This window comes from Cutibacterium sp. LaCa_255, assembly GCF_057458005.1.
The window spans coordinates 2,185,244-2,242,914 of the sequence record NZ_CP190956.1 but is presented as its reverse complement, the minus strand read 5'-3'; the positions used below and the strand labels follow the sequence as shown (position 1 = coordinate 2,242,914).

The 57,671-nt window shown below is 62.7% G+C and carries 49 protein-coding genes, 4 tRNA genes, 4 pseudogenes and 1 riboswitch (2 of these 58 running past the window's edge); of the genes and pseudogenes, 39 read left to right on the top strand and 18 right to left on the bottom strand.

Annotation, left to right across the window (positions count from 1 at the left end; genetic code table 11):
* The 6 genes from ACP8ML_RS10235 to ACP8ML_RS10210 all read left to right on the top strand — a co-directional run.
* On the top strand, positions 1 to 802 hold the 3' portion of the coding sequence (locus ACP8ML_RS10235; protein WP_117189399.1) for an NADH-quinone oxidoreductase subunit M. The gene continues 692 nt to the left of window position 1, outside the view; 802 of the gene's 1,494 nt are visible here — the last part of the coding sequence; its start codon lies off the left edge, out of view; the stop codon is at positions 800 to 802.
* On the top strand, positions 799 to 2,415 hold the full coding sequence (gene nuoN, locus ACP8ML_RS10230; RefSeq protein ID WP_065673478.1) for an NADH-quinone oxidoreductase subunit NuoN: 1,617 nt from the start codon (positions 799 to 801) through the stop codon (positions 2,413 to 2,415). Before ACP8ML_RS10235 ends, nuoN begins: the two co-directional genes overlap by 4 nt.
* 190 nt (positions 2,416 to 2,605) lie before the next feature.
* The gene (locus tag ACP8ML_RS10225; RefSeq protein ID WP_065673477.1) at positions 2,606 to 3,580 is read left to right on the top strand and encodes a polyprenyl synthetase family protein; all 975 of its coding nucleotides are present in this window, start codon (positions 2,606 to 2,608) and stop codon (positions 3,578 to 3,580) included.
* 39 nt (positions 3,581 to 3,619) lie between these two features.
* Positions 3,620 to 4,402 (top strand): precorrin-6A synthase (deacetylating), encoded by a 783-nt coding sequence (cobF, locus tag ACP8ML_RS10220; RefSeq protein ID WP_065673476.1) that lies wholly within the window; start codon positions 3,620 to 3,622, stop codon positions 4,400 to 4,402.
* 96 nt (positions 4,403 to 4,498) lie between these two features.
* Positions 4,499 to 5,368 (top strand): HpcH/HpaI aldolase/citrate lyase family protein, encoded by an 870-nt coding sequence (locus ACP8ML_RS10215; RefSeq protein WP_256998370.1) that lies wholly within the window; start codon positions 4,499 to 4,501, stop codon positions 5,366 to 5,368.
* Positions 5,369 to 5,438: 70 nt separating this feature from the next.
* Positions 5,439 to 6,317: a hypothetical protein gene (locus ACP8ML_RS10210; protein ID WP_065673475.1), complete on the top strand. Its 879-nt coding sequence runs from the start codon at positions 5,439 to 5,441 to the stop codon at positions 6,315 to 6,317.
* A gap of 149 nt (positions 6,318 to 6,466) precedes the next feature.
* Here the strand turns inward: ACP8ML_RS10210 and ACP8ML_RS10205 are convergent.
* A pseudogene (locus tag ACP8ML_RS10205) lies at positions 6,467 to 8,448 on the bottom strand (M13 family metallopeptidase).
* A gap of 253 nt (positions 8,449 to 8,701) precedes the next feature.
* Between ACP8ML_RS10205 and ACP8ML_RS10200 the strand changes: the two are divergent.
* Positions 8,702 to 9,688, top strand: coding sequence for an IS481 family transposase (locus tag ACP8ML_RS10200; protein WP_117189397.1), 987 nt, complete (start codon positions 8,702 to 8,704; stop codon positions 9,686 to 9,688).
* A 315-nt stretch (positions 9,689 to 10,003) separates the two neighbouring features.
* On the opposite strand, the gene ACP8ML_RS10195 is transcribed toward ACP8ML_RS10200, so the two are convergent.
* From ACP8ML_RS10195 to ACP8ML_RS10145, 11 genes and pseudogenes are all read right to left on the bottom strand, one after another.
* Complete coding sequence (locus ACP8ML_RS10195; protein ID WP_486703072.1) at positions 10,004 to 10,924, bottom strand: IS110 family RNA-guided transposase; 921 nt, start codon at positions 10,922 to 10,924, stop codon at positions 10,004 to 10,006.
* Between the two features lie 424 nt (positions 10,925 to 11,348).
* On the bottom strand, positions 11,349 to 11,723 hold the full coding sequence (locus tag ACP8ML_RS10190) for a hypothetical protein (protein ID WP_179856591.1): 375 nt from the start codon (positions 11,721 to 11,723) through the stop codon (positions 11,349 to 11,351).
* A gap of 178 nt (positions 11,724 to 11,901) precedes the next feature.
* Positions 11,902 to 12,357: an adhesin gene (locus tag ACP8ML_RS10185; protein ID WP_256998409.1), complete on the bottom strand. Its 456-nt coding sequence runs from the start codon at positions 12,355 to 12,357 to the stop codon at positions 11,902 to 11,904.
* A 297-nt stretch (positions 12,358 to 12,654) separates the two neighbouring features.
* Positions 12,655 to 13,212 carry an adhesin gene (locus ACP8ML_RS10180; protein ID WP_117189396.1) on the bottom strand — a complete coding sequence of 186 codons (558 nt, stop codon included), beginning with the start codon at positions 13,210 to 13,212 and terminating at the stop codon, positions 12,655 to 12,657.
* 205 nt (positions 13,213 to 13,417) lie between these two features.
* On the bottom strand, positions 13,418 to 13,969 hold the full coding sequence (locus ACP8ML_RS10175) for an adhesin (protein WP_065673913.1): 552 nt from the start codon (positions 13,967 to 13,969) through the stop codon (positions 13,418 to 13,420).
* Positions 13,966 to 16,446, bottom strand: coding sequence for a PKD domain-containing protein (locus ACP8ML_RS10170; RefSeq protein ID WP_249361273.1), 2,481 nt, complete (start codon positions 16,444 to 16,446; stop codon positions 13,966 to 13,968). The genes ACP8ML_RS10175 and ACP8ML_RS10170 overlap by 4 nt, the downstream gene beginning before the upstream one ends.
* Before the next feature lie 85 nt (positions 16,447 to 16,531).
* A riboswitch (cobalamin riboswitch) is annotated at positions 16,532 to 16,664 on the bottom strand.
* 44 nt (positions 16,665 to 16,708) lie between these two features.
* A pseudogene (locus ACP8ML_RS10165) lies at positions 16,709 to 17,016 on the bottom strand (2-oxoglutarate synthase); the annotation flags it as partial.
* Positions 17,017 to 17,143: 127 nt separating this feature from the next.
* A pseudogene (locus tag ACP8ML_RS10160) lies at positions 17,144 to 17,407 on the bottom strand (hypothetical protein); the annotation flags it as partial.
* Positions 17,408 to 17,453: 46 nt separating this feature from the next.
* Positions 17,454 to 18,589, bottom strand: a pseudogene (locus tag ACP8ML_RS10155) (hypothetical protein).
* Between the two features lie 153 nt (positions 18,590 to 18,742).
* Complete coding sequence (locus ACP8ML_RS10150; RefSeq protein ID WP_117189696.1) at positions 18,743 to 19,837, bottom strand: 2-oxoacid:ferredoxin oxidoreductase subunit beta; 1,095 nt, start codon at positions 19,835 to 19,837, stop codon at positions 18,743 to 18,745.
* Between the two features lies 1 nt (position 19,838).
* Positions 19,839 to 21,791, bottom strand: coding sequence for a 2-oxoacid:acceptor oxidoreductase subunit alpha (locus ACP8ML_RS10145; RefSeq protein ID WP_065673177.1), 1,953 nt, complete (start codon positions 21,789 to 21,791; stop codon positions 19,839 to 19,841).
* A 161-nt stretch (positions 21,792 to 21,952) separates the two neighbouring features.
* On the opposite strand from ACP8ML_RS10145, the gene ACP8ML_RS10140 reads away from it, so the two are divergent.
* The 5 genes from ACP8ML_RS10140 to ACP8ML_RS10120 are packed head-to-tail and all read left to right on the top strand — an operon-like array spanning position 21,953 to position 25,544.
* On the top strand, positions 21,953 to 22,351 hold the full coding sequence (locus tag ACP8ML_RS10140) for an NADH-quinone oxidoreductase subunit B family protein (protein WP_065673176.1): 399 nt from the start codon (positions 21,953 to 21,955) through the stop codon (positions 22,349 to 22,351).
* A complete protein-coding gene (locus ACP8ML_RS10135; protein ID WP_065673175.1) occupies positions 22,348 to 22,962 on the top strand; it encodes an NADH-quinone oxidoreductase subunit C in 615 nt (204 codons plus the stop codon). The genes ACP8ML_RS10140 and ACP8ML_RS10135 overlap by 4 nt, the downstream gene beginning before the upstream one ends.
* Positions 22,959 to 23,267, top strand: coding sequence for a 4Fe-4S binding protein (locus ACP8ML_RS10130; RefSeq protein WP_065673174.1), 309 nt, complete (start codon positions 22,959 to 22,961; stop codon positions 23,265 to 23,267). Before ACP8ML_RS10135 ends, ACP8ML_RS10130 begins: the two co-directional genes overlap by 4 nt.
* On the top strand, positions 23,264 to 24,853 hold the full coding sequence (gene mptB, locus ACP8ML_RS10125; protein ID WP_117189714.1) for a polyprenol phosphomannose-dependent alpha 1,6 mannosyltransferase MptB: 1,590 nt from the start codon (positions 23,264 to 23,266) through the stop codon (positions 24,851 to 24,853). Before ACP8ML_RS10130 ends, mptB begins: the two co-directional genes overlap by 4 nt.
* Positions 24,854 to 24,869: 16 nt before the next feature.
* Positions 24,870 to 25,544, top strand: coding sequence for a metal-dependent transcriptional regulator (locus tag ACP8ML_RS10120; RefSeq protein ID WP_171048662.1), 675 nt, complete (start codon positions 24,870 to 24,872; stop codon positions 25,542 to 25,544).
* Here the strand turns inward: ACP8ML_RS10120 and ACP8ML_RS10115 are convergent.
* From ACP8ML_RS10115 to ACP8ML_RS10105, 3 genes are read right to left on the bottom strand one after another with little or no spacing between them, the layout of a single operon-like run.
* Positions 25,451 to 26,392 carry a metal ABC transporter permease gene (locus tag ACP8ML_RS10115; RefSeq protein WP_063279880.1) on the bottom strand — a complete coding sequence of 314 codons (942 nt, stop codon included), beginning with the start codon at positions 26,390 to 26,392 and terminating at the stop codon, positions 25,451 to 25,453. The two genes, ACP8ML_RS10120 and ACP8ML_RS10115, sit on opposite strands and share 94 nt — an antisense overlap.
* Positions 26,389 to 27,129: a metal ABC transporter ATP-binding protein gene (locus ACP8ML_RS10110; protein ID WP_117189697.1), complete on the bottom strand. Its 741-nt coding sequence runs from the start codon at positions 27,127 to 27,129 to the stop codon at positions 26,389 to 26,391. Before ACP8ML_RS10110 ends, ACP8ML_RS10115 begins: the two co-directional genes overlap by 4 nt.
* Positions 27,126 to 28,046, bottom strand: a complete 921-nt coding sequence (locus ACP8ML_RS10105) for a metal ABC transporter substrate-binding protein (RefSeq protein WP_117189698.1) — start codon at positions 28,044 to 28,046, stop codon at positions 27,126 to 27,128. Before ACP8ML_RS10105 ends, ACP8ML_RS10110 begins: the two co-directional genes overlap by 4 nt.
* Before the next feature lie 197 nt (positions 28,047 to 28,243).
* Between ACP8ML_RS10105 and ACP8ML_RS10100 the strand changes: the two genes are divergently transcribed.
* Complete coding sequence (locus tag ACP8ML_RS10100; RefSeq protein WP_117189715.1) at positions 28,244 to 29,179, top strand: enoyl-CoA hydratase/isomerase family protein; 936 nt, start codon at positions 28,244 to 28,246, stop codon at positions 29,177 to 29,179.
* A gap of 1 nt (position 29,180) precedes the next feature.
* Here ACP8ML_RS10100 and ACP8ML_RS10095 read toward each other — a convergent pair whose 3' ends face one another.
* Together ACP8ML_RS10095 and ACP8ML_RS10090 are read right to left on the bottom strand one after the other, a co-directional pair.
* Positions 29,181 to 30,074, bottom strand: a complete 894-nt coding sequence (locus ACP8ML_RS10095) for an exodeoxyribonuclease III (RefSeq protein ID WP_016666135.1) — start codon at positions 30,072 to 30,074, stop codon at positions 29,181 to 29,183.
* 53 nt (positions 30,075 to 30,127) lie between these two features.
* The gene (locus ACP8ML_RS10090; RefSeq protein ID WP_231128473.1) at positions 30,128 to 30,544 is read right to left on the bottom strand and encodes a GNAT family N-acetyltransferase; all 417 of its coding nucleotides are present in this window, start codon (positions 30,542 to 30,544) and stop codon (positions 30,128 to 30,130) included.
* 164 nt (positions 30,545 to 30,708) lie between these two features.
* Between ACP8ML_RS10090 and ACP8ML_RS10085 the strand changes: the two genes are divergently transcribed.
* The 16 genes from ACP8ML_RS10085 (at position 30,709) to rplL (ending at position 40,997) form a co-directional block, all read left to right on the top strand.
* Positions 30,709 to 30,789: transfer RNA gene (locus tag ACP8ML_RS10085), tRNA-Tyr, on the top strand.
* Positions 30,790 to 30,993: 204 nt separating this feature from the next.
* A tRNA-Thr gene (locus tag ACP8ML_RS10080) sits at positions 30,994 to 31,066 on the top strand.
* Between the two features lie 63 nt (positions 31,067 to 31,129).
* Positions 31,130 to 31,204, top strand: a tRNA-Met gene (locus tag ACP8ML_RS10075).
* Positions 31,205 to 31,260: 56 nt separating this feature from the next.
* A complete protein-coding gene (rpmG, locus tag ACP8ML_RS10070; RefSeq protein ID WP_004809087.1) occupies positions 31,261 to 31,431 on the top strand; it encodes a 50S ribosomal protein L33 in 171 nt (56 codons plus the stop codon).
* A 116-nt stretch (positions 31,432 to 31,547) separates the two neighbouring features.
* Entirely contained in the window at positions 31,548 to 31,976 is a 429-nt protein-coding gene (locus ACP8ML_RS10065; RefSeq protein WP_117189699.1) for an FAS1-like dehydratase domain-containing protein, read from the top strand.
* A complete protein-coding gene (locus ACP8ML_RS10060; RefSeq protein WP_117189700.1) occupies positions 31,973 to 32,389 on the top strand; it encodes a MaoC/PaaZ C-terminal domain-containing protein in 417 nt (138 codons plus the stop codon). The genes ACP8ML_RS10065 and ACP8ML_RS10060 overlap by 4 nt, the downstream gene beginning before the upstream one ends.
* Positions 32,386 to 33,516, top strand: coding sequence for a UDP-N-acetylmuramate dehydrogenase (locus tag ACP8ML_RS10055; protein WP_065673166.1), 1,131 nt, complete (start codon positions 32,386 to 32,388; stop codon positions 33,514 to 33,516). The genes ACP8ML_RS10060 and ACP8ML_RS10055 overlap by 4 nt, the downstream gene beginning before the upstream one ends.
* 101 nt (positions 33,517 to 33,617) lie before the next feature.
* Positions 33,618 to 34,883: an aspartate aminotransferase type Ic gene (locus ACP8ML_RS10050; protein ID WP_117189701.1), complete on the top strand. Its 1,266-nt coding sequence runs from the start codon at positions 33,618 to 33,620 to the stop codon at positions 34,881 to 34,883.
* A gap of 132 nt (positions 34,884 to 35,015) precedes the next feature.
* Positions 35,016 to 36,212, top strand: a complete 1,197-nt coding sequence (locus tag ACP8ML_RS10045) for an LCP family protein (protein ID WP_065673164.1) — start codon at positions 35,016 to 35,018, stop codon at positions 36,210 to 36,212.
* A 108-nt stretch (positions 36,213 to 36,320) separates the two neighbouring features.
* Positions 36,321 to 36,393: transfer RNA gene (locus tag ACP8ML_RS10040), tRNA-Trp, on the top strand.
* A 93-nt stretch (positions 36,394 to 36,486) separates the two neighbouring features.
* Positions 36,487 to 37,146: a preprotein translocase subunit SecE gene (gene secE / locus ACP8ML_RS10035; protein WP_065673163.1), complete on the top strand. Its 660-nt coding sequence runs from the start codon at positions 36,487 to 36,489 to the stop codon at positions 37,144 to 37,146.
* A 23-nt stretch (positions 37,147 to 37,169) separates the two neighbouring features.
* Positions 37,170 to 38,072 carry a transcription termination/antitermination protein NusG gene (gene nusG / locus ACP8ML_RS10030; protein WP_065673162.1) on the top strand — a complete coding sequence of 301 codons (903 nt, stop codon included), beginning with the start codon at positions 37,170 to 37,172 and terminating at the stop codon, positions 38,070 to 38,072.
* A 235-nt stretch (positions 38,073 to 38,307) separates the two neighbouring features.
* The gene (gene rplK / locus ACP8ML_RS10025) at positions 38,308 to 38,739 is read left to right on the top strand and encodes a 50S ribosomal protein L11 (protein ID WP_016666126.1); all 432 of its coding nucleotides are present in this window, start codon (positions 38,308 to 38,310) and stop codon (positions 38,737 to 38,739) included.
* Positions 38,740 to 38,813: 74 nt separating this feature from the next.
* The gene (rplA, locus tag ACP8ML_RS10020; protein ID WP_117189702.1) at positions 38,814 to 39,512 is read left to right on the top strand and encodes a 50S ribosomal protein L1; all 699 of its coding nucleotides are present in this window, start codon (positions 38,814 to 38,816) and stop codon (positions 39,510 to 39,512) included.
* A gap of 461 nt (positions 39,513 to 39,973) precedes the next feature.
* Positions 39,974 to 40,588 carry a 50S ribosomal protein L10 gene (rplJ, locus tag ACP8ML_RS10015; protein WP_015582149.1) on the top strand — a complete coding sequence of 205 codons (615 nt, stop codon included), beginning with the start codon at positions 39,974 to 39,976 and terminating at the stop codon, positions 40,586 to 40,588.
* A 13-nt stretch (positions 40,589 to 40,601) separates the two neighbouring features.
* Entirely contained in the window at positions 40,602 to 40,997 is a 396-nt protein-coding gene (rplL, locus tag ACP8ML_RS10010) for a 50S ribosomal protein L7/L12 (RefSeq protein ID WP_016666124.1), read from the top strand.
* Positions 40,998 to 41,242: 245 nt separating this feature from the next.
* Here the strand turns inward: rplL and ACP8ML_RS10005 are convergent, their stop codons facing one another.
* Complete coding sequence (locus ACP8ML_RS10005) at positions 41,243 to 41,416, bottom strand: hypothetical protein (protein ID WP_171048663.1); 174 nt, start codon at positions 41,414 to 41,416, stop codon at positions 41,243 to 41,245.
* A gap of 31 nt (positions 41,417 to 41,447) precedes the next feature.
* Here ACP8ML_RS10005 and ACP8ML_RS10000 point away from each other — a divergent pair, with 31 nt between their 5' ends.
* The 10 genes from ACP8ML_RS10000 to ACP8ML_RS09955 form a co-directional block, all read left to right on the top strand.
* Positions 41,448 to 41,660 (top strand): hypothetical protein, encoded by a 213-nt coding sequence (locus ACP8ML_RS10000; protein ID WP_138774621.1) that lies wholly within the window; start codon positions 41,448 to 41,450, stop codon positions 41,658 to 41,660.
* A 4-nt stretch (positions 41,661 to 41,664) separates the two neighbouring features.
* Complete coding sequence (locus tag ACP8ML_RS09995; RefSeq protein WP_138774622.1) at positions 41,665 to 42,849, top strand: hypothetical protein; 1,185 nt, start codon at positions 41,665 to 41,667, stop codon at positions 42,847 to 42,849.
* Between the two features lie 179 nt (positions 42,850 to 43,028).
* Entirely contained in the window at positions 43,029 to 46,508 is a 3,480-nt protein-coding gene (gene rpoB, locus ACP8ML_RS09990) for a DNA-directed RNA polymerase subunit beta (protein ID WP_004809074.1), read from the top strand.
* A gap of 168 nt (positions 46,509 to 46,676) precedes the next feature.
* A complete protein-coding gene (locus ACP8ML_RS09985) occupies positions 46,677 to 50,558 on the top strand; it encodes a DNA-directed RNA polymerase subunit beta' (protein WP_117189704.1) in 3,882 nt (1,293 codons plus the stop codon).
* Positions 50,559 to 50,994: 436 nt separating this feature from the next.
* Complete coding sequence (locus tag ACP8ML_RS09980; protein WP_486702925.1) at positions 50,995 to 51,576, top strand: hypothetical protein; 582 nt, start codon at positions 50,995 to 50,997, stop codon at positions 51,574 to 51,576.
* A gap of 332 nt (positions 51,577 to 51,908) precedes the next feature.
* On the top strand, positions 51,909 to 52,280 hold the full coding sequence (rpsL, locus tag ACP8ML_RS09975; RefSeq protein WP_004809066.1) for a 30S ribosomal protein S12: 372 nt from the start codon (positions 51,909 to 51,911) through the stop codon (positions 52,278 to 52,280).
* A gap of 3 nt (positions 52,281 to 52,283) precedes the next feature.
* Positions 52,284 to 52,754: a 30S ribosomal protein S7 gene (gene rpsG / locus ACP8ML_RS09970; RefSeq protein WP_004809065.1), complete on the top strand. Its 471-nt coding sequence runs from the start codon at positions 52,284 to 52,286 to the stop codon at positions 52,752 to 52,754.
* A 132-nt stretch (positions 52,755 to 52,886) separates the two neighbouring features.
* The gene (gene fusA / locus ACP8ML_RS09965; protein WP_117189705.1) at positions 52,887 to 54,980 is read left to right on the top strand and encodes an elongation factor G; all 2,094 of its coding nucleotides are present in this window, start codon (positions 52,887 to 52,889) and stop codon (positions 54,978 to 54,980) included.
* A 642-nt stretch (positions 54,981 to 55,622) separates the two neighbouring features.
* Positions 55,623 to 56,591 carry a hypothetical protein gene (locus ACP8ML_RS09960; RefSeq protein WP_117189706.1) on the top strand — a complete coding sequence of 323 codons (969 nt, stop codon included), beginning with the start codon at positions 55,623 to 55,625 and terminating at the stop codon, positions 56,589 to 56,591.
* A 35-nt stretch (positions 56,592 to 56,626) separates the two neighbouring features.
* On the top strand, positions 56,627 to 57,671 hold the 5' portion of the coding sequence (locus ACP8ML_RS09955) for a hypothetical protein (protein ID WP_171048665.1). The gene runs 818 nt beyond the window's last position; 1,045 of the gene's 1,863 nt are visible here — the first part of the coding sequence; it begins with the start codon at positions 56,627 to 56,629; its stop codon lies off the right edge, out of view.

Here is a 57,671-nt window from a genome sequence, read left to right as displayed (position 1 = left end):
CACCGCCGAACAGGCGACCGCCGGAACGTCCGCCCTGCTCGTCGGTCTGCTCGACAAGATCGGCACCTTCGGAATGCTGAGGCTGTGCTTGGGCCTGTTCCCGGCCGCCTCCGACTGGGCCACCCCGTTCGTGCTCACCCTGGCGATCATCTCGGTGCTGTGGGGTGCCATGATGGCCGCCACCTCGAGCGACCTCATGAGGTTCGTCTCCTACATCTCTGTGAGCCACTTCGGCTTCATGGTCATCGGCATCTTCGCCCTGACGACAACCTCGATCACCGGCTCGATCTTCTACATGTTCAACCATGGCTTCTCCACCGCGGCACTGTTCCTGGTGCTCGGATTCCTGGTACGTCGCGGCAGGACGGCGAAGGTCGACGCCTACGGTGGCGTCCAGAAGGTCGCCCCGGTGCTCGCGGGAACCTTCCTCTTCGCCGGGCTGGCCACCCTGTCGCTGCCGGGCACCGGGAACTTCGTCAGCGAATTCATGGCCCTGGCAGGAGCCTGGGCGCGTCACCCGATCTACGTCGCCGTCTCCACCATCGGCATGGTGCTGGCTGCCGTCTACGTCCTGGTGACCTACCGACGCACCATGACCGGTCCCGTGCAGGGAGTTTCCGAGAAGGTCAGCGACCTCAATGGTCGGGAGAAGCTGGTGCTCGCACCGCTCATCATCCTGCTGCTGGTGTTCGGCTTCTTCCCACGGCCGATGTTGCACGCCATTGAACCGGCAGCCACCGCGACCATGACCCAGGTTCACGCCACCGATCCGGCACCCGTCGTCAAGGAGGGCCTCAAGTGAATCCCGTCCTGTTGATTCCCGCGCTCGGGTGTCTCGCGCCCCTTGACGTCGTGGCCCCGCACATCGAGTACGGACCGCTGATGCCGGTCTTCGCTCTGATGGCTGGCGCCTGCCTGGCAGTGTTGGTGGAGGCCTTCGTGCCTCGCTCCGGTCGCCGTCCGACCCAGATCATCCTGACGGTAGCCGCCCTCGCCGTGGCCATCGCTTCGACGCTGACCACGATCGCCAAGGGCACCCGGATCGTTGCCGGTCAGGGAACCCTGGCCCTCGACGGTCCGACCCTGGCCACCTGGATGGTCCTGCTCGTCACGAGCCTCGGTGCCGTGGTGCTCTTCGCCGAGCGAGTGGGTGGTACCCAGACGGCCTTCGTGGCGAGCGCCTCGTCGGTGCCCGGATCTCCGCTGGAGGCCAAGGCCGAGCAGGAGCATCGCGAGCACACCGAGGTCTACCCGCTGCTGATGTTCGCGGTGCTGGGCATGATGTGCTTCGCCGCCTCCGACGACCTCATCATGATGTTCGTCGCCCTGGAGATCTTCTCCCTGCCGCTGTACCTGCTGTCGGGGATGTCTCGTCGTCGTCGGCTCCTGTCCCAGGAAGCCGCACTGAAGTACTTCCTGCTGGGCGCACTGTCCTCGGCCCTGTTCCTCTACGGCATCGTCCTGCTGTACGGCTGCGCAGGCAGCTTCAAGCTGGGCGCCATCGCCGCGGTCGGCGTCACCCAGGTGGGCTCGTCAAGGCTCATCATCGCCGGCATGGTGCTGGTCGCCGTCGGACTGCTGTTCAAGGTGGGCGCTGTTCCGTTTGCCTCCTGGACTCCTGACGTCTACACCGGAGCCCCGACCCCGGTCAGCGGCTGGATGGCGGTGGCGACCAAGCTCGTCGCCCTCGTCGGTCTGATGCGTGTGCTCTACGTCGGTCTGGGCGCCATGAGATGGGACTGGCAGATCATCCTCGCAGTGGTCGCCGTGGCGTCCATGGCTGTCGGCGCGGTCGTCGGTCTGGCCCAGACTGACATGAAGCGTCTGCTGGCCTACTCCGCGATCGCTCACGCTGGCTTCGTGCTGGTGGGCGTCGTCGGTGCCTGGACGATCCAGACTGGTATGACCCCGGGTCATACCGGTTCGGTCTCCTCGGTGCTGGTCTACATGACGGCCTACGGTCTGTCCTCGATCGGTTTCTGGCTCCTCATCCTCATGGTGCGGCGTGCCGGTGGCGAGTCGACAGAGATCGACTCGTGGGCTGGTCTCGGTCGCAAACACCCGTGGTTCGGTGTTCTCGTCGTCATCTTCGTGCTGAGCTTCGCCGGCATCCCACTGACGGCCGGCTTCACTGGCAAGCTGGTGGTCTTCCTGGCCGGATGGCGTGGCGGATATGCCTGGCTGGTGCTCCTCGGAGTGCTCTTCTCCCTCGTAGCGGCGGCCTTCTACCTGCGCATCATCGCCGTGGTCTTCTTCCGCAACCCGAAGGATGAGAACGATCCCGTCGAGGTCGCAGAGCCGTCCATCGCCGGGTGGATCACGCTGATCATTTGCGCGGTCTTCACCATCGTCATGGGTGTTGCCCCGCAGCCGATCATTGACCTGTTCAACCAGGCGAGTACCTTCCTGCGCTGAGTTGTTCATGAGGTCGGGGTCGCTGTTCAGAAGGGTTGCGACTCCGGCCTGGTCACACCTGTGGGCCATCCCAACCGCATCCCGGAAAGACGCGAGGCCCGTCTAACCAGTAATGTGGAACACGGTCGTGTCACGGAGAGACGACGGCCGGACGAGCACCGAGCACACGCCCGGTCGGAAGAGGAGAACTGTGTCGTACAGCGCCAGCAGCGAGTTCACCGATCTGGTGACCGCCAAACTTGCCCTCATCGAGGATGAGCTGGGTCGCCAGGCCGGCGCCGACACGCCTTTCGTCACCGAGGCGGCCAACCACATCATTTCCGCCGGCGGCAAGCGATTCCGTCCACTGCTGGTGGTGCTGTGCTCTCAGTTCGGTGACGAGGTCGACGATGCGGATCTGGTTCGTGCTGCCGTCGTCATGGAGCTGACCCACGTCGCCTCCCTCTACCACGACGACGTCATGGACGAGGCCTCCAAGCGCCGCGGTGCCCCCTCTGCCAACCTGCGCTGGGGCAACTCCGTGGCCATCATGGTCGGCGACTACCTCTTCTCCCGCGCCTCCCTGGCAGTGGCCGAACTGGGCGTCGACTTCGTCCGCCTGCAGGCCCGGACCTTCTCCCGCCTGGTGCAGGGTCAGATCGCCGAGACCCGTGGACCCTCCGAGGACGAGGACCCGCTGGCCCACTATCTCCAGGTCGTGGCCGACAAGACCGGCTCCCTCATCGCTGCGTCCGCGGTATTCGGTGGCATGGTCTCCCATGCCTCACCGGAGATCGTCGCCGCCCTGGAACGGTTCGGCGAGGACATCGGCGAGGTCTTCCAGCTCGCTGACGACCTCATCGACATCACCTCGACGGCGACCGGCAAGACGCCGGGCACTGATCTGCGCGAGAAGGTTCCGACCCTGCCGACCCTCATGTTGCGTTCCTCTGGTGATCCGTCCGACGACGAGCTCAAGAAGATGCTCGACGCCGACCTGTCCGACGACGCGGTGCTGGCCGACGTGCTCGAGAAGCTGCGCGCCAACCACGTCGTCGAGGAGGCTCGTGCCGAGATCCAGCGTCGCGCCGATCGCGCTCGTACCCACCTGGCCCCGCTTCCTGAAGGGGATGCCAAACAGGCCCTCATGGCCCTCTGCGACGAGGTCGTGTCCCGTTCGTCCTGACAGAGGCCACGTCCGAAACCGCCAATCCCAGGAGGCATCGTGTCCCGTCATCTCGACCTCATCGGCATCGGCCCCGGCAACCCGGACTGGTTGACCCTGGCCGCCGTTGACGCCATCCAGCACCTCGACGTCCTCTTCGTCGTCCTCAAGGAACATGATGTCGACGACCTCGTCGAGTTCCGACGTCAGGTATTGCGCCGTCACCGTCCGCAGGCCGACACCGACGGCCTGCGGATCGTCGAGCTGCAGGACCCGCCGCGTCCCTGGAAGACCGCCGAGAATTACAAGGAAGCTGTCGCCCTGTGGCGTCGCCAGCGACTCGACCAGTGGACCCACGCCGTCGCGGACAACCTTGCTGATGGTCAGTGGGGTGGATTCCTGGTGTGGGGAGACCCGGGCCTGTTCGAGTCGACCCTGGCCATCGTCAAGAAGCTCATCGCAGCGGTTGACGCCGACGGGGGAGTACCCGTCGAACTCAACGTCATTCCCGGGATCTCCAGCTCCCTGTCCCTGGCCTCGCGTCATCAGATCCCGCTCAACCGTCAGGGGCGCCCACTGCAGATCTCCCCTGCCCGCCTGCTGGCCGACGGGATGCCTGAGGGGGTCGACGACGTCGTCGTCATGCTGGACGGTCGCCAGACCTTCAGCCTCATCGACCCGACCGGTATCGACATCTACTGGGCGGCATACATCGGTACCCCTGACGAGATCCTCATCAGTGGTGACCTGGCCGAGGTCCGAGACGAGATCCTCGCGACTCGCGCCGACGCCGAGGAGCGTCTGGGGTGGGTCTTCGACACCTACCTGTTGCGTCGTCGCTGAGGGGCGTTCCCGGCCCGGTCGACATGGGGCCGATTCCGATCTGAACCTGCTGCCCCGACGCGCCATATCCGTGGTGTGTGCGGCAGGATGGGGCACATGGATAGTGCACTGCGTCCCCGTCGATCCGTTCTGTTCATGCCCGGCGCCAACGCCAGGGCCTTGGAGAAGGCCCGCGTTATTGATTGCGACGGCATCATCATTGACCTGGAGGACGCCGTGGCCCCCGACCTCAAGGTCGAGGCCCGGGAGCGTGCCGCCGAGGTCGTCGAGGGCCGTCCCTACGGATACCGGGAGGTCGCCATCCGCGTCAACGGGATGGACACCGAGTGGTACCACAACGACATCAAGGCTGCCGTTGCCGCCGGTCCTGACGCCATCGCCGTCCCCAAGGTCGGCTCGGCCGAGCAGGTTCGTTCCATCGTCGCCGACATGGAGGCCGCCGGAGCCGGCGAGGACATCAAGCTGTGGGCCATGATCGAGACCCCGCGGGCCGTGCTGGATTGCGCGGAAATCGCAGAAGCCTCCGACCGCCTGACGGTGCTCATCATGGGCACCAATGACCTCACCAAGGAATTGCGCGCATCCCATGTTCCTGGTCGCGCCCCGGTGACGGCAGCCCTGCAGATGTGCCTGTTGGCTGCTCGGGCGGCCGGTGTCGTCATCCTCGACGGGGTGTACAACGATGTGCGCGACGTTGATGGATTCACTGCCCAGTGTCGTGAGGCCCAGCTCATGGGGTTCGACGGCAAGACGCTGATACACCCCGGTCAGGTGGCCCCGGCCAATGAGGTCTTCGCCCCCGACGCTGACGAGGTCGAAGAGGCCCGCGGCATCATCGACGCCTGGGAGAACGGCAACGGTTCCGGGGTCGTCACCTACCGGGGACGGATGATCGAGAACCTGCACGTCGACACGGCGCGTCGAGCCCTTGCGATGGTCGAGGCGATAGAGGTACGCGGCCATTGATGCCGCATGCCCTCCCGACCATGGGCAGGACGTCGTCGGGGTGAGCCGATTGCGTCATATTGTACGCAGTATGCCTTTTCGACGATTCTTGGCGGGGATAGCGGCCGTCTTGCTTCTTCTGCCTGCTGCGTGTTCGCGGCACGATGACGCGCAGGCGCCCGTTGTCGACAGTCTCGGGACGGTGTTCAGCCCCTCCAACTCCCTCATTCGCGAGCCCGCGAATTCGTCAGTCAATGGGACGCTCAAGAGTACGTATGAGTACCTCCGGCTCATTGACGGTCATGATCTACCTGACGACGACGGCTACGCCCATGATCATCTGGTTGCGGCTTTGCGCCCCTATCTGGTGAATGGTGGAGACAGTCGGCAGGCCCACGTCAGCCAACTCATGGCGGCGTCATCCCTGAAGACCCTCAACGCGTTGTCCGACGAGCAGAAATCGGAGGTCGACAAACGTACCCGCCTGCCGAAGGGCTGCATCACCAGAAAGACAGTGACGACGGACTTGCCCATCGCGACGATGAGGCGGGAGATCGGGCTGTCCAATGACGGGTTGTGTCTCACGCCGTGGAAGGTCACGGTGACCGACTACACGACGTCTTCCGAGGAGGCTCGTTGGGCGATGCAGGCGTTGGCCAATGCCGACCTGTTCGGCAATGCTGCGGAGATCGAGAAATCGGGGTGGCAGGCGATCTCGGACGGGTACTTGCGCCATGTCGACACGTACAACGGCCCGAGTACGACCATCGCAATGGCTTTGTCGGCAACCGATACCGTCTCCGCATTGTCTCGCTCCCAGGTGCAGCGCATTGGCGACCGTCTCACGGATGCGCTATGCCCGAGGAAGGACCTTGGCCCGGCGCTCATTCGCAATGGAAAGCCGGTCAAGGACAAGTGCAGTGTCGAATCGGCGTACCTGCTGAGGTACTCAGGGAACTGGTCATGGTGATCAAGACCTTCCCGTCCGACGATTCGGCCCGGGCTGGCCGTTGGGTGCCTGCCCGCACCATTGCCTCAGTGAGGTCACACAAGCCCTGTGAGCTGCTGCGTGAGCAGTGAAGAATGCCCCCGGGTTCGTGGAACTCGGGGGCATCGTCATCACCAGATGGTGACTCGCTTCTCGGGAGGCAGCCACATCGGGTCATCTTCGGTCACACCGAAGGCTTCGTGGAAGGCGTCGATGTTGCGGACGGTCTGGTTGCAGCGGAACTCGGTGGGCGAGTGGGGGTCGGTAGCAATCTGGGTGCGCAGGGACTCATTGCGCTGTTTTTCGCGCCAAATTCGAGCGTAAGACAAGAAGAACCGCTGCTGCCACGGCAGGCCTTCAATCGGTTCGGGTTCGGCTCCCGCAAAGGAAATCTGGAGGGCTTTGAAGGCGATTCCAGCCCCGCCAAGGTCCCCGATGTTCTCTCCGATGGTCAACTCGCCGTTGACGTGCGGGCCGTCGGGGCCGAGTTGCGTGGGATCAGCTCGTTGTACTGGGCGATGAGACCCTTGGTGCGCTCCTTGAAGGCCGCGCGATCGTCGATCGTCCACCAGTCACGCAACAGACCCTTGCCATCACACGTCGAGCCCTGATCGTCGAAACCATGACCGATCTCGTGGCCGATGACCGAACCGATCCCGCCATAGTTGACGGCGTCGTCAGCCTCGACGTCGAAGAATGGCGGTTGCAGGATGGCCGCCGGGAAGACGATCTCATTGCGCAATGGGTGGTAATAGGCATTGACCGTCTGGGGGAACATCAGCCATTCGTCAGGATCCATGGGGCGCGAGAGCTTCTCGATGGTGTGATCGAGCTGGAATGAGCTGCAGGCCAAGGCGGCGTCAACCAAACCACCGTCGGGCAACTGGAAACTCGAGAAGTCGCGCCAGCGCGTGGGGTACCCAATCTTCGGACGGAAAGCCGAAAGCTTGGCGAGGGCCTCAGCTCTGGTCGTTTCGCTCATCCATGTCAGCGTCGAGATGGACTGACGGTACGCCGCCAGAAGATTGGCGACGAGGTCGTCCATCCGCTCCTTGGCTGCTGGCGGGAAGTGCCGGGCCACGTACAGCTTGCCGATGGCCTCGCCCATCGTTGACTCGACGAAGGACACACCACGCTTCCACCGCGCCTTGAGCGCAGGGGTGCCGTTGAGGATGCGACCGTAAAAGGTGAAGTTCTCGTTGACGAAGGCCGAGGTGAGGTACGGGGCCAAGGACGAGATGACATGCCAACGAGCCCACGACTTCCATTGGTCCAGGCGCTCATCGGTCAGCATCGGTTCGACCTCGTCGAAGAACGACGGCTGATTGTCGATGACGGTAGCCAGGACGGTCTGCGGGATGCGCGCACCCTCTCGCCACAGGTCCAGATGGAGGCCTGGATGGGCCTTCGACAGCTCGTGAAAGGACTTGGGATTAAAGGCTGCCCTCATATCTCGGCAGCGGACCTGATCCCAGTGGTGAGACGCGATCTCGGTTTCAAGATCCAGGATGATCTGTGCCTGATCGTTGGCGTCATCCAGCCCGGCCAGGGTCAGCATTCGGGCAATGTGGCTCTGATAGGCCGCGCGGATTTCGGCCTTGTCGTCGTCACGGTAATAGGCCTCGTCGGGCAGGCCGAGCCCAGCCTGACCCATCCACGGCACGTAGCGCGTGGGGTCGGCGGGGTCCGATTCCTCGGCGAGGTAGAACAGGGCACCGAGAGACTCGCGGTAATGCTGGCCCAGCAATGTCATGAACTCGGACGTCGTCGTCACGCGGTCGATGCGTGCCAGGATCGGGGCCAGGGGTCCGGTGCCGGCATCCTCAACCGCATCGGCGTCCATGAAGCGGTGGTACAGCTCGGCCAAGAGCTCGACCTCGTGGTCGGTTGACTCGCTGGCCGCCTGCCGCAACTCGTGAGCGGCACCGGAGGTGAGTTCTTCGAGGATGCTGTGGACGGCAGCCTCGGAATTGTCACGCAGCACCCGGAACGATCCGGTGCTCGCCTGATCCGAGGGGATCTCAGTCACACGCTCCCAGGCGCCGTTGACGTGCTGGTACAGGTCATCGCCGGGACGAATGTTCTCGTCGCGGTCGGGGAAGAGTTCTGCCATGGGCCCACCTTAGTGGGCCTGACAACGAGGGAAGCTTCAAGTGGCATGGACTTGTTCATCCCATGTCATGCTCCGAAGAACAAAAGGACACTGAGAATTGCGGTGAGCCAGCACCATATGGCCACAGAGCCTGCTAGCCGGTACTGACCGGGGAGGTTGGTTGAAGGATTGTGATCCGGGCGTGTGACGTAGGGGAGGGCCTTGCTGGTTGAGTGGGACTTGCGAAGATATCCACTGCCAGAAAGGCCCTCTTGTGTCCCACGCTAACGCAGCTCTGACTCCACGCGCTCGTTTGCGGGTTGCTCAGCTCGTCGTTGACAATCACGTCCCGATTGCCGAGGTCGCTGCCCGGTTCCAGTGTTCGTGGCCGACCGTCAAACGCTGGGTGGATCGTTATCGCGCTGGCGAGTCGATGCAGGATCGTTCTTCTCGGCCCCATCACAGCCCGAACGCGACACCACTGCCAGTGGTGAAACGCTGTGTGAGTCTGCGTCTTCGGCTGCGGGAAGGACCTGTCCAGCTCGCTGCCCGACTCGGTATCGCCCCCTCAACGGCGGGCCGTATCCTCACAGCCTGTCAGCTGAACCGGCTTTCTCATGTCGATCGGGCCACTGGGGAACCAGTGCGTCGCCACGAGCACGACCATCCCGGCAGTCTGGTCCACGTCGACGTCAAGAAGCTGGGCAACATTCCTGATGGTGGTGGGTGGCGGTTCGTGGGCCGCCAGCAGGGCGACCGCAACCGCGCAGCAACCCCCGGCAAACCGAAGAACAGACACCACAACCCGAAGATGGGCTACGCGTTCGTCCACTCCGTGATCGACGACCATAGCCGCGTCGCCTACGCCGAGGTCCACGACGACGAAACCGCCCTGACTGCCACCGGCGTGCTGGTCCGGGCGGTCAACTGGTTCGCTGATCGAGGCGTGCGGATCGAACGAGTCTTGTCCGACAATGGGTCGGCCTACACGTCACACCTGTGGGCCCAGGTTTGTGATCAGCTCTCCATCACGGTGAAGAAGACCCGCCCCTACAGGCCTCAAACGAATGGCAAGATCGAACGGTTCCATCGCACCCTGGCTGACGGCTGGGCCTACGCCCGCTGCTACACCAGCGAACAAGAACGCCGCGACGCCCTGGCCAGTTGGATCCACTACTACAATCACCACCGACCCCACTCAGCCTGCGAGAACCACCCGCCGATCACCCGGTTGACCAACGTCCCCGGTCAGTACACCTGATATGGGTGCAGGTTTTGTCAAGAGGGCAGGATGAGGCGCCACCAGGCTGGATGCTTGGTGGCGCCTCATCCTTTGTTGACCCGAAGTGGTGTTGACGAGGGGTTTCGCGTGTTTGTCGACGGCGATGTCAGTCTGATATTCGCGGGTTGGTTACCGCAGGACGGTGCTTTCGGCTCGGAACGTCACGCCTGTCTAGCATCGAGCGTCGCCGGCATCGTTGATGACGGCTGCTCATAGGTGTTTCGCGGGTCGTTCCGGTCGCTGCGTCACCCCTCGGGGACCTGGCTTCGGGCCAAGTTTGTGGGCCTCGAGGGGCTATTCCTCGAGGACGGCCAGGGACCAGCACCAGCCGGCGAGTTCGCGGGCGATGGCGGCGTTGGCGACGATGGGGCGCTTCTTGCGTTTCTTGAACTGGTTCCAGCGGTGGTTGAGGCGTCGGTTGCCCAGGTCTCCGCGGGCCCGGGCGGCCGGGGAGGCGAGGTCCCAGCGGTCGCGGATGGTCTTGCCGGGGACGTAGCGGTGCTGGTGATGCCAGGCAGCCTCGACCAGGAGTCGGCGCGCGTGGCTGTTGCCGGTCTTGGTGATCGGCCCTTGTGAGCGGGACTGGCCCGATGAGTTCTCCGACGGAATCAGGCCGACGAACGAGCCGATCGAGTTGCCGGTGAACCTGCTCCAGTCGCCGATCTCGACCGCCAGTCCGAACCCGGTCAGCGTCGAGATGCCGCGCAGGCATACGAGCCTGCGGACGGCATCGGTGTATTGACTGTTCTCGGCCATGGCTTCGATGCGTTCATCGAGACGGTCACGGCGGGCCGTGATCGTGATCACGGAGTCGTAGGCCTCGTCGAAGGCGGCCTGGACCAGCGGGGAGTCGAAGCGTTGCCTGCGCAGCCAGGCGTCATGCGCGTTGCTCCAGGCCTGCCCGCCGGAGTAGACGATCCCGTGTCGCAGCAGGAGTTTCGAGAGGCGGTGCCTGGCCCGCATCAGATCGGAGCGGCAGTCCTCACGGGCCCTCACCAGGTCGCGTGCTGCTTCGGTGAGCTCGTCGGGGACGGTGACTGCGGTGAACGCATCCAGCCGCAACAACGTCGACAGGTGTTCGGCGTCGATCGCATCAGTCTTCACCCGCGAACCGGAAGGCCGCTGGAGCTTGGACGGGGCCGCGACAACGGTTCGGATGTCGTGTGACAGCAGGGTTCTGGCCAGACCATAGCCCGTCGGGCCAGCCTCGTAGATCGCCGCCGACGGGCCGGGCAGCGCCTTGATTCAGGCCGTCACCTCCACGGGGTCGGGGCAGAGTCTGGCTTTGAAGATTTCTCCGGTCTGGACGTCCATCGCATGCGCCACCACGGAGCGGGCATGCACATCCAGGCCAACACTCGTACGCTCGGTAAACAACCGGGGCCTCCCACGTATGTCGGAAAGGCCAGACAGGCCGCCCCTGTCCGGCAACCCACGAATCGTTGCGCGGAGAGGCCCCGGCCTGCCAGAGCTTCACCCCAGATCGGGGTCACCCATACCGTCTAGCGCAGCCACTGCTTCAAAACTCATTTTTGGGACGAGTGAACGATCATCTGGGGGGATGTTTCCTCTGGCGACACCGAGAGACCATCCGGCAAGGGGAAACATGATCAGGGGAACGAGATAGACGACAAACGCTCTACTGCTGAAGGTGGGCGCCATCTGGTATGAATTTATGTGGATGCGCTGTACAAATAAAAGTATGGTAAATGATTGTCATGACCAATTCGGTGAGGGTAGCCATGGTGACGCCGATTGTTGTGATTCTGTGCTTCCTCTTCTTTGGGGTTTCACATGTTTTTATGGTCTTTCCCCACAGCCCGGTGATCCAGCCAACCAAGGGGAAGATGAAACACATGAGGGAAATTCTTGCATAAGCATGATGACGCCCCGTTGTCACATGAATGATCAAGAGGACGACTGCCCAGACGGTTCCGACGATGGTGCCGATGAGGAGGCCGTTGAGGGGTGCGCGATGGTACTGTTGTTTGGTTGTGTTGTTGTGGGTGGTCATCGTGGTGCCTTCCCCCTGACTCTTGGTCTGTCTCTCGCTGGCAGCCGAGTGGCTGTCTGGTAATGGGAACATCGTGGTCTCTGTGGCAAGGGGAGCTTCCTGAAGCTCGTGTCACCGTTAAGAATTGTGCACGCGTGGCCGCATCCATCGGCACGTCTCACTGGGACAGTGTGGGGCGTCAAGAATGAGAGGATAGGGATAGTTCTGTAATGCCGAAAATATAAAACCATACCGCCACGGTTATGAACAGTATGATCACTGAAGCAATACTCATGCTAAGAATAAAAGAGGCTTTACTGTTCTTGAGTCTGATACCGATATCGCTGAGGACCAGTCCAGCACAAGGAAACACTGCTAACGGAAGCGGGTGTATTGCTGCTTCCACACTGCTTAGAAATATACGATCCGTAAACAGGAAGAACTCGGTCGAGAACATGAGTATGCCAGCGAAAGCCGCCATGACAGCACCTATGATTTTGGTTTTGATTCTCCGTTTCTCCGGGTCATCGCACGTGTACATCTTCCGTTCCCACAATCCTGTGAGCCACCCAACCAGAGGGAAAATGAGCGACATGGTAAATAAAGATGGATACTCTTTGGGGTCGATCGCCTCTTGGGAATTGACGTAGGACATCACGAATACCGTATCCTAGGCGGCTCCAACGGTGGTGCCGATGATGAGGCCGTTGAGGGGTGCGCGACGGTACTGCTCTTCGGCTGCGTTTTTGTGGGTGGTCATCGTTGTCTTCCCTAGAAGGGTTGGCGGTGTTAAGTCTTGGTCTGGTTCTCGCTGCTCGCTGAGTGGCTGTCTGGTAATAGGAGCACCGTGGTCTCTGTGGTAAGAGGAGCTCCCTGAAACTAGTGTCACCGTTAAGTATCGTTCCTACGCGGCCGCATCCATTGGCACATCTCACCGAAACAGTGCAGAGGATCAAGAATGGGAGGATAAGGATAGTTCCGTAATGCTGAAAACATAAAACCACACCGCCACGGTTATGAAGAGTATGACCACTGAAGCAGTGCTCATGCTAAGAATAAAAGGGGCTTTACTATTCTTGAGTCTGATTCCGATATTACTGAGGATCAGTCCGGCGCAAGGAAACACTGCTAACGGAATCGGGTGTACTGCGGCCTCCATGCTGAGGAGAAGGTCATTATCTACAAGAACAAGGTGAGTCGAGAATATGAGCATGCCAGCGAAAGTTGCCATGACAGCACCTATGATTTTGGTTTTGATTCTCCGTTTCTCCGGGTCATCGCATGCGTATATCTTCCGTTCCCACAATTCTGTGAGCCACCCAACCAGAGGGAAAATGAGCGACATGGTAAATACAGGGGGGTACGCCTTGGGAGCGAGAACTAGCGTTTCTCGCACATGAAGTATCCCGAATACCGTAGGCCAAACAACTCCGACGATGGTGCCGATGATGAGGCCGTTGAGTGGGGCGCGATGGTACTGATCCTCGGGTGTTTTGTCGTCGTTCGTCATTATTGCCTCTCGTCGGTATGGTGTGAAGACTCGCGGTCCTGACTTGGCTTGCTGGTGATTGAACCGACCTCTCAAGGCGCGGGGATACTGTAACCACCTGCGGCGGCACCAACTACTCCCCAAAAGCCACTGCTACTGCCAAGAGGCATGCCCGCAGGGCCGCATTCGTCAACGCACCTTGTCCAAGCCGTGCAGGGAATCAGGGTTAGGAGGGCAGGGACATCGATGTAACGATGAGAAAATGAAACCACACCGCCACTGCTATGAAAAGTATGACTGCCGAAGCAATGCTCATGCTGAGAATAAAAGGAATTCTGCTATTCCTGAGTCTGATTCCGACAACACTGAGAGCTAACCCAGCAAAAGGAAATACTATCAACGGGAGCGGATGCATAGCCATTTCTATGCTCTCGAGGGATCTATGATCTGCGAGAAGGAATCCTGTTGCATACATGAGCATTTCAGTAAGAGACGCCATGGCGACCCCAATGATTTCGATTTTGAATCTCTTTTTCTTCGGGTTATCACATGTGAATGTCCGTCTTTCCCATAACCCGGTGAGCCATCCGACTAGAGGGAAGATAAGTGACATGAGAAATAAGGAAGGATATTCCTTGAGGTCTATTGTTTCATTTGATTTAACGTACAATATCACGAGTACCGTATCCCAGATGGCTCCGACGATGGTGCCGATGATGAGGCCGTTGAGGGGTGCGCGACGGTATTGCTGCTCGGTTGTGTTGTCGTGGGTGGTCATCGTGGTGCCTTCGTGGTGTTGGGGTCGCAGGCGTCTCCTACACCGTTGTGGTTGGTGTCGGTCTGGTCTTGGTTGGCGATGGTGGGGCAGTTGTCTCGGGTATCGGGGACTCCATCGCCGTCTCGGGTGACCTCGATGGGGAACGTCAAGGTGTCACTGGTGTCTGTGTCGTCGGTGATGCGTAGGTGTGCCCGATACTTTCCCAGCTGCTTTAGAGTGCGGGTGATCCCGGGGGTGGCACTGTCGATTTCATAGTGGCCGTCCCCGTCAAGGTCCCATTGCCAGCGTCTGATGTGCCCGGTTGAGGTGTAGGACGAGGAGGCGTCCAACTCAAGGGGTTCACCTGCACGTACCAGGTTTTGCCCAATCACGTCAGCGCGCATCCGCACCCCAGGTACCGTCCCCAACTGGTCGAGGGGAACCCCACCGCCAGTCTCCGCTCCCACGCTCCGTGTCGCGGCCCTGGGCGACAGGACCACATCATGAACCATTCCTGCAATCTGTTCATGACCAATCACATTCGGATGGAAAAAATGTACAGAATATTTTGTGATATTCCACGGTTTTATTAGCGAAGCATGGGTTTCCCCGTCGTCCCCGCGTTCTCCTGCCGTTTCGCCCAAGCCGTTGATCCACCGATACTTGTTCTGAGGCCGAACGACAAACGGGTAAGGTTCATGAGTGTTGAACAGGCTGGTAGTGGGGGCATAGTCCACCTTGAGAACATGAGACGTGTTCCAGGCCTTGATCGTGGCAGCCTGCCGGGCGCGGAACTCGTCCTCGGCGGCCCGTACCTGAGTCGCAGGCACATCCGCGAAAAGATCATCGTATCCTGCCGGGACGAGGTAAGGGTAGCCGATCAGGATGACACGGGTGTGAGCCGGATCAGCCAGTCGCTTCTGAATGTGTGACAACAATGTCGTTGTGTTCGCCATCGTGGCACCAAGCTTCTTACGAGCCGTATCAACCATCCCGGGACACCCGCCAAGCTTCTGTCTCTCAGCAAGACACATATCGGCAACGTCAGCGAAGTTGAGGTCGTTGCCTCCGGCGGTCATGAGGATCACGCCGGTGTGGGGATCCATGGTATCGGCCTGGCTGATGATGTTGTGGTCTCCGGTGGCGATCTGGGCGCCACTCCAGGCCCGCACGTCGAGTTGGTAGGTTGTGTCCGTGCTTTTCTGGTTGAGCATGCCGGTGAGTACCGAACCGTAGTTCTTGGGGCTGCGATACGATCCATCGGCCGGATACCCATCGACCAGGGTTCCATTGCCTGCCGAATACGAGTCACCCAGCACAGTGATCTTCACCAGTGTGTGTTGAGGTTTGGGGGTTGGGGTGGTTGTGCAGGTTGGGGTGTTTTTGGGGGTTTTGCCGGACCATGTTGAGGCGTAGCCGTGGCCGGTGATGGCCATGATTGCTTGGTCGGTGGCCATGATGTTGGGTTCGTGGTCGTTGCGTTGGGCTTGCCATGCGCCGACTTTCGTGAGGTTTTGTTGGCGGATGAGCCATTGTTTGACGGTTGTCATGTCTTCGCCGCGTTCTGCGAGTGCGCTGGCGAGCATGCCGGTGGAGTTGGCGGCGGAGTAGGTTTCCCAGTAGTCGCCGTCGTCGTGGGTTTTGGTGTTGATGGCCCATGTGGTGGCGTTGTTGGCGGCAGTGTCGATTTTGGTGTGGTAGCCGTCTGGGATGAGGTGGGGGTTGCGTTGGAGGAGGGTGAGGTCGGACAGGGCGATGCCGGTGTAGTCGGGGTCGCCGACGAAGGTTTTCGTGCCGTCGTGGTTTCGTTTGGTGTATCCGAAAGCGCCGGCATCGTCACCTTGGGTGCCTTGGGTGGACAGCAGTTTGTCGAGGATCTTCGTTGGTACCGGGCGGTTGGCGCGGGTCAGTGCGATGGTGATGAGGTGCGGGCCCCAGTACATGGTGACGCGGTTTTGCATGCCTGGGGTGTCGTCGTTGATGTAGCTGGCGAGCTTGATCCACAGGTTTCCGGTGTCTTTGCCGAGGAAGTAGGTGGGATCCTCGCCGAGAATTTCGGCGGTCATGATCACCTTGGCCAGGCCAGCCGGGTTCTTGTCGACGTACTTCGGGCCGGCTTCCTTGAGGGCTGTGGTCATTTCTGTGACGGTGTCGGGGTGGGCGTCTGAGCCGACCAGGGCGATGATGCCGTCGGCGATGCCGCCGGCCTGTCTGTAGTTTGTCGGGTCTTCCTGCCACTTCTGGGCGAGCCAGTCGGCGGCTTTGGCGACGTAGGTGCTGGTGGCGGCGGTGTCGTTGACCGATCCGGCCCACATGGCACCCTTGACCGGGTTGGCCGGCGGATCGAAGCAGTAGGGAGCAGAGCCGTCATCAATGGTGGCGGTGATGGCTGCATGGGATGGCGCGGGCTGCGGGTCAGCGAACGCTGGTGCCGCGAACGGCGATGCGACGAGCGCACCGGCGGCGAGGCCGGCGACCCATTGATTGAGCCTGGTCATGTGGCGGGCCTTCTTCCTGAGGCTGCGTTGCGCTCCGGACGGGAAGGGCCCCTGAGTCGAACTCACCGCAGTCCTCGACGGTGTGTAATATTCCTTCGACAACCCAGGTACTCCGACTCGGGATGAGCCCCTCACGGTTGCGGGTCAGTTCCGGTATCGCACCGAATTCCCCTGTGGCTGCGGTGCCAGCACCGCCCAAGGTGACGTGGATCGTCGGTCTTGGAGGGTACTGCCTGGCACAGAGTACACCTGTTAGGTGTCGGTTACCGGTCAGCACGGTGGCTAGAGCGGCGTCGCGGGAGTCTTGGTCGGTGGTGTCCCCGGCGGCGAGCTGGGCTTGGTTGTCGTAGGTGGGGGGCGATTCTCATCGCGGAAGATGCCGATTGGGGTGTGGGTGATGGGGATGCCGTCGTTGAAGATGGGGCAGTTCTGGTACATCTCGACAAATGAGGTGCCGCGGTGTTTGGCGGCTGCTGTGAGCACTTGGGCGAGGTGTGCGCGGTCGGAGTCTATGGCGCGAGCCACGAAGGAGCATCCGGCACCCAGGGCCACGGCCAGGCTGGTGCGCGGCCATGGAGGAGTGCATATCGCAAGATATTCATGCGGCACGGGAAGTCGATCAGCGTGGAACATCCTGGATCCACGAGGCTGGGTAACTGTCCGGATCCGCTCAAGGGTGCATGGGAATCACCAAGGGCTACACCGTCTGACGAGGCTTGATAAGCGAGATGAGGATTCCGAGAAGGCAAAGAACCCCGGACAATATCGCCGACATCACGTCCGCCCGATCCTTGATCGGCCATGACCACCAGGATGTGTAATTTTCCGTTCTCCCCAACAGAAAGCTTGTCAGAACCCAGATGATTGCAGGGATGGATGACAATTTCTTGATGCCAATGGCGTTTGTGAGAAGGCTGAAGCCGGACAGCCCAACGATGTTGCGGGTGGAGACCATTCCGATGATCGATTGCGCGCCCAGGCTCTCCAACCAAGCGCTATGTGTCCTCTCAACATTTTCGCAGTCGAGATCGATAATCTTCGAAAATCCTGGCTTGGTCCTGGATGGACAGCCGATCCATGGACTTCAGCCATTCGCGCGTCTCAGGAGAAAACTCCTGACCCGTTATCGCTATTCCCGAATGTTTCGTCAGCCAGGCGATGACGCGATCCTGAGTGTCGAGAACCCAGACTGCCACCTGATCTTTGTGGTCCTGACACGGGGCGATGGCCAATCCCGAGGCAACGGTCATAACCGCCTTCGACGGCGGCTCAGATACGGATATCGCAGATGTCGACCACCACACGGTTTCGTGGGTTGATTCCTGCGCACCTTGCCTGTATTCCTTGGGGACGTGCTCTCCACGCTGTGTCTGCTTTCCGGGCCACGGGGCCCAACAGCTCGAGATCGTGAGATTCCCACGCGCACACCACGGGATCACTACCTCTCAGACAGATCTGTGGTCCGGTTCGGGGGCGGGCAGCGGACCTATGCCTTTGGCCGTGTGAAAGCCGATGAACGTCGTCGCAACCAATCCAATAATCAGGGTCACGGTGATACGTGCATGATGATTCCGTCTTCCTGCAATGAGGGCCAGGGTTGACACGATGAGGATCCCACCTGCCATCGTCATTCCAGCTGTGAGGACTCGAGGATTCAACATCTCACCTACGTGCAGCAGCCCATGTAGTAGCCAAAAAGATATCGCAGCTTCATGACCGATACGGCTGGCCCATACAAGACGAGGATGAAGGGCAGGAGAAAGGCCGTTGGTGCTGACAGTGCCAGCGGCCACGATGCCCCAATGGCAGCACCGAAGACGCCCCATGCGAGCATCCAAACGGCACCGATGGCCGACATTTCCATGATCTGGTTTCCAGATCCTGACGCCAGAACAGAAATGCCTACGGCCACGGTCGATGGGAGAACGGCGATGGCCCACCATGGAAGGATGATTCGCAGTCGAGACCTCCCGGTCGGTGTGGTGAGGATGTGACCTTCGGTGAACCTCCGAAGTTCCAGGCAAGCTCCCAGAGCCACGGGTCCAACGATCATCATGAAGGCGTAGAGCACGCTCGCAGATCGCTCGATGTCTGACGGTGAAGGAGGATTTCCCAACGCTCCGTAACACCATATGAGAATCATGACAGGTAAAAGGCGAACGCCATAGGATCGTCTTTACGAGATTTAGCCAAATATCCCTATGGAAGGTGTGGGTGTGGGGTACGATTGATGAGTCGGCCCCGGAGGAGTCGTCTCGCGATGGTGTGTTTGACTTCTCCGGGATGCGTGCCTTGCTCAGGTGTTTCGTTCCCGCACCTGCCACGTATCCGTACCGAGGAGCAGGCGTTGGAGTCCCTTGTCGCGATCCTGCGGTGTGGTGGTGTCCCCGGCGGCGAGCTGGACTTGGGTGCGGGCTTGGTCGTCGTAGGTGGGGCGATCCTCATCGCGGAAGATTCCGACCGGGGTCTGGCTGACGATGACGCCGTCATCCAGGTGAGCAAGCTCGAAGGCCAGCGACGGGTCAGCACGGTGGGAGTCGTGGACGAGCACGTGGTCCATACCCACCTCGGCGACGTCAGCCACCGTCAACTCGCCACTGACGGGGTCGCGCACCACGCCGCGAGAACCATCGGCCCCGATGAGAACGGGATCGCCGTCGGCCAGACGGATGAGGTGCTGGCTGGCCTCCGGACCCTTGTAGTCGTCGAAAGCACCGTCGTTGAAGATCGGGCAGTTCTGGTACATCTCGACGAAGGAGGTACCGCGGTGCTTGGCGGCCGCAGTGAGCACCTGGGCGAGGTGCTTGCGGTCGGAATCGACGGCTCGAGCCACGAAGGAGCATCCGGCACCCAGGGCCACGGCCAGCGGGCTGAACGGGGCGTCAATTGAACCCATCGGCGAGGATTTGGTGACCTTCCCAGCCTCCGATGTGGGGGAGTACTGGCCCTTCGTCAGTCCGTAGATCCGGTTGTTGAACATGAGGATCGTCAGGTTGACGTTGCGGCGCATGGCATGGATGAGGTGGTTGCCGCCGATGGACAGAGCATCACCGTCACCAGTGATGACGAAGACGGCCAGATCCGGGCGAGACACTGCCACCCCCGTCGCGATGGCCGGGGCACGGCCGTGGATGGAATGCATGCCATAGGTGTTCATGTAGTACGGGAAGCGCGAGGAGCAACCGATGCCCGAGATGACAACGGCGTTCTCCTTGGCGATGCCCAGATCCGGCAGCACACCCTGGAAGGTGGACAGAATCGCGTAGTCGCCACAGCCGGGGCACCAGCGCACCTCCTGGTCGGAGGCGAAGTCACGACGCTTCAGCGGCTCGATCGCCAGTGGCACACCGGCAAGTCCGGCGGGACGATCCTCGGTGGTGATGTCAGTCATCTCAGGCCTCCTCGGTCTCGTCGTTGCAGTACTGGCACAGTTCCTCACACAGGTCGACCGGGGAGATCGGTAGCCCGCGCACCCGCGAGATCGTCTTGACGTCGACGAGATACCTCGAACGCAACAACATGGCGAACTGGCCGGTGTTCATCTCGGGGACGACCACTCGGCGGTAACGATGCAGCAGGTCGCCCAGGTCCTCCGGCAGCGGATTGAGGTGACGCACGTGGGCCTGAGCGATGGACAGGCCGCGAGCACGGACTCGACGCACCGCAGCGGTGATCGGACCGTAGGTGGAACCCCAACCCAGCACCAGGACGTCAGCGTCACCGGACGGATCGTCGACGACGGTCGGCGGAATGGTCTTGGCGATGCCCTTTACCTTGGCGGCTCGGGTGGCGACCATGTCCTCGTGGTTGGACGGGTCGTAGGAGATGGCGCCGGTGCGAGCCGACTTCTCCAGACCGCCGATGCGATGCTCCAGACCCTTGGTCCCGGGCAAGGCCCACGGACGGGCCAGGGTCTCCGGGTCGCGGTGGTACGGCATGAATCGCGGTGAGCCGTCGGCAGCAGAGGAGTTGGGCTCGGTGGCAAAGTTCGGGTCGATGTGCGGGATCTCGTCGAGGTCCGGCACCTTCCACGGCTCCGCGCCGTTGCCGAGGTAGCCGTCGGACAGCATGATGACCGGGGTGCGGTAGGTCACGGCCACCCGGCAAGCCTCCAGAGCGGTGTCGAAGCAGTCCGACGGGGACTTGGCCGCGAGCACGGGGACGGGGGACTCACCGTTGCGGCCGAACATCGCCTGCAGCAGGTCAGCCTGCTCAGGCTTGGTCGGCATTCCGGTCGACGGGCCGGCACGCTGTACGTCGACGACGACGAGCGGCAGCTCGGTCATGACGGCCAGGCCGATGGCCTCGGACTTGAGGCTCATACCAGGTCCGGAGGTCGTCGTCACGCCCAGGGAACCCGAGAAGGAGGCGCCGATGGCGGAGCTGACACCGGCGATCTCGTCCTCGGCCTGGAAGGTGACGACGTTGTGGGACTTGCGCTTGGACAGCTCGTGCAGGATGTCGGAGGCCGGAGTGATGGGGTATGAGCCCAGGAAGAGTTGCAACCCGGCCCGGTTGGCACCGGTGATGAGGCCGTAGGCGGTGGCGAGGTTGCCAGTGATCTGACGGTAGGTGCCCTCGGGCATTGGTGCCGGGGCCACCTCGTAGCGGACCCGGAACAGCTCGCAGGTCTCGCCGTAGGCATGTCCGGCCTTGAGGGCGGCGATGTTGGCATCGCGAATCTCCGGCTTGGAGGCGAACTTGCCGGCCAGGAACTTCTCGGAGGGGCCGAGCGGACGCCCGTACAGCCAGGTCAGCAGCCCCAGGGCGAACATGTTCTTGGCTCGTTCGGAGTTTTTGCGGCCCAGGCCGAAGGGCTCGACGGCGGCCACGGCCAGACCGGTGAGGTCCAGCTCGACGACCTGGTAGGACTCCAGGGTGCCGTCGTGACGCGGATCCTCGGCGTATCCGACCTTCTTCAAGTTCTTCGCGGTGAACTCGGCGGAATCAAGGACGATGAGGCCGCCGCGGCGAAGATCGCCGAGGTTGGCGGCCAGGGCAGCCGGGTTCATGGTCACCAAGACGTCGGGCTGGTCGCCCGGGGTGGCGATATCGTAATTGGCGAAATGCACCTGGAAGCTCGAGACGCCGGGGATGGTGCCTTGGGGAGCACGAATCTCGGCAGGGAAGTTCGGCAGGGTGGAGATGTCATTGCCATGGATGGCGGACTCAGCGGTGAAACGGTCACCGGTCAACTGCATGCCGTCGCCGGAATCGCCGGCGAATCGAATGACGACTCGGTCGAGGGACTGGACCTCTCGCTCGTCAGTGGTGTGATGTGCCGTGTCGGTGGAAGGCACTCTGACCTCTTTTCTCGTCGCGGGACTCCGGTGGGGACGTGTCACGTGGTGACGAATGGTCGTACCCGCGAGGCGCGTCCGGATGCTTCGGAACCGGCTCCCAACGCTACCATCGCGCCGCTGCTCGTCGAACTTGGCCACCGTCAGGGTTGACGCCTACCCGCAGCACAGATCTGGCTGGACGACATCGTCGGTACGATGGCCCGGTGAAGTTCATCGACTGGTTCGCCGACAAGTCCGTGTACGTCGTCGACCTCGCCCTCGCCTGTTGTGGGGTCGAGAGCGGGGCGGCAGTGCCGACTGCGGCCTCCACCTGTCAGGACGCCCCCTCGGGGGCGCCGGTCGTCGCGGTGGTGTCGGGAACCATTTCGACGGTGTTGGCGCCGGTGGTGCGCTCGACCATTGAAACCTTGCGTGAGGACCATCCAGTCGACGTCGTGGCCTTCGGGGCTTGTGCCTGCGCCGGTGGCCCCTATTGGGACTCGGCGGCAGTCGTCGACGGGCTCCCCGCGATCGGTGTCGAGGCTGATCACTGGATCCCGGGTTGCCCGCCGGCCCCGGACGCTCTCACCGGCTTCCTGTCCTCTTCCCGGGAGGCAGCATGACGACCATCGATGTTCCTGCAGATAGGTGGCATGACGCCGTCGCCGAGGCGATGTCCACCCATCCGTGGCTGGCCCATCTGACGGCCATCGACGGGGTGGGCGAACGCGGACAGGACCCCGACATCATCGTCGTCTGTCGATGCGAGAACCATGACGGCGACGACGTCACCGTCTCCACTCGTGTGCCACGCGATGGCGGGAGCCTCGACTCCGTCGTCGACGCCGTGGCGGGAGCAGCCTGGTATCAGCGAGAGATCCACGATTCCTTCGGGGTGACCTTCGTCGGCCCGGGAGCTGACAATCGTGCCCTCCTCATCCGCGACGCACCCAAGCCGCCGCTGCGCAAGGAGGTCGTGTTGGCGCAACGAGCCGAGACGACGTGGCCCGGCGTGGCCGGCCCGGGCCCCTCGACCTCAGCGAGCCGACGCCGTGCCCTGCCGGCCGGTGTTCCCGACCCCGACACCTGGCAACGCATCAAGGACGGCGAGGACATTTCTGACGTCGAGGTCGTCGCGGCCATGTCAGGGCGACGTCCACAATCGAGAGCCGGACGAGATACCGGAGCCACACAAACCAGACGAGGGCAGGCAGGACGAAGGAGGCGAGTATGAGGCATTCCGCCATCGACCTCGACGTTGATGCCTGCACCTCCTGCGTCATCTGCGCCCGGACATGCCCGGCCTGGTGCATCACCATCGACGCCCACAATGAATCCGTTCCCGACTCAGACGCCCGTCGTCCCCGCACCGTCGCCGTCCTCGACGAATTCACCATCGACTGGGGACTGTGCATGTACTGCGGGATGTGCATCGAGTCGTGTCCGTTTGACGCCCTGTCATGGAATGACGAGCGGGTACCGGATTCGGAGACGAGAACGGACCTCGTCAGCGCGTGGGGATCGGACGGTGGCCGGTGAAGCAGCCGGTTGGCTGGCGTCGACGCATCCAACTCAAGTGGGTTGCCTACCTGCGCGCCTGGCGGTCCCGGTCGGTCCTGGAAGGACTGGTCGGGACGATTCTCATCACGGCCGGATCCCTGACCCCGGCATATCTACCGTTGAACTCACCGTGGTGGTCCCGGCTCGACGAGGCCGGGCTGCGTGGCTCGACCTGGCGCATCGTCGGAACCCTCCTCGTCCTTGTCGGTGTCGGTCTGTTGGTGGATTCCTGGCTTCGCTTGCGTCCCGGCCGTGAGCCCCGTGACCTCGGCGCCGAGCCGCTTCCCAAGCATGTGCGTCGGTACTTCAAGCATCGTCCGGGAATCCGCGCCGGGCTGCGCCCGTGGGCCGTCCTCGGCGTATGGGGCCTGCCCTTCCTGCTCGCCCCACCCATCTTCAGTCACGACGCCTACTCCTACGCTGCGCAGGGGTGGCTGCTGGAGAACGACATCAGCCCTTATGAGGGGTACCCAGGTCTGCTGCCGGGGGCCTTCGCCGACCAGGTGGCCCAGGAATGGCGGTACACCAAGACCCCCTATGGCCCGCTGGCCCTGGCCGTGCAGCACCTGATCGTCCATCTCACCGGTGACAACCCATACTGGTCCGCGGTGTTCATGCGGATCCCAGCCGTTCTCGGCGTCATCGCCATTGGCCTGCTGATGTCACGGGTGGCCCGCAGAGTCGGCCGGGACCCGCACTTTGCCGCATGGTTCTCCACCCTCAACCCGATCCTCGTCGTCGACTTCATCGGCGGAGCCCACAACGACTCCCTCATGATGGGGCTGGTCGTCATCGGGTTGTGGCTGGCATGCATGACGAGCTGGTCGTGGCTCGTCGGAGCAGTCCTCGTCGGGGCGGCGGCGGCCGTCAAGCAGCCGGCCCTCATGGTCGCGGTGGCATTGCCATTCATCCGTCATCCCATGGAGTCGTGGCATCCCCGTCACCTCTTCCCAGCCCTGGGGAGAGCGGTGTGGTCGCTCGCTGTCTCGGTGGCGGTGTTCGCGGGTATTTCATGGGCATCCGGTCTGGGATTCGGCTGGTACCACGCCGTCGATGTCCCGGGCATGGTGCTGACGGTTTCGCCATTCACCCTCGTCGGCATGGGGGTGCGCATGATTCTCGGGCTCTTCGGGGCCCACCAGGCGGCGGCTGCCGTCATCCCCATCGCCCAGGCGATCGGCGTGCTCGTGGGAGCCGCACTCCTCGTCGTCATGGCGATCCGTCTGCTGCCCCGCAAGCCGCTGTCCTTCCTGGCCCTGGGATTCCTTGCCGTCGCACTGTGCGCGCCCGCCCTGCACTCCTGGTACGTGCTGTGGGGAGCGCTGTTGCTGCCCTTGATCGACAAAGCCGCCCGGTACGTGCGCCCGGCAGTGTGGACCACCGTCATCCTGCTGTCCTTCGACGCCGTCAACCTGTCGTGGCGCAATAGTGCAGTGGCCCTTGGGGTCGCTCTGGTCCTGGTGCTGGCAGCCCGACTGGTCTGGCACGAGCGCAGCCTGGGACAAGGGTGGACGCACAAGGATGTCCACGTTCCGCATCGGCACACAGCTCACGAACAGTCGTGACCGGTATTCTGCTGCCATGTCTGTGACCAGTCTGACTGCGAGTTCCCAGACCTATCTCAAGGCGATCTGGAATCTCCAGGAGTGGTCTGACGACCCCGTCGGCACCTCGATGTTGGCTGCCAAGGTGGGTGTGCGGCTCTCGACCGTCTCCGAGGCCGTTCGAAAGCTGACCGAACAGGGGATGCTTCAGCACACCCGGTATGGGTCAGTTGCCCTGACCGAGGAAGGCGCCCAACACGCCGTCGCGATGGTGCGCCGCCACCGTCTCATCGAGACCTTCCTGGCAGAAATCCTGGGATACCGCTGGGATCAGGTCCATGAGGAGGCCGAGGCCCTCGAGCACGTTGTCTCCGACTTCATGGTCGACCGTATCGACGAGTTGCTCGGGTACCCCACCAAGGATCCCCACGGCGACCCGATTCCCAGCCGAGCCGGGGACATTGAGCATCCGGACGGGGCGGTGCAGCTGTCGGCCGTCCACCCCGGGGTGGTCGTGCGCGTCGAGAGGGTGGCTGACGGTGACCCCGGTCTCCTGCAGTTCCTGGCTGAATGCGGCATCGGCGTTGGTACCCGGATGGAGCCGCGCCCGGGTGCCCCTTACTCCGATTCGATCGAGGTGACCGTGGCCGATCGGGCCATACCGCTGGGCCGTTCAGCGACTGACGCCGTCTGGGTGAGCGTCGAGGGCTGAGATCGCCTGTGGCGACGCGCCCGCGTGACGACGCCGTGGCGCGGGCTGAAGAGGTATACGAGCAGGAATGCCACGCCCTGCACGACGACGACCAGGCCGCCGGGGGAGACGTCGGACCAGTAGCTGAGGTAGATGCCGACTACCGTGCACAGCGCTGACAGGCTCGGCGCGATGACGAGCATCCGTGAGAATCGGTCGGTGAGCAGGTAAGCCGTCGCTCCCGGAATGATCAGCATCGCCACGACGAGAACGACCCCGACGATCTGCAGGGCGACGACCGCCGTCAGTGCCAGCATCCCGAGCAGGAGAGCCCCGAGGAGGCGCGGGGACAGGCCGATGGCGTGGGCATGGACGGGGTCGAAGGCGTAGAGGGTGAGATCCCGACGCTTGAGCAGCAGCACGAGCAGGCTGATCCCGGCCAGGATCGCTACCTGAACCATGTCGGCCTTCGTGATGCCCAGCACATTGCCGAAGATGATGTGATTGAGGTCGGTCTGGCTCGGGGTCGTCGAGATCAGGATGAGACCGAGGGCGAACATCGTCGTGAAGACGATGCCGATCGCAGCGTCCTCCTTGACCCGGCTGGTGCCGCGGACCACCCCGATCAGGATGACGGCGAGGAAGCCGAAGACCACGGCGCCGAGGGCGAAGGGCAGGTCGAGGATGTAGGCCAGAGCCACTCCAGGTAGTACGGCGTGGGAGACGGCGTCCCCCATGAGGGACCATCCGACCAGCACGAGCCAGCACGACAGCAGGGCACAGACGACGGCCGCGACGACGCTGGTCGTCAGGGCGCGAACCATGAACTGGTAACTCAATGGTTCGGTGAGCCACACGAGGGCATTCATGCCATCCTCCCGGATTCGGTGACGTCGACCCTGAAGGTCAACGCGAGGTTTTCTGGACGTAGTGCCTCGGCGACCGGTCCGTGGAACAGGATGGTGCGCAGCAGCAGGACCGCGTCGTCGGCGAGGTCGGGCAGGGCGTGGAGGTCATGGGTGGACACGATGAGGGTTCTTCCCTGGTCGGCAAGGTCACGCAGGAGTCTGACGATCGTCGCCTCGCTGCGTTTGTCGACCCCGGCGAAGGGCTCGTCGAGGAGCATGACGCGAGCTCCCTGGGCAATACCACGAGCGACGAAGGCGCGTTTGCGTTGACCGCCCGACAGCCGGCCGATCTGACGATCCGTCAGGTCGGCCAGCTCAACCCGTTCCAAGGCTTCTGCCACGGCCTCGCGATCCTCGGCGCGTGGCCGTCGGGTGAATCCCTGCTGGCCGTAGCGGCCCATCATGACGACATCGCGCACCGACACCGGGAAGGACCAGTCGACGTCCTCGGCCTGTGGGACATATCCGACGATGCCGTGACGACGGGCCTTGGCGGGGGAGTCGCCGTCGATGAGGACCCGGCCATGCTCGGGCCGAACCATCCCCATGATCGCCTTGAAGAGGGTGGACTTGCCTGACCCGTTCATCCCGATGAGACCGGTGACGCGACCCGGCTCGACGGAGACGGTGACGTCCGACAAGGCGACCACCTCCCCGTAGCGCACTGAGAGATGGTCGACGTCAACACATCCGGTCATGACTTCTTTCCGGTGAGGGCAGCGGTGATGGTGCGGGCGTCGTAGTTGATGAGATCGAGGTAGGTCGGGACCGGTCCGTCGGCCTTGGAGAGGGAATCGACGTAGAGGGTGCCGCCGAATTTCGCCCCGGTGGAGTTGACGACCTGCTTCATGGGTTTGAGGGAGACCGTGGATTCGCAGAACACGGCCGGAACCTTGTTCTTCCTGACGAAGTCGATCGCCGAAGCGATCTGCTTCGGTGTGCCCTCCTGATTGGCATTGACGGCCCAGAGGTACTTCTCGGTCAGGTCGGTGTCCCGAGCGAGGTAGGAGAAGGCGCCTTCGCAGCTGACCAGGGCACGCTCATTGCGCGGCAGGGCGGACAACTGGTGGGTCATGTCATCGGTGACCTTCTGGAGTTTCTCCTTGTAGGTGTCTCCATTGGACTTGTAGTCCTTGGCATGGTCGGGGTCGAATTTGCTGAAGGCCTTGACGATGTTGTCAGTGTAGATCTGGACATTCTTCGGGCTCATCCAGGCGTGCGGGTTCGGATTGCCGGCGTATTCGTCCTCGGCGATATTCATCGGTTTGACGCCCTCGGAGACGACGACGTGCGGGACGTCGGCGGATTCCACGAACTTCTGGAACCAGCGCTCCAGGCCCAGCCCGTTGTCGAGAATGAGATCGGCCTTCGACGCCTTCTTGATGTCGTCGGGGGTGGGCTCGTAGTCGTGGATCTCGGCGCCGGGCTTGGTGATCGACTCGACCGTCAGGTCGTCGCCGGCAATGTTCTTCGCAATGTCCTGCAACACGGTGAAGGTGGTGAGGACGACGGGTTTGTCGTGCGATTTCGGGGGATTGGCAGCGTTGCAGCCAGTTAGGGCGAGCGCGACTGCCGCGACGAGCCCGATGACCATGGCGTGAAGGGAGCGATGCATGGAGGCCTCCTTTGAGCTGTGAAAACTTAAAAGTTCGGTGGACCTAAGTTCGAGCCGAGGCTACATCGTGAGGAGGGCAGGTGCCACCGTGAGTTTCTGGTGGGATGGGTGCAGGAGACATGTCCCCGCCATCGGTGAACGCCTTCGCCAACCAGCTTTTCTGGGTGGTGATTCGGCAAGGTGGCAGGCTTGGGGTCATGGATGAGGTGAAGATCAGCGGTACCGACGATGTGACGATCACCCTGGATCGCCCCCGAGCCATCAATTCGTTGTCCGGCGAGATGCTGGCGGCCATTGGGAAGGCCGTCGAGGATTCGCCGCGCAGTATCGACCTGTCAGGCGCGGGAGAGCGCGGTTACTGCTCCGGGGCTGACATCCGTGAGCTCAGGTCGCTGGCTCTGGAAGATCCCGAGGCTGCCGGCGACTGGTTGGATTTCGAGTACGACGTTGATGCGGCGATCGCGGCGGTCCACTCCGGAACCGCGCATCTGCACGGGATCTCCATGGGTGGTGGTCTTGGTTTGGCCCTTCGCCTCAAGCAGGTCGAGGCACGAGAGGACCTCGTTCTGGCGATGCCGGAGACGGGTATTGGGCTGTGGCCTGACGTCGGTGTGTCTTTCGAGCTGTCCCGCGCCCCACGGCATGTCGGGCGCCACCTGGCCATGACGGGAGCCTCCATCGACGCAGCCTCGGCGCTGTGGGCTGGTCTGGTGGACGAGGTCGTTGACGCCGACGGCAATCCTGCTGACGTCGATCCAGTCGCATGCCAGCTGGCCCGCGACGCGGTGTGGATTCAGGAGTGCTACGACACCGACGATCCGGTTGAGGTGTGTCGTCGACTGGCTGATCGCCCGGAGGAAGCCGCACGCAAGACCGCTGAGCACATCGCGACCCGCTGCCCGTTGTCGGTGGCCGTCGCGCTGGCAGCCGTCATCAAGGCAGAGAGTGCGTCAGGACTCGCTGAGGTCTTGGAGACTGATCGAGCCTTGGGGCGCTCCTTCATGCGCGACTCGGACTTCTGTGAGGGGGTGCGGGCTCAGCTGGTCGATAAGGACCGCAACCCCCACTGGTCACACGAGAGTCTGGCCGGCGTCCCCGTGCGTCGTGTTGAGGAGATGTTCGACCCGTCCTGAGTCACAGGTCGTAGTCGACGACGACAGCCGCGTGGTCGGAGGTGCGCTCGGCGTAAGAGGGGTCGCGGTCGATCTCGGCCGTGACGGCCTTCCTCGCCAGCTCCGGTGAGGCCAGGTGATAGTCGATACGCCATCCGGCGTCATTAACGAAGGCCTTGCCGCGCCAGCTCCACCAGGAGTAGGGACCGTCGACGTCAGGGTGCTGGGCGCGCACGACGTCGACGAGGGTCTCGGGAGACAGGATGGTGTCGAACCACTGCCTCTCCTCGGGCAGGAATCCCTCGTTGCGTTGGTTGGACTTCCAGTTCTTGAGGTCGGCGTTCTCATGGGCGATGTTGAAATCGCCCATGAGAAGGACATGACGCCCCTGGGCCGCGCACTCCTGGCGTCGGGTCGCCAGGTACTCACGGAACCCGGCAAGGAAGGTCATCTTGCGGTCCTGCTTGGCTATGGACTTCTCGTCCTTGGGGTCCGGAGTGGCTCCCTTGGGCAGGTACAGGCAGGCGACGGTGACGGGTGCGTCGGCGAGATCAACCTCGATGTAGCGCCCCTCGTCAGCGAAGGGAAGCAGCTCAGCTGGTAGTCGATCGGTGATTCCGGTGCGGATCTCGTCGAGATTGGGTGTCTCTCCGGGGGTCATGACGAGGTGGGTGCCCCAGGATCTCACCTCGGCCGGAGCAGTGCGGGTGAGCAGGGCGACGCCATTGCGCCCGGCCAACGAACCCGGCGCCCAGGAGACGTGACGATCGCCGAACGCCCCCTCCGGGAGATCGGCGGGACGGCAGCGCACCTCCTGCAGGCCGATGACGTCGCAGTCACGGGTCTCCATCCAGTCGGAGAATCCCCGTTTCAGGGCAGCTCGGATGCCGTTCACGTTGAAGCTGGCGATGCGCATGGGGAGAGTCTGTCACAGGGTGACGACGCAGTGACGCGACGACTGTTCCGGCATCACTCGTAGAGGTACCTGACGAAGGCCTTTCCCTCCTCGCGGGCGATGTCATGGAGTCCACACGACTCGTAGAAGGCGACGATCTCGGGGATGTCGTCGGAGAGTAGGACGATCTGGCGCAGCCCCGAGTAGTGCTCCATCATCGACGTCAGCAGGTGGCAGCCAATCCCATGTCGCTGCCATTTCGGATGAACCAGTAGGTCCTGGATGAGGGCGACCTGGACGCCGTCAGAGATGGCTCGTGAGAAACCGATGAGTTCACCGTCGGTCCTGGCACATCGCACCTGGTCGACTCGGTCGAGCAGCCCCTCCATCTTGTACGGGTGGGTGGTGTAGGCGGTCCAGCCAACCGAGTTGTACAGGGTCATCAATTCTTCGATGTGAGGGTGCTGATGGTCATAGGAGACGCCTGACATGTCGGCATCGTACAACATCGTACAACTCGGCGTGCGGACGGGGAGCCTCATCACAGGGCCACATGCGGTGGTCCTGGCTGGTTCGTCGGGCTTGTTGACGGGCCGGATTGGTCACGACGCCGGCATGCCTGCTAATATTTTCGATCGCTGGCTCGCGCCAGCAAGGCAGGTTGCCCGAGTGGCCAAAGGGAGCGGTCTGTAAAACCGTCGGTTCGCCTACGTTGGTTCGAATCCAACACCTGCCACGCAACCCCCGGGTCGGATGGATTCGGGGGTTGGTTTCGCCAAGGCAGGATTCTTGGCCGACTCGTTCGGTCGAGGAAACGGTGGAGGCGAAACGACCTGGTTCGATTGATTACCGGTTCCCACGAGGGGCTTCATTCCGGGGTCAGGGGATTCGGGTTCCAATTTGCCAACGACTGGAAGCTCGTGTAGTTTTCTCATTCGTTGCCCCTATAGCTCAGTAGGCAGAGCGTCTCCATGGTAAGGAGAAGGTCAGCAGTTCGATTCTGCTTGGGGGCTCTGAGTGTGAATCGGCCCCACTCGCCCGGTGGGCCGGGTCCGAATGGGCGCCGAGGATCACATGGCGGGGTAGCTCAGGGGTAGAGCAAGCGGCTCATAATCGCTGTGTCGCGGGTTCGATTCCCGCCTCCGCTACCAAAACAAACCGGGGAAACTCGGGAGCGCACACTCCACACGGCTCGAAAGTAGGAAAGATGGCCAAGAAGTCCGGCGACGTTCGCCCGAAGATCACGCTCGCCTGCACCGAGTGCAAGGAGCGCAACTACATCACCAAGAAGAACCGCCGTAACAATCCTGATCGCATGGAGATGGCGAAGTTTTGCCCGCGCTGCCACAAGCACACCGCGCATCGCGAGACCCGCTGACGTCGGGTTTTCAATCCAAGAACCTTTGACGAGGGGTCACCTGAGGGCGGCTCCTCGTCTTTTCGCTCGTTCCTAAGAGTTCTGTGGCGTCGGAGGTCTGGGATAGCCTGAACGACATGCCGATCAGTCCTGATGACGTCGGGCGCACGTATCCGACGACAGACCCTTACCTCGTTACCGCGGAGAAGATCCGGGAGCTCGCCACCGCCTTGGGCGACACTGCTCCGGCCTACCGGGGTGACGACCCCATTGCTCCACCCACATTTGCCATGGTGTTGGCGTCCCGGGCGTGGGAGGCACTGTTCGACGACGAGCAGCTTGGCCTCCAGCTGGAGCACATGATTCACACCGATCAGTCCTTCAACTGGATCCGTCCGCTCCACAAGGGTGACGAGGTCACCTCGAGCTTGAGGATCACCTCGGTTCGTACCCGGGGCAACACCGACATCATCGGTATCGACGTCTCCTTGGACCATGTCAATGGCGAGCATCTCGGCAACGCCACCTCGACCTTGTGGCACACCCGTCCGGAGGCGAATGCATGAGCGCGCAGCTGACGGAAGGTCAGACATTCGGGCCGCGAGTCATCGGTGTCACCCGGACCACCTTGGTCCGCTATGCCGGTGCGTCAGGGGACTTCAATCCGATCCACTACAGCGACCGTGCTGCCCGGGAGGCCGGCATGGACGGCGTCATCGCCCACGGCATGTGGACGATGGGGGCGGCCCTGGGTGCTGTCATCGAGTGGGTCGGGGGGCCTGAGCAAGTACTGTCCCAGAGAGCTCGCTTCACCCGCCCGGTGCTCGTCCCCGACACCAAGGAGGGGGCGTCCATCGAGGTCGCCGCCACGGTTCGCAGGGTTGTTGATGACACCGCGACCCTTGGCGTCGACGTCAAGTGCGGCGGACAGTCCGTTCTCGGACGAGTTGAGGTCGTCATCAAGCAGGGGGAGCAGTGAGTACCACTGTCATCGGTCCCTACGAGGACGACGACCCCACCGAGGCATGCAGCACCATCCATCACGAGGCGATTGGCGCGACGACCACCCTCATCGGAGGGGACGACGTCCCGCTCGCCCCGCTCACGACGTTCAAAGTGGGTGGCCCGGCTCGTCATCTCGTCATCGCCACGACCAATGACGAGCTCCTGCAAACCGTCCGCGACTGCGATCGACGCGGCGAGCCCTGTCTTGTGCTCGGAGGCGGTTCCAACGTCCTCGTCGGCGACGATGGATTCGACGGCACCGTCGTGCGTGTCGCGACCTCGGGACTGTCCGCCGAGGTGTCCTCATGCGGTGGTGCTCTGGTGACGGTTGCCGCCGGTCAGGTTTGGGACGACTTCGTCGTCCACGCCATCGAGCAGGAGTGGATCGGCCCGGAGTTCCTCTCCGGCATACCTGGTCTCGTCGGCTCGACGCCGATCCAGAATGTCGGCGCCTATGGCGTGGAGGTCTGCGAGTTCATCGCCCGGGTGCGTACCTGGGACCGTGTCGATGACACCCAGCGCACCTTCACCGCGGACCAGTGCGGCTTCGGCTACCGCTCCAGCCGGTTCAAGGCCGAACCAGACCGCTATGTCGTCCTGGACGTCACCATGCAGTTCAACCTCGGTACTCGGTCGCTCCCGGTGCGCTATGCCGAGCTGGCGCGTCGTCTGGGGGTCGAGTCAGGAGAGAGGGCCAACACCTCCGAGGTCCGCGAGACCGTCCTGGAGGTGCGTGGTGGCAAGGGCATGGTCCTCAACCTTGATGACCACGACACCTGGAGTGCGGGGTCCTTCTTCACCAACCCGTTGGTGGCTCCCGACGAGGTTCCGGAGGCTGCACCCGCTTTTGTCCAGCCTGATGGTCGTGTGAAGACCAGCGCCGCATGGCTCATCGACCACGCCGGATACGGCAAGGGGTTCATGGTGGCCGAGGACTCCCCGGCTAGCCTGTCGACCAAGCACGTGCTGGCCCTGACCAACCGCGGCAGCGCCAGCTCCGACGACCTCACTGCTCTGGCGCGCACCATCATCGAGGGAGTTCGCGACGCGTACGGCATCACCTTGGTGCCTGAACCACGCCTCGTCGGTTGCGCCATCTGAGGTCGATGGAACTCGTCCAGACCGACGACCCTCCAACCTCGTATGGCCGGGTGTGGAGGGTCGCCTGTCATTGTGGCGGACCCAGGGGCCATAATTGGCCTATGCTGACCCCGCTGACCGACTTGTCCCCCGATGACCTGTCCGCCCTGCACGAGCAGCTGAGCGATGAGCATGCCGAGCTCGTCGCCCGTGGTGTCTCTCTCAACATCACCCGCGGCAAGCCTTCCCCGGCACAGCTTGACCTCAACGCGGACCTGCTGACGATTGATATCCCTTCCCACGCCGAGGACGGCCAGGATGTCCGCAACTACGGAGGCAACCGCGGACTCACCGAGATTCGCCGTATCTTCGGTGAACTGCTGGGGGTCGACGTCGATCACATCATCGCTGCCGACAACTCCAGCCTGTCGATCATGCACGATCTCGCGATGTTCGCCTTCGTCCATGGCATCGCGGGTGAGAAGCCGTGGTTCGGCCAGAACGTCAAGTTCATCGCCCCGGTCCCCGGCTACGACCGCCACTTCGCCATCTGCGAGCACCTCGGTATCGAGATGATCCCGGTGGAACTGGGGGAGCACGGCCCTGACGTCGACGAGGTGGCCAAACTGGCCGCCGACCCGTCCGTCAAGGGCATGTGGGTGGTGCCGATGTACGCCAACCCGAACGGCGTCGTCTACGACGAGGAGACCGTTCGTGCCCTGGTGTCCATGCCTGCCGCCCCCGATTTCCGTATGTGGTGGGACAATGCCTACGCCCTGCATCACCTGACCGACACCGAGCGTCCACCGCTGCCAGTGCTGCAGTGGGCCGAGGAGGCTGGTAACCCTGACCGCGTCTTCGAGCTCGCCTCGACCTCCAAGATCACCTTCGCCGGCGACGGCATCTCCTTCCTGGCCTCCTCGAAGGCCAACCTGGACTGGTACCTGGGACATGCGGGGATCCGCTCGATCGGCCCTGACAAGGTCAATCAGTTGCGTCACGCGAAGTACCTGGGTGACGCCGAGGGTGTTCGCAAGCTCATGCGTGCCCACCGCGAGATGCTCGCCCCGAAGTTCGCCCTCGTCGACGAGATCCTCACCAACCGCCTCGGCGGTCGTGGGGTCGCCACGTGGACCCATCCGACCGGCGGTTACTTCATCACCCTCGACGTCATGGATGGCACGGCTTCTCGCGTGGTAGCCCTGGCCAAGGAAGCCGGCATTGCCCTCACCTCGGCCGGGGCGTCTCATCCGCTGCACGATGACCCGCACGATCGCACCATCCGTCTGGCGCCGTCCTTCCCTAGCATGGGCGAGCTGCGAGAGGCCATGGAAGGTGTCTCGACCTGCGTCCTGCTGGCAGCCGCTGAGAAGCTTCTCGCCAGCTGAGAGAGGCCTTTCTGCAATTCGGCGAAACCCCTTATGCTGGCCTCGCACGTGCGAGAAGTGTGTGGGGCCGTTGGCGTTGCGTATCCTGAAGGCCTACTGGTCCGCTGAGTTCCAGCAGGAGGGGGCATACCCGTGGCTCACGACGACGGACTCAATCTGTTCGACGACCCGGACGATTTCGAGGGCGAGAACGGCGTCGACCCTGACGCCAGCGAGGCACCTCGTCGTGGACTCCCCGCCGGGGATGCTGAGCCGACTGCCGGACGGCGCGGTTATGACCCGGACGAGGAGGACGCCACCGTCGATGAGCTTCTCGAGGAGCACTCCGACGACGATGATGAGGACCGTGCGGCATCGGCAACGGCGGCCAGACGCAAGCGTCGTTGGCCGAAGGTCTTCCTCGTCATCGTCCTGGCGCTGCTGCTCATCGTCGTCGGCATCATCGCCTACTACCTGCGGTCGATCAATGTTGGTATGAACAACGTCAATCGCGCCCCGGTGGCGGTTCAGGGCACTCGTCCGCCGTCGGTCGAGACCGGTGCACAGACCTTCGTCCTCGCCGGGTCGGACTCCCGCGGATGGGATCGTGGCCGTTCTGACACCCTCATGATTGCCTACCTGCCCGCCGATCGCGAGAAGCTCTACCTCATCAGCTTCCTGCGTGACATGTGGGTGACGATCCCGGCCAATGACGTCGTCAAGAAGGATTCCAAGGCCAAGATCAACGCCGCCTACTCGTGGGGTGGCATGCCTCTGACGATCAAGGTGCTGGAGGGGCTGACCAACGTCAAGATGGACCACGGCGCCGTCATCGACTTCAACGGGTTCAAGCAGCTCAGCAGAGACCTTGGTGGCATCCAGGTCTACAACCCGCAGGAGTTCGACAGCATGGGTCATCACTTCGACAAGGGCAACGTGACCCTTGAGGGGGATGCTGCTTTGGCGTACGTCCACGAGCGTAAGAGCCTCAAGCACGGCGACCTGGACCGTGCCGCTAACGAACGAGCCGTCCTCACCACGATGATTGATAAGATCTTCTCGGCCGGCACACTGACGAATCCGAAGAAGTTCTCCGAGGTGGTGTCCGACGTTGGTTCCACGATGACGGTCGACGACGCGCTCACCAACAAGGAGGTGCGCAAGTTGGCTACCAGCCTCAAGTTTGACTCCGGGGCTGACGTCGTCTCCCTGCAGGCTCCCATCAAGGGTTTTGGTAGGTCGAAAGACGGTCAGCAGTACGACATCGTCGATGAGGCCGGTATGCAGGAGTTGGCACAAGCGATGAGGACTGACACCATGGACCAGTACGCGGCCAGACACCCTGCGTGATGGATGACCGGCGGGGAGTTTTGGAGAGGACCTGCGAGTCTGATTCGACGTGAGACCGAATCCTCTCCTATACTCCCTGTGCTGGCGTTGCCCACCAGGCAGCGCCGAAGGGCACTAGCTCAATTGGCAGAGCAGCGGTCTCCAAAACCGCAGGTTGGGGGTTCAAGTCCCTCGTGCCCTGCGAGACGCATGTGCGGGGCGTATCCCTGGTGCGCAGCCGTGGCGAAGTCCTGGTCCACGGAACCAACCGTCAGGCAGGACCCGAAGGAACAGCGTGACCGACGAGAAGCGAAACCTCAGTGACGGAGACGATCCTTCCGTCGAGGGCGAGCTGTCTCCGAGGGGGGAGGATCTTACATCCCGCAACCTTACGGAGGCTGAGGAGTACGACGTCGTCGATCCCGAGGCTGAGGAGTTGACGACTCCTGACGATGTCGTCGACAAGACTCCTGACAAGGCCGACCCCGAAGACATGGTGGTCGACGATCCCGAGCAGCTCGAGGAAGCCGAGAAGGCTGCAGTTTCCGCTCGTTCCAGCCGTCCGGTTCGCAAGAAGGACGCCGCTGGCAAGCCAGCTCGACATGGCAAGCCGGTGCGCAAGGGTGCCAAGGAAGTTGACGCCGTGGACGGGAAGCCCGCAGCTGCTTCTGCTGCCAAGCCTGCTGGCCCTGGGCCGAAGCGCGAGTTGACCAAGGCCCCCGTCCGCAAGCAGAGCAGCAAGCAGAAGGCTGCCGAACAGGGCAGCCATCGCACCGGCCCGGTGACCTTCACGAAACAGTCGGTTGCCGAACTGCGCAAGGTCAAGTGGCCCACCGGCGACGAGCTGGGCCAGTACTTCCTCGTCGTCCTTGTTTTCGTTCTGCTCATCATCGCTTACGTCAGTGGCTTGGACGTCCTCTTCGGATGGATCATCATCAAGCTCTTTGGCAACTGACGATCACATTGGAGAATTGATCTGTGACTGACAGCCCCCATTTCAGCGAGAACGACGACGTCGAGATCAACCTCGACGTGTTAACCCCTGACGAGACCGAGAAGAAGGACGACCAGGTCGACATTGACCTCGGAGATCTCGGCGAGGAGGACTCCGCCAAGGAGCCTGAGATTAACCTCGACTTCGGTGACGACAAGTCCGAGGAAGCCTCGGATGACGACATCGCCCGTAACCTCGGTATCGGCCAGGCTGCCGACGACGAGGAGAAGTCCGACGAGGACGAGCCAGCCGATGCCGGCAACCAGGACGCCGTCGACGCCGCCATTGAGGAGTTGCGCGACGAACTGTCCTCGAAGTTCGGCGAGTGGTACGTGCTGCACACCTACTCCGGCATGGAGAACAAGGTGAAGCAGAACCTCGACGCCCGCGTGCAGAACTTCAACATGGAGGACTACATCTTCGAGACGGTCGTCCCCACCGAAGAGGTCGTCGAGATCCGTAACGGCACCCGCCGCACGATCACCAGGGTGTACCTGCCCGGTTATGTGCTGGTGCGCATGGACCTGACCGACGACTCGTGGGGCATTGCGCGTCACACCCCGTCGGTGACCGGGTTCGTCGGTCAGTCGACCACCCCGATCCCACTGACCTTCGACGAGGTCGTCACGATGCTGACGCCGTCGGTCGTCGCCAAGGTCGCCCACGAGAACGCCGACAAGGCCCCCTCGCCCAAGGCCAAGCCGAAGGTCGAGGTCGCTGATTACGAGGTCGGCGAGTCGGTGCAGATCACCGATGGTCCCTTCGCCGGCGTCCCGGCTCAGATCACCGAGATCAACACCAACAACCAGCGTGTCAAGGCCTTGGTCGAGATCCTCGGACGTTCCACCCCGGTGGATCTCGAGTTCAACCAGATCGAGAAGATCTGAGAATTTTTCGATTCTCTACGCGAGCCGGACCGTGATGGGTTCGGCTCGCGTCGTCTTTCGGCTGGCCGAGCACCGGTGTGATGCCTGCTGGTCACACCGACGCCCCCTTGATTTTGGACCCACCGGCCGAGTCGCTTAGACTTGATCGGTGCGTCTGTGTCCGGATGCTCGTCACGCCCGGACTCGCACTGGCGGTATCAACCGATGCCGTCACGACCGAAAGAAGGACCCATCAATGCCTGCTAAGAAGAAAGTAGCGGCTCTCGTCAAGGTCGCTCTCCAGGCTGGACAGGCCACCCCGGCCCCGCCAGTCGGTACCGCTCTTGGTCCCCATGGTGTCAACATCATGGAGTTCTGCAAGGCCTACAACGCTCAGACCGAGGGACAGCGCGGAAACGTCGTCCCGGTTGAGATCACCATCTACGAGGACCGCACCTTCAGCTTCGTCCTCAAGACCCCGCCGGCTGCTGAGCTCATCAAGAAGGCTGCCGGAATCAAGAAGGGCACCGAGAACCCGCTCACCCACAAGGTCGGCAAGATCACCAAGGATCAGGCCCGCGAGATCGCCGAGACCAAGATGCCTGACCTCAATGCCAACGACGTCGAGGCCGCCATGAAGATCGTGGCCGGCACCGCCCGCTCCATGGGCGTCGAGGTCGAGGCCTGAAGCTCACAACCCACAGACAGTTCTTGTGGAGGGGCACGCGCTGCCCTCACCACACCTGGTGAAAGGAACCAGACATGAAGCGCAGTAAGGCATATCGCGCAGCCGCTGAGAAGGTGAACTTCGACCAGCTCTACTCCCCGGAGGAGGGTCTGGCCATAGTCACATCCGGTGCGTCGGCAAAGTTCGACGAGACCGTCGACGTGGCCATCCGTCTCGGCGTCGACCCCAAGAAGGCCGACCAGATGGTTCGCGGTACCGTCAACCTTCCCAACGGCACTGGCAAGACGGCACGGGTCCTCGTCTTCGCCACCGGTGAGAAGGCCGAGGCCGCCCGTGCTGCGGGCGCCGACGAGGTCGGTGACGACGACCTCATCGCGAAGGTCCAGGGCGGATACCTGGACTTCGACTCCGTGGTCGCCACCCCGGACATGATGGGCAAGGTCGGTCGTCTGGGCCGCGTCCTCGGTCCCCGCGGCCTGATGCCGAACCCCAAGACCGGCACCGTCACCATGGACGTTGCCAAGGCCGTCTCTGACATCAAGGGTGGCAAGATCGAGTTCCGTACCGATCGTTACGCCAACCTCCACTTCCTCATCGGGAAGGTGTCCTTCGGGTCGGAGAAGCTGGCTGAGAACTACTACGCTGCTCTCGACGAGATCCTGCGTCTCAAGCCGAACTCCGCCAAGGGTCGTTACCTGCGCAAGGTGACCGTCTCCTCGACGATGGGTCCGGGCGTGCAGATCGATCCTGCCTCCGCTCGCGTCGCTGAGTGACGAACTGACTGACGACGGCCCCTGCAGCCATGGTGCTGCGGGGGCCGTTCTGTGATGTCAGGGGATCACTCAAAGGACCAGATGCGGACAACATCTGCACCAACTCCGTCTTCGGGGCTGACTGGTACGTCGGCGTCCGTGACCTGGACGAGGCCTTCCCCCGCACGGCATGGGTGATGCCGAGAGTGGTTGGCCCGTGTCGCTGGTGCGGGCAACGGGGGCCTTCCGCTCAATTTGGTCTACCGCTCTCCGTCAGTTACGCTGTACAAGTTGCCGTAGACCGCTGGCCGGGTTTCCCGCCAAGCACCCGGAGTGACGGATGGCCCGCGCAGGTGAACGCCGAGATGCTCTGCTACCCCGTCGTGCGCCTGTGCACCGGGGTTTTCTTTTGTCCTCCCTGCGGCTCCGGTGCTGACAGCCCAGCTGCCAGCATGACGTACGAGAAGTGGGAAGGAGACCCAATGGCTAGGCCTGACAAGGTCGCCGCGGTCGCTGAGCTGAAGGAGAAGTTCTCCTCGGCCGACGCCACCGTGCTGACCGAGTACCGCGGTCTCTCCGTGTCGGCGCTCAAGGATCTGCGCCGTTCACTGGGGAGTGACGCCACCTATGCCGTTGCGAAGAACACCCTGACCCGCATTGCCGCCAAGGAGGCGGGTATCGAGGGACTTGACGAGCAGCTCGTCGGCCCCACCGCCCTCGCCTTCATCAACGGTGACGTGGCCTCCGTGGCTAAGGGTTTGAAGAACTTCGCAAAGGACAACCCGCTCCTGGTCATCAAGGGCGGCGTGATGGACGGCAACGTCCTCGACGCCGACCAGGTCAAGAAGCTTGCCGATCTCGAGTCCCGTGAGGTCCTCCTCGCCAAGCTCGCCGGTGGCCTCAAAGCCAACCTCACGAAGGCCGCTGTGGTCTTCAACGCCCTGCCGTCCAAGGCCGCCCGCGGCCTCGGCGCCCTGCAGGAGAAGGCTGCTGCTGATCCGTCCGTGATCGGTGGAGCTGGAGAGGCTTCCGACCAGGAGCCCAAGACAACCGAGACCCCTGAGGCGTCCGCCGCCCAGGACAACACCAACGAGTGAAAGGACGCCCATCATGGCGAAGCTCAGCAACGAAGAGCTCCTTGACGCTTTCAAGGAGATGACCCTCATCGAGCTCTCCGAGTTCGTGAAGCAGTTCGAGGAGACCTTCGACGTCTCCGCTGCCGCCCCCGTGGCTGTCGCCGCTGCTGCCGGTGCTCCGGCTGCCGGTGGCGAGGCCGCTGCCACTGAGGACGAGAAGGACGAGTTCGACGTCATCCTCGAGTCGGCCGGCGACAAGAAGATCCAGGTCATCAAGGAGGTCCGTGGCCTCACCAGCCTGGGTCTGAAGGACGCCAAGGACCTCGTCGAGGGCGCTCCGAAGCCCGTCCTCGAGAAGGCCAAGAAGGAAGACGCCGAGAAGGCCAAGGAGGCTCTCGAGGCCGCCGGTGCCACCGTCACCCTCAAGTGACCCGGTGAGGGCCGCCCGAAGTGGCGACTGAAAAACTTTGCGCCGCCCCCTTGTGGGGCGGCGCAATCGTATTTTAGTCTTCTCCCTGACCGAGATGGGATGTATTCCCAACAAGCTGACCGATGCTCCGGCTCAGGGAGCTTCGGTGATGTCTATAAGCGATGGCGGGACAATGCGAAAGACCATTATTGGAGGGCTTGCTACAGAGCTGTCCTGGCGATGAGCGCAGCAGTGATGCCGATGGCTCAAGCCAGCGAGCCTCCGGTTATCGGCAGCGAGCCCATGAGGATGGTGCCGTCTGGGGCGATGCCGTGCAATCCGGCTGGAGCACCGGTCGAAGTGGCCAGGACCGGGACCATATCGACGCAGGGGCAGGTGTTTCCGGCATGCGCTGGGGGCGGATCGGTTGTTTTGCCCATGCGATTGGTGGTCCCTGGCAAAGTTAATCGAGTGGACGTTGGTAAGTTCTCGGTCAAGGTTAAGGGGCGGACAGCTTACCAAGAGCCCAAGAAGCAGTACTGGATTGACAAGGACACCGCTGGCCACGGTGGCAGCGCGTGGAAAGTCAAAAAGGGTGATCCACGTGGTAAGTCTGACCTCGTGGTGTCTGTTACCGCGAGCGGTGTTCCACTACGCGGGAAAATGATCGCGATTGCGGGGTGACGTCATGACCGGGACAAGGATTGAGCAATGGCCTTGGGCTGGTGGCCCTGAGGTTGACTGGCTGCGCGGGTCTGGTGTCTGTGGGGCTGATCCCATTGGGGTGGTCACTGCTGGTGGCCGAGATCTTGTCGTCCTTGGCCCGCTGGACGACTGGCGGTCCAGCGACGGAAATCTGGGCTGTGGGGGAGTCCTGCTGGGTGGGGAAGGGCCGATCCTCGTCGTGTGGGACAAATCCGGTGTGCGGGTCCTACCGTCCGGGTGCCCGGCCCTGCCGTGGCTGATCGTCGAACCCGAGGGGGAGCTCGCGGAGATACTGGCAGCCCTCATCCGTGCCGTGCCGAGTCAGTGGTGCCAGGAGTTCTCCGAGGACCTGCCCGAGAACCAGGGTTCGGTCACCCTCCCCGAGGATCCCGAGTGGGCCGGTGCCCATCTACCGATCCCGGTTCCGCAAGGAGCCCCGGCAGAATACCTGCTGGTCGTCGGTCGTCGAGGCGGCAGCGTCGTCATGCGCGAATGTGCTGGCATCTGTGATGACTGGTGGCAGGGCACCGCTGATCTGGAGGCCGTCGACTGCGTTCCCGAGGGGATTGGCCTACCGGAGGGTTGGAATGGTGTGACCTTGGGTCGGACCCACGTCGGCCATCCCACCCTCGTCACCGAGGACGTGGCTGGGGCCAAGATCTTGTGTGGGGAAGTGGCCGGTGATCCGGTGGCTGAGATCGTCAACGGCCAGTTGCGTCGCCTCCGTGCCCCGGCGCTACCAACCTGTGCACTGCTCACCGTCAGGTCCACCGCTGAGGGCCGGGCACAACTGGACCCCGGTGCGACTCTCATCGTCACTGACGCCGAAATCCTTGCTGGGTGGGGAAGTACGGCTCGTCCTCATCGCTCCTTGCATCATCTCAGTGCGGAGGGTGACCACCTCGTCATCATCGACCATGGCCCATTGCTGCCGGCACATCGCCCGGCTGACCGGGCCCAGGAGTACCACAGTGCCACCGTGGTACGCCGCGAAAGAGGGGACGCACCGATCACAACGACCCTGTGGTGGGCTCCGGGCGACGACACACCCCGCCAGGTCGGGAATAACTGTTTGGCTGGTCATGTGATCGAAGGGTGGTATCACCCGTTCGTCGGAACGCCGGTCGATCCGTTGCTCCTCGGGCTGTGGCGAGAACTCGTCGGGTGAGCCCCTCGTCTTCCTCCGATGGCTGGGTCGCCCTGATTGTGGTTGCATTATTTGTGATAATGTCGTAGACTCATTCCTTGCACCATAGCCAGCGATCGCCCATGCTTGACATGGGCGGTTTGTCATGCCCCCAGGCCGGCCGACGGGTCGGTTGTAGGAGTTCTCGGAAGGACCGCACATTGGCCGCCACGCGCACTGCGTCGAAGAACACCAACGCCATTTCGCCCCAGTCGGGACGAATCTCATTCGCCAAGATTCACGAGCCGTTGGAGGTTCCCAACCTTCTCGACTTGCAGGTTGAGTCGTTCAACTGGCTTGTTGGCAACGAGATATGGCAGTCCCATGTGGACGCCGCCCTTGCAGAGGGACGCACCGATATCAACACCAAGTCCGGCCTCGAGGAGATCTTTGAGGAGATCTCCCCGATCGAGGACTACTCCCAGACGATGTCCTTGTCTTTCCGGGATCATCGTTTCGAGGATCCCAAGCACAGCGTCGACGAGTGCAAGGATCGCGACACCACCTACGCGGCCCCGCTGTTCGTGACCGCGGAGTTCATGAATAACGAGACCGAGGAGATCAAGTCCCAGACGGTCTTCATCGGTGACTTCCCGCTCATGACCTCGAAGGGCACCTTCATCATCAACGGCACCGAGCGTGTCGTCGTCTCCCAGCTGGTGCGTTCCCCGGGTGTCTACTTCGAGAAGACCGCCGACAAGACCTCCGACAAGGATATCTTCACGTGCAAGGTGATTCCGTCGCGTGGCGCTTGGCTCGAGTTCGAGATTGACAAGCGCGACACCGTCGGAGTTCGTCTGGACCGTAAGCGCAAGCAGAACGTCACCGTTTTCCTCAAGGCCCTCGGCTGGACCGCTGACCGCATCCTCGAGGAGTTCGGCGACTACGAGTCGATCCGTCAGACCCTCGAGAAGGATCACGGCGTCGAAACTCAGGATCAGGCGCTGCTGGACATCTACAAGAAGCTGCGTCCTGGCGAGCCGCCGTCCCGTGACGCCGCCCAGCAGCTGCTCGAGAATTACTACTTCAACCCGAAGCGCTACGATCTGGCCAAGGTTGGTCGTTACAAGATCAACAAGAAGCTCGGTCTGTCCCTGCCGTTCGACCAACAGGTGCTGACGATCGACGACATCGTCGCGGCGATCCACTACGTGTGCGCCCTGCACGAGGGCACCGAAATGCTCCCGCGCGAGGGACGCGACGACATCGTCGTCGAGGCCGACGACATCGACCATTTCGGCAACCGCCGTCTGCGCACCGTCGGCGAGCTCATCCAGAATCAGCTGCGTACCGGTCTTGGTCGGATGGAGCGTGTCGTGCGTGACCGCATGACCACCCAGGACATCGAGGCCATCACCCCGCAGACCCTGATCAACATCCGTCCGGTGACAGCCGCGATCAAGGAATTCTTCGGAACATCCCAGCTGTCGCAGTTCATGGACCAGAACAACCCGCTGGCCGAGATGACCCACAAGCGTCGTCTGTCGGCCCTGGGACCCGGCGGTCTGTCCCGTGACCGCGCCGGCATGGAGGTTCGAGACGTCCACCCGTCGCACTACGGTCGTATGTGCCCGATTGAGACCCCTGAGGGTCCGAACATCGGTCTGATTGGTTCGCTGGCCTCCTTCGCCCGCGTCAACGCCTTCGGCTTCATCGAGACCCCGTACCGTAAGGTCATCGACGGGCAGGTCACCGACCAGGTCGTCTACCTGACCGCGGACGAGGAGGATCGTCACGTCATCGCCCAGGCCAACGCCAAGGTCGATGACGACGGCCGTTTCGTCAATGATCGCGTCCTGGTGCGCCAACGTCACGGCGAGGCCGACGAGGTCCCGAACTCCGAGGTCGACTACATGGACGTCTCCCCGCGCCAGATGGTGTCGGTGGCGTCCGCCCTCATCCCGTTCCTCGAGCACGACGATGCCTCCCGAGCCCTCATGGGCGCCAACATGCAGCGTCAGGCCGTGCCGCTGGTGCGTACCGAGGCTCCGTTCGTCGGAACCGGTATGGAGTACCGCTGTGCGGTTGACGTCGGTGACGTCACCCTCGCCGAGAAGGCAGGTTCGGTCCTGTCGGTGAGCGCTGACCTCATCGACATCGCCTGCGACGACGGCACCTACCAGACCTACAAGCTGGAGAAGTTCCGTCGCTCCAACGCCGGTACCTGTATCAACCAGCGTCCGCTGGTCACGGTGGGGCAGCGTGTCGAGGTCGGTACCCCGCTTGCTGACGGCCCGTCGACGGACAAGGGCGAGCTCGCTCTCGGCCGCAACATGCTGGCCGCCTTCATGCCGTGGCAGGGCCTCAACTACGAGGACGCCATCATCCTGTCCCAGCGCATCGTCTCCGACGACGTCCTCACCTCGATCCACATCGAGGAGCACGAGGTCGACGCCCGTGACACCAAGTTGGGCGCTGAGGAGATCACGCGGGACATCCCGAACGTCTCCGAGGACATGCTGGCCAACCTGGACGAGAACGGCATCGTGCGCATCGGAGCCGAGGTCGGTACCGGCGACATCCTCGTCGGCAAGGTCACCCCGAAGGGCGAGACCGAGCTGACTCCTGAGGAGCGTCTGCTGCGCGCCATCTTCGGTGAGAAGGCCCGCGAGGTCCGCGACACCTCCCTCAAGGTTCCCCACGGTGAGGAGGGCACCGTCATCGGCGTGCGCGTGTTTGACGCCGAGAACGGTGACGAGCTGGCCCCCGGAGTCAACCAGATGGTTCGCGTCTACGTCGCTCAGAAGCGCAAGATCTCGATCGGTGACAAGCTCGCCGGACGTCACGGTAACAAGGGTGTCATCTCGAAGATCCTGCCCGTCGAGGACATGCCGTTCCTGCCGGACGGCACCCCGGTTGACATCATCCTCAACCCACTGGGTGTGCCTTCCCGTATGAACGTCGGTCAGGTGCTCGAGATGCACCTCGGTTGGATCGCCCACTCCGGCTGGGACATCACCCAAGCCGAGGGCGACTGGGCCGAGCGTCTGCGCGAGGTCGGTCTCATCGACGTCCCCGAGGAGTCCCGTCTGGCCACCCCGGTCTTCGACGGTGCCACGGAGGAGGAGATCACCGGTCTGTTGCAGTACGGTCACCCGACCCGCGACGGCGACATGCTCGTCGACGCCGACGGCAAGGCCACCCTCTTCGACGGTCGTACCGGCGACCCCTTCCCGTCCAAGGTGGGTGTCGGCTACATGTACATGCTGAAGCTGCACCACTTGGTCGACGACAAGATCCACGCCCGTTCCACCGGTCCGTACTCGATGATCACCCAGCAGCCCCTTGGTGGTAAGGCCCAGTTTGGTGGTCAGCGATTCGGCGAGATGGAGGTGTGGGCCATGGAGGCCTACGGCGCCGCCTGGGCGCTGCAGGAGCTGCTCACCATCAAGTCCGATGACGTTCCCGGCCGTGTCAAGGTCTACGAGGCGATCGTCAAGGGCGAGAGCATCCCGGAGCCGGGCATCCCCGAGTCCTTCAAGGTACTCGTCAAGGAGATGAAGTCGCTCTGCCTGAACGTGGAGGTGCTCAACTCGGAGGGCCAGGAGATCGATCTGCGCACCTCCGACGAGGACACCCGGTCCGGTCTGGGTATCGACATCGGGCGTCGCCCCGGTGCCGACAACGCCATGGCCGACTGACCTGCCCATTCTGCCGGGGCGACGACGTCGCCCCGGCGCCCTGAACACAGTCCGTTTGACGGGGGTGGGGACGGGCCCGGACAACCCGCCCCACACAGACACCCCGACTGGAACCCCTCCTGACGAGGAGGGGCTACCACCCACCCAGGTGGGGGAAAGAGAACAATCGTGCTGGACACCAACTACTACGACCGGTTGCAGATCGGCCTGGCCACGGCCGACCAGATCCGTGCGTGGAGCCACGGCGAGGTCAAGAAGCCCGAGACCATCAACTACCGCACCCTCAAGCCCGAGCGTGACGGCCTCTTCTGCGAGAAGATCTTCGGCCCGACCCGTGACTGGGAGTGCTACTGCGGCAAGTACAAGCGCGTCCGCTTCAAGGGCATCATCTGTGAGCGCTGTGGCGTCGAGGTGACCCGTTCCAACGTGCGTCGTGAGCGCATGGGACACATCGAGCTGGTCGCCCCGGTGACCCACATCTGGTACTTCAAGGGAGTTCCCTCCCGTCTGGGTTACCTGCTCGACATTGCCCCGAAGGACCTCGAGAAGGTCATCTACTTCGCGGCCTACATGATCACCGCCGTCGATGAGGAGGCTCGCCACCGCGACCTGCCGTCGTTGGAGGCCAAGGTGCAGACCGAGCGCTCCCGCATGGAGCAGCGTCGTGACTCCGAGCTGGAGGCCCGCCGGGTCAAGCTCGAGGAGGACATGGCTCAGCTCGAGGCCGACGGTGCCAAGGCTGACACCCGTCGCAAGGTCAAGGACGGCGCCGAGAAGGAGCTCAAGCACATCGAGACTCGGGCCCAACGCCAGATCGATCGTCTCGACGCCGTGTGGGATCGCTTCAAGAACCTCAAGGTTCAGGACCTTGAGGGTGACGAGATCCTCTACCGCGAGATGAAGTCGCGCTTCGGCAAGTACTTCGAGGGTTCGATGGGCGCCGAGGCGATCAAGCGTCGTCTCCACGACTTCGACCTCGCCGCCGAGTCCGAGAAGCTGCGCGAGATCATCAAGACCGGCCGCGGCCAGAAGAAGACCCGCGCCCTCAAGCGCCTCAAGGTCGTGCAGGCCTTCCTCGAGTCCGGCAACTCGCCGGAGGGCATGGTCCTGGACTGCGTCCCGGTCATCCCGCCGGATCTGCGCCCGATGGTGCAGCTCGACGGTGGCCGCTTCGCCACCTCGGACCTGAACGACCTCTACCGTCGCGTCATCAACCGAAACAACCGCCTCAAGAGGCTGGTTGACCTCGGCGCCCCGGAGATCATCGTCAACAACGAGAAGCGCATGCTCCAGGAGTCCGTCGACTCGCTGTTCGACAACGGTCGCCGTGGGCGTCCGGTGAGTGGCCCGGGCAACCGTCCGCTCAAGTCGCTGTCCGACATGCTCAAGGGCAAGCAAGGTCGTTTCCGTCAGAACCTGCTCGGTAAGCGAGTCGATTACTCCGGCCGTTCGGTCATCGTCGTGGGCCCGCAGCTCAAGATGCACCAGTGCGGTCTGCCGAAGGCCATGGCCCTAGAACTGTTCAAGCCCTTCGTCATGAAGCGTCTGGCCGACCTCGAGCACGCCCAGAACGTCAAGTCCGCCAAGCGCATGGTCGAGCGCCAGCGTCCCGTGGTGTGGGACGTCCTCGAGGAGGTCATCAAGGAGCACCCGGTTCTGCTGAACCGTGCACCTACCCTGCACCGTCTGGGTATCCAGGCCTTCGAGCCCCAGCTCATCGAGGGCAAGGCCATCCAGCTTCACCCGCTTGTCTGCTCGGCCTTCAACGCTGACTTCGACGGTGACCAGATGGCTGTGCACCTGCCGCTGAGCCCTGAGGCCCAGGCCGAGGCTCGCGTCCTGATGCTGTCGACGAACAACATCCTCAAACCGGCTGACGGTCGCCCGGTCGCCCTGCCCTCGCACGAGATGATCATCGGCGCCTACTACCTGACGATGGCCCTTGACGGCCTCAAGGGTGAGGGACGTGCTTTCTCCTCGCTGGCCGAGGCAATCATGGCCCATGATCTCGGCGAGCTCGAGATCGGTGCCAAGATCAAGCTGCGTCTCAAGGGCGTCGTGCCGCCGCACGGCGAGACGGTTCGCGCTGACGGCTCCGTCATCCTCGACACCACCCTGGGACAGGCCCTGTTCAACGAGGTGCTGCCGGACGACTACCCGTATGTCGACTACCTCGTCGGCAAGAAGCAGATTGGCAAGATTGTCAACGACCTCAGCGAGCGGATGACCCAGCTCGAGGTGGCCCACGTCCTCGACAACCTCAAGAACATCGGCTACAAGTGGGGTTCGCTGTCCGGCGTGACCGTCTCCATCGGCGACGTCCAGACCCCGCCGACCAAGCCGGAGATTCTGGCGGGGTACGAGGCTCGCGCCGCCAAGGTCGACCGAGAGTACGACCGTGGTGCCGTGACCGAGGAGGAGCGTCGTCAGGATCTCATCCAGATCTGGACCGAGGCCACTGCTGAGCTGACCTCCGCCATGGAGGCCAACTTCACCCAGACCAACCCGGTTCACATGATGGTCGACTCGGGCGCTCGAGGCAGTATGACCCAGATGCGTCAGATCGCCGCTATGCGCGGTCTGGTGGCTGACCCGAAGGGTGACATCATTCCTCGTCCGATCAAGTCCAACTTCCGCGAGGGCCTGACGGTTCTGGAGTACTTCATCTCCACTCACGGTGGTCGTAAGGGACAGGCTGACACCGCTCTGCGTACCGCTGACTCCGGTTACCTGACTCGTCGTCTGGTCGACGTGTCCCAGGACGTCATCGTCCGCGAGGAGGACTGTGGCACCACCCGTGGCATGCCCAAGACCATTGCTGTCGACGCCGGCAACGGCAACTTGGTGCGCGCCGAGGGGCTGGACACCGCGGTGTACGCCCGATGCCTGGCTGCCGACGCCCTCGACGCCAATGGCAATGTCGTGGTGGCGGCCAACTCCGATCTCGGTGACGAGGAGATCTCCAAGCTCATCGCTGCTGGTATCTCGCAGATCAAGGTGCGCTCGGTGCTCACCTGCACTGCAGCCCAGGGCTGCTGCGCTCGTTGCTACGGACGTTCACTGTCGACCGGTCACCTGGTTGACGTCGGTGAGGCCGTCGGCATCATCGCTGCTCAGTCGATTGGTGAGCCTGGCACCCAGCTGACGATGCGTACCTTCCACACCGGTGGTGTCGCTGGTGACGACATCACCCAGGGTCTTCCCCGTGTCGTCGAGCTCTTCGAGGCCCGTAGCCCGAAGGGCAAGTCGCCGCTGGCCGAGGCCGCTGGTGTCATCCGCATCGACGAGTCCGACAACCGTCGCAAGCTCGTCCTGGTACGTGACGACGGCGAGGAGGACGTGGAGTACGTGCTGCCGCGCCGTGCCCGTCTCGAGTTCGACCTCGACGGCACTCACCGTGTCATTCGTGACGGAGTGCGGGTTGCCGCAGGTGAGCAGCTCATGGGTGGCACCGCCGACCCGCAGGACGTGCTGCGTATCTCCGGTGTTCGCCGGGTGCAGGAGTACCTCGTCAAGGAGGTTCAGAAGGTCTACAACACCCAGGGCGCTGGCATCCACGAGAAGCACATCGAGATTGTCATTCGCCAGATGCTTCGCCGCATCACCGTCATCGAGTCCGGTGACACCCAGATGATGCCTGGAGAGCTGGTGGACCGTAACTCCTACGAAAACGCCAACCGCAAGGCTGTCGCCGAGGGTGGTCGCCCGGCTGAGGGTCGTCCGGTGCTCATGGGCATCACGAAGGCCTCGCTGGCCACCGAGTCCTGGCTGTCGGCTGCCTCCTTCCAGGAGACGACGAAGGTGCTCACCGATGCCGCCATCAACGGCAAGACGGACACCTTGGTCGGCCTCAAGGAGAACGTCATCCTCGGTAAGCTCATCCCGGCCGGAACGGGCCTGGAGGTCTACCGCAACATGAGGGTGGAGCCGACCGCGGAAGCCAAGGCTGCTGCGTTCACGATGAACTACGACCCGTTCGACTACGACTTCGGTTCGGGGTCGGGCGCGGCTGTTCCGCTCGACGATCTGGATCTGGGTGATTTGAGCTGAGGCTAGGACCCGGCTGCGAAAGCCTCTCCTCCCCACGTGGGGAGGAGAGGCTTTTGTATGAGGCCTGAACGTCGGTCAGGGTGCCGTTGTCCTTGACATCGGTGCTATTGATCTCGACTTTGTCGAGGTGACGGGGCCGGGGAGGATCTCTGCATGTTCATGCGGGGGATCGGCAAGCTGCGATCTCCGCTGGCAAGGCCGTCGTTTATGGACCTGTGACTGACACCTGGGTTGCCGGTGGTCAGCATGGTGGTCAGTCGGCGGGGGCGTCGAGGGGCCAGGCTGCTGCCAAGTTTACTGATCAGCCGTCTGGAGCGCAGGCCGGATCGGTGCGCCGTTCGGTGGTACTACGACGGACTAGCGAGGCGTGATTGGAGGCGTAGACTGCGGTGGCACGCCTGCTAAGGTGCTTGCTGTGTTACGAGGGGATAGCGGGATGAAGCGAACAGTTCTGACAGGGATGGTTGCAGCATGCTTGGGACTGGCCGTTTTCGTAGGGACGGCTCCGGGGGCAAGTGCGCACCAGGTTGCTCCCGTTCCCGTTCCGACATCCCGGGCCACTGCGGATGCCCGCCCGACTCATCGTGCATCGGTGCATGTGAGTGTCGGCGTCAGCCTGCCGCCTCACCATCGGGGCATCGTGCCTCCGGAGATTCGTGGCGGCACCGTTTACCTGCCGAACGTCAGTGCTGGCCCCATCATCCTGCCGACCGTCAAGGGCGGCACCATCACCCTTCCCGACGTCAAGGGCGGCACCATCACCCTTCCCGACGTCAAGGGCGGCACCATCACCCTTCCCGACGTCAGTGGACGTCCCATCGTCCTGCCGAAGATTGAGGGTGGGACGGTGAGCATTCCGCCGATCGTCTTCCCCTCCATGCATGCCATGGGCAGCCTTCGCGTCAACGGAACGATCAGGGGACAGGTCAACGACAAGGGCCATGGCAACTTCCTGGCTGCGGGCGGCGTGGGTGCTCCTGTGTCTCGCCCGGTGGCCCTTCCTCGAACGGGTGCCTGAGGAGCTGCGGACGCAGCGCTTTTCATCTGTGGAGTTTGATTTCCATGGGGTTTCGTGGCGCCCCCGGTGCGCCTCCTCGCAGCGTCGCTGAGTTTGACCCCCTGAAACCCGGGAGATACGCTGTTAACGCGTGTCCGGTTCGACCGGATACTTGTGCGTGCCCTGGCATGGCGACAAACGACCACTCGAGTTGCTGCGAGAAGGTCTGCCCGTGCGGAGTTCGCACGGCACTCCCAATCTGCAGCGAGGGGCAGCGGTGATCCCGACGCAGCGATGGAGGGGTGCACAGCCAGGGAATTCCGAACCCACCAGACGGAAAGAGATACCAGCCGGTGCCTACAATCCAGCAGCTGGTCCGCAAGGGCCGCACTGACAAGATCAGCAAGAACAACACGCCTGCCCTCAAGGGCTCGCCGCAGCGTCGTGGCGTGTGCACCCGTGTGTACACCACGACGCCGAAGAAGCCGAACTCGGCTCTGCGAAAGGTCGCCCGTGTGCGCCTGTCGTCGGGCATCGAGGTCACGGCCTACATTCCCGGTGTCGGACACAACCTCCAGGAGCACTCGATGGTGCTCGTGCGTGGCGGTCGTGTGAAGGACCTCCCGGGTGTGCGTTACAAGATCGTCCGCGGCTCCCTCGACACCCAGGGTGTCAAGGGCCGCAAGCAGGCCCGTAGCCGTTACGGCGCCAAGAAGGAGAAGTGATCCATGCCTCGTAAGGGACCCGCGCCGAAGCGCCCAGTGATGGTCGATCCCGTCTACGGATCTCCTCTCGTCTCCCAGCTCGTGAGCAAGATCCTTCTCGACGGCAAGAAGACTGTCGCCCAGAACATCGTTTACACCGCCCTCGAGGGTTGCCGCGCCAAGACCAACACCGATCCGGTGCAGACCCTCAAGCGCGCGCTCGACAACATCAAGCCCTCCCTGGAGGTCAAGTCCCGTCGTGTCGGCGGTGCCACCTACCAGGTGCCGGTCGAGGTCAAGCCCGCTCGCCAGACCACCCTGGCCATGCGTTGGCTGGTTGCCTTCTCCCGTGAGCGTCGTGAGAAGACCATGGCTGAGCGTCTCATGAACGAGATCCTCGATGCCTCCAACGGCCTCGGTGCTTCCGTGAAGCGCCGTGAGGACACCCACAAGATGGCTGAGGCCAACCGCGCCTTCGCCCACTACCGCTGGTGATTGTTGGCCCCCTTCCCGTCGGGAAGGGGGCACCATCACGTCCAGCCCAGAAAGCCTCGCGGTTCACCGCAGGTTCATCTGCGTCGAGCATCATACGAAGACCACTAACTCCAAGATTTGAGGTCAAGAACAGTGGCCAAAATTGACCTGAACAAGGTTCGCAACATCGGCATCATGGCCCACATCGATGCCGGCAAGACGACGACGACCGAGCGCATCCTCTACTACACCGGTAAGTCGTACAAGATCGGTGAGGTCCACGACGGTGCCGCCACCATGGACTGGATGGAGCAGGAGCAGGAGCGCGGCATCACCATCACCTCCGCCGCGACCACCACCTTCTGGCACGACACCCAGATCAATATCATTGACACCCCCGGACACGTGGACTTCACCGTTGAGGTGGAGCGCTCCCTGCGTGTTCTTGACGGTGCTGTCGCCGTGTTCGACGGTGTCGCCGGCGTCGAGCCGCAGTCCATGACTGTGTGGCGTCAGGCCGCCAAGTACGGCGTTCCGCGCATCTGTTACGTGAACAAGCTTGACCGCACCGGTGCTTCCTTCGATCACTGTGTGCAGACCATCAAGGATCGTCTGCACGCCATCCCGGTCCTGTTGCAGCTGCCGATCGGTGCCGAGGACAAGTTCATGGGCATCGTTGACCTCGTCGAGATGAACGCCAAGACCTGGCGTGGCGAGACTGAGCTCGGGGCTCATTATGAGACCGAGGAGATCCCGGCCGACATGAAGGACGAGGTGGAGGCCGCTCGTGCCGAGATGCTCGAGACCGTCGCCGAGAACGACGAGGAGTTCATGGAGCTCTACCTCGAGGATCCGGACTCGGTGACCATCGACCAGCTCAAGGCCGCCATTCGTCGCGGTGTGCTGGCTTCCGCCTTCACCGCAGTCACCTGTGGCACCTCGTTCAAGAACAAGGGTGTGCAGCCGCTGCTCGACGCCATCGTCGACTACCTGCCTTCCCCGCTCGACGTCCCGGCCATCTCCGGCTTCAAGCCTGGTGACGAGTCCGTCGAACTGCAGCGTCGTCCCTCCGACGACGAGCCGCTGTCGATCCTGGCCTTCAAGATCGCCTCCGATCCCCACCTGGGTAAGCTGACCTTCGTGCGCGTCTACTCCGGTGTGCTGCACGCCGGTGACCAGGTGCTCAACGCCACCAAGGGCAAGAAGGAGCGCATCGGCAAGATCTACCAGATGCACGCCAACAAGCGTGAGGAGATCGAGAGCATCGGCGCCGGCATGATCTGCGCCGTCATGGGCCTCAAGGACACCACCACCGGTGAGACCCTCTGCGACCCGAGCAACCCGATCATCCTCGAGTCGATGACCTTCCCGGCTCCCGTGATCGAGCAGGCCATCGAGCCGAAGTCGAAGGCCGATCAGGAGAAGCTGTCGAACGCCATTCAGCGTCTCGTCGAGGAGGATCCGACCTTCCGCGTCCACACCGACGAGGAGACCGGCCAGACCATCGTCGCCGGTATGGGCGAGCTTCACCTGGACGTCTTCATCGACCGCATGAAGCGTGAGTTCCATGTGGAGGCCAATATCGGCAAGCCGCAGGTGGCCTACCGCGAGACCCTGCGCAAGCCGGTCGAGAAGTACGAGTACACGCACAAGAAGCAGACCGGTGGTTCTGGTCAGTTCGCCCGCGTCATCATCGCGATCGAGCCCCAGGAGCCTGGCTTCGGCTACGAGTTCGTCAACGCCGTCACTGGTGGTCGCGTCCCCAAGGAGTACATCCCGTCGGTCGACGCCGGTGTCCAGGAGTCGATGCAGTTCGGTGTTCTCGCCGGCTACCCGGTCGAGGACGTCAAGGTCACCCTGCTCGACGGCGCCTACCACGAGGTCGATTCCTCCGAGATGGCCTTCAAGATCGCCGGTTCGATGGCCTTCAAGGAGGCCGCTCGCAAGGCGAGCCCGGGTCTGCTCGAGCCGCTGATGGCCGTTGAGGTGACCACCCCCGAGGACTACCTCGGTACTGTCATCGGCGACCTCAACTCCCGTCGTGGCCAGATCCAGGAAATGGTCGAGGAGCACGGAAACAAGGTCGTGCGCGCCCTGGTCCCGCTGTCCGAGATGTTCGGATACGTCGGTGACCTTCGCTCGAAGACCTCCGGACAGGCGACCTACTCGATGGAGTTCGACTCCTACGGCGAGTGCCCGTCCACCGTTGCTGACGAGATCATCGCCGCGGCCAACGGAGGCAAGTGAGCCCACGGTCATAACTGGCTGAAGAATCGGCCCGGCTCCACAATGTGGGGCCGGGCCAAAACGTTATGAAAGCCCAAACAAGGCATACACATGTAATCACCTGTCTCAGATAGGGCTATACTTTTGCCGGAATTTGACATTGCGAACCGGGGATTGACGAATTCAAATCCCCTGTCATGAACTAAGGGGACCTCCATGGCGGATGAATCCGGTCACGGCAAGGAACAACACGATCAGCTTTCTACCAGTAACCAATCCAACAACGCCTACGATTCCATTGATCCTTCGCAGACGGTGATCCGTCCAGCGTCGACGCCGACGCCGCAACCACCCTCGGGGCCGGAGATTCTCGCTGATGGTCGCAGCACTGGTCCGGCAGACCAGCCCGGGCGTCCTGACGGGGGCTTCGGACAGCTTGCTGCGGGTCCGGCGAGCGTGGTCGGAGAGCCTCAGAAACAGCCGCAGACGATGCCGCCGAATCCGCCACTCCCGAATCAGCTTCACCAGTCTGGGGGATTCCCGGGCCCTCAGGGAGGGCCCCGCTTTGATCAGCCCAATGGCCCTCGACCAGGCTGGAGGGGTGAGTGGCAGGCCCAGGGTCGTTCCGGTCCCTACGCCCCAGGCCCTCAGCCCGGGCAGCAGATGGGTCGTCCGGGTGTCCAGCCTGGGCAGCAGAGCGTGCCCCAGCCTGGTACGGCGGCTGCTTACCCTGCCTATCCGGCGCAGGCTCCGGGCCAACGTTCCGGCGTCCAACCCGGCATGGTGCCGAACCCTGCGCACCCGGGCCCTTACCAGACGAGTCCGCAGCAAGGCGGGTACACCACCACGCAGCCCCTGCCGACCATGCCCGCCGCTGGTCAAGCGCCGATGATGCAGCAGCCCTATCAGGGGGCGCTTGCGGTACAACCATCTGGTAACTGGTTCGCTGACGCGTGGGGAGTGCTCCGTCGGATCTGGAGAGGTGATGTCGTAGAGGCCTTTGATCTGGCCACGGCCTCCCGGAAGTTCTGGCTCTGGACTGGTCTTGCCCAGGCTGGATTTGCCGGTTTCGCCTTCGCCAACTTGATGTGGCGGGTGGCGTCCTCCATCGACAACGGGGCCGACCGCGTGACTCACGGCTTCCTTGGTTGGTTCGGTACGGACGACCCCAGTCAGACCTATAACGTCACCGGATTCGAGTTCAGTTCGTGGCTGAAGGCGTTCTTCACCATGTTCCTGGCTGTCGCCGTGGTGTTCGCGGTACGTCCGCTCTTCATCAAGATGGTATACGCGTGGCGTCAGTCCAGGCAGACTTGGGAGGTCGCCTACACCGTCAACTCGGTCGCGACCCTATCCTCCACCTTCGTCGTCGCAGTCGTTAGCCTCCTGTGGTTTGTGCCCTCCGGGGCCCTGGTCCCGGTAGGGTTCGTGGTGCTGTGGGCGCTCGGCGCGATGTGCCAGTTCCTTGGTGAGTTACTCCTCTACACTGGCGTGAACAAGACCGGAGGATTCCCGCCATATTCCCGTTCCCCGCTCGTCCCGCACGTCATCGGGACTGGCTTTTACGTCGTAGTGGTTGCCCTACTCTGGCTGCTCTGCGCCGTAGTCAGCGGGGGGATCATGTCATCATGAGTCCGATGATGAGCGGGCGGCGTCTCAGCGCGCCAATGCGGCGTGGTGTCGTGGCACTGTGCGTGGCGATGGCCTTCGTGTTATCGGGATGCGGTGCCGTCATAGGTACAACGCTCAAAGTCAACGACGATGGTTCGGGTTCCCGGAGCTTGACGGTGACCTTCACCAATGACGATTCCGACGAAGCCAAGCAGGTGTTTGCCAAGCCGTTGAGCGTCTACGACACAAGTATCAAGAAGCATGTTCCCTCGCAGCTGACGTACAACGGCTTACACATGCAGGGAAAGTCGATGGTTGCCTCCTTCCAACTCGATTTTTCCAATCCCCAGGACTACCTCACCAAGGTGCGCGCCATCATTGGCGGCTCCAAGGATCCGACGTCTGACATCCAGAACATCAACACCCCGTTGGTTAACGGAGTCGTCGGCAAGGAGAACTTCACGTCCCGGGATCTTCTTGAGTGGTTGCCGCAAGGTTTGGAACAGGACGGAATCGTTGATTCCGGCAACGTAGGGAACGTCCTCGACTCCGAGAACAACATGACGTTGACGATCGGAGGCAAGAACTTCACCTCGCAGACGCCGCTGGACGTCGAGCACGTGGCTGACAACGGTTTCGACCAGGTTGTCGTTCAGCTGAACTTCAAGAGCATGAAGGACGTCGGTGCCGTCGTCTGGTACTTCTCCGAGCAGGCCTGGGGTGCTGACAAAGAGAATAAGGTCAAAGCCTTCCTCGACCAGGCCACCAAGGATGGCAATGGTGAGGCCGCCGACGCCAAGAGTGACGACCTGCCCGAGGATGTGCGCCAACAGCTCTGGTCGACCTACCCAGTCGGCAAGAAGGTCACCATCAAGGCCGGCTCTCTGGAGGACGTCGACAAGAGGGTCGCTCAGGCTCTCGGCAACAAGTCTGGCAGTTTGAAGATCACCCCTGGACAGGCGAAGCAGAGCGACCCGAGCAGTGGGACACCAGCGTCATTCGTGATTCCGCTGTCCTTGACCGGTCAGGTCTCCTGCTCGGCCATCTGCTCCCGCGACGCTGGGGACCCGGTGATGGTGGTCACCCACCCGTCGCAATGGG

Coding starts and splice junctions, on each gene's coding strand:
- ACP8ML_RS10060 (WP_117189700.1), top strand. CDS start 31,973: ATGAGCGCGCAGCTGACGGAAGGTCAGACATTCGGGCCGCGAGTCATC.
- ACP8ML_RS10185 (WP_256998409.1), bottom strand. CDS start 12,357: ATGTCCTACGTCAATTCCCAAGAGGCGATCGACCCCAAAGAGTATCCA.
- ACP8ML_RS10170 (WP_249361273.1), bottom strand. CDS start 16,446: ATGACCAGGCTCAATCAATGGGTCGCCGGCCTCGCCGCCGGTGCGCTC.
- rplA (WP_117189702.1), top strand. CDS start 38,814: ATGAAGCGCAGTAAGGCATATCGCGCAGCCGCTGAGAAGGTGAACTTC.
- ACP8ML_RS09995 (WP_138774622.1), top strand. CDS start 41,665: ATGACCGGGACAAGGATTGAGCAATGGCCTTGGGCTGGTGGCCCTGAG.
- ACP8ML_RS10115 (WP_063279880.1), bottom strand. CDS start 26,392: ATGAATGCCCTCGTGTGGCTCACCGAACCATTGAGTTACCAGTTCATG.
- ACP8ML_RS10090 (WP_231128473.1), bottom strand. CDS start 30,544: ATGTCAGGCGTCTCCTATGACCATCAGCACCCTCACATCGAAGAATTG.
- ACP8ML_RS10005 (WP_171048663.1), bottom strand. CDS start 41,416: ATGGGCAAAACAACCGATCCGCCCCCAGCGCATGCCGGAAACACCTGC.
- ACP8ML_RS09980 (WP_486702925.1), top strand. CDS start 50,995: ATGAAGCGAACAGTTCTGACAGGGATGGTTGCAGCATGCTTGGGACTG.
- rplK (WP_016666126.1), top strand. CDS start 38,308: ATGCCTGCTAAGAAGAAAGTAGCGGCTCTCGTCAAGGTCGCTCTCCAG.
- ACP8ML_RS10050 (WP_117189701.1), top strand. CDS start 33,618: ATGCTGACCCCGCTGACCGACTTGTCCCCCGATGACCTGTCCGCCCTG.
- ACP8ML_RS10130 (WP_065673174.1), top strand. CDS start 22,959: ATGAGGCATTCCGCCATCGACCTCGACGTTGATGCCTGCACCTCCTGC.
- rplL (WP_016666124.1), top strand. CDS start 40,602: ATGGCGAAGCTCAGCAACGAAGAGCTCCTTGACGCTTTCAAGGAGATG.
- ACP8ML_RS10210 (WP_065673475.1), top strand. CDS start 5,439: ATGCCTTTTCGACGATTCTTGGCGGGGATAGCGGCCGTCTTGCTTCTT.
- ACP8ML_RS10175 (WP_065673913.1), bottom strand. CDS start 13,969: ATGACCACCCACGACAACACAACCGAGCAGCAATACCGTCGCGCACCC.
- ACP8ML_RS10065 (WP_117189699.1), top strand. CDS start 31,548: ATGCCGATCAGTCCTGATGACGTCGGGCGCACGTATCCGACGACAGAC.
- rplJ (WP_015582149.1), top strand. CDS start 39,974: ATGGCTAGGCCTGACAAGGTCGCCGCGGTCGCTGAGCTGAAGGAGAAG.
- ACP8ML_RS10110 (WP_117189697.1), bottom strand. CDS start 27,129: ATGACCGGATGTGTTGACGTCGACCATCTCTCAGTGCGCTACGGGGAG.
- ACP8ML_RS10150 (WP_117189696.1), bottom strand. CDS start 19,837: ATGACTGACATCACCACCGAGGATCGTCCCGCCGGACTTGCCGGTGTG.
- ACP8ML_RS10120 (WP_171048662.1), top strand. CDS start 24,870: ATGTCTGTGACCAGTCTGACTGCGAGTTCCCAGACCTATCTCAAGGCG.
- ACP8ML_RS10135 (WP_065673175.1), top strand. CDS start 22,348: ATGACGACCATCGATGTTCCTGCAGATAGGTGGCATGACGCCGTCGCC.
- rpmG (WP_004809087.1), top strand. CDS start 31,261: ATGGCCAAGAAGTCCGGCGACGTTCGCCCGAAGATCACGCTCGCCTGC.
- ACP8ML_RS10180 (WP_117189396.1), bottom strand. CDS start 13,212: ATGACGAACGACGACAAAACACCCGAGGATCAGTACCATCGCGCCCCA.
- ACP8ML_RS10095 (WP_016666135.1), bottom strand. CDS start 30,074: ATGCGCATCGCCAGCTTCAACGTGAACGGCATCCGAGCTGCCCTGAAA.
- ACP8ML_RS10100 (WP_117189715.1), top strand. CDS start 28,244: ATGGATGAGGTGAAGATCAGCGGTACCGACGATGTGACGATCACCCTG.
- rpsG (WP_004809065.1), top strand. CDS start 52,284: ATGCCTCGTAAGGGACCCGCGCCGAAGCGCCCAGTGATGGTCGATCCC.
- ACP8ML_RS10190 (WP_179856591.1), bottom strand. CDS start 11,723: ATGACCACCCACAACAACACAACCAAACAACAGTACCATCGCGCACCC.
- ACP8ML_RS10105 (WP_117189698.1), bottom strand. CDS start 28,046: ATGCATCGCTCCCTTCACGCCATGGTCATCGGGCTCGTCGCGGCAGTC.
- ACP8ML_RS09960 (WP_117189706.1), top strand. CDS start 55,623: ATGGGTCGTCCGGGTGTCCAGCCTGGGCAGCAGAGCGTGCCCCAGCCT.
- ACP8ML_RS10215 (WP_256998370.1), top strand. CDS start 4,499: ATGGATAGTGCACTGCGTCCCCGTCGATCCGTTCTGTTCATGCCCGGC.